We start from the raw sequence: 54,722 nt of genomic DNA on the forward strand, positions 1-54,722 counted from the left end.
TCAAACCCGTCACTGTTGCTGGGAATGGTGAGATAAACCACAACTTTCTTAACTGGTTGTCCACGTGGGTGGCGCCAACCCCCCGGACCCCTAATCTTCGCGAAGCGTTTAAGAGGACCATAGAGGACGTCAAGCTTAACGATATCGCTGGTTACAACCGTGGCTACGCAAACCCAAAGGGCCAAACCATAGACGGCTACGACCCCTCCATGAACGTGCTTGACCTTAAAGAGTTGGCCATCCTCCCCCGCCGAACCCCCGAAGAGACAGGCGCACTGGCCAAACTGATAGAAGATCTGCAGACCAAAAACAGTCTTGAGTACGCCAGGATATTTAGCGAAGAAATAACAAAGGCAGGCGGTAAAGCCACCGGTATGCCGCAAAACTTCTACCTGGCTTCAAACGACCTTACTTCATCAGGAGAATGTGCTGCGTTGGCTAACACCATGGCGTTGGCTATTCAGTATGGTAAAGAGCGTGTACTGATCGATAATTTCTTCAAAGCCAGCTTAAATTCCATCGACCCCACCATTGCTGGTTTCCGCCGACAACTGAACAGCATGCACCAAGTGCTTAGCGTGAACTTTCACGGCACCAAACCGGTCTCCCGGCTAGCGTACACCGACATTATTACTGACCTCAGTAATAGACCGACATCAACCACCTTCAAGATCAGCACCCAAAATCACGGGCTTCTGGCGGGCGTCATTGTCAATAACAACCAGAAGGAATGGTTTTTCTTTGATCCCAACTTCGGCCTGGCGAAGTTCCCGGACGAAGCCTCAATGCGCCGGGGTCTGGACGCTACCTTGAATAGCGGCTGGAGCGCCGGCACGCTTAAACCGGTCGCCATTAACCGCGGCATTCCGGAGTACGACGTCAGCACCTTCAATGACTTCGACTTTCTGGCGACGGTTCCTTACAACAACCCGTTCGCACTGTTCAATACAGCGCTCTGACCCGCAGGTGACTCACTGGCGTGAATGGCACTGTTGAACGGTGCCATTCACGCATCACGTCATCCCCCGTGCCACGGACTTGCACGCGACATTTGCGCCCATTCCCTTCACAATGCCTGCACCTACGGAACTTGCCGAGATTGACGCGACTCATTAGAGAATGGTCTTTCAACCGCTAAAGACCTGCCCATTTCATTTTTTCGGGAATTTTGATTATGTCCGCCACCCCCTCCACCCTCCTTGTAGTCGAAGACGACGCCATCGTGCGCATGCTGATCGTCGATGTACTCGAAGAATTGGAGTTCACAGTAATCGAAGCGGCGGACGCTGAAGAAGCTTTGAAGGTGGTCGAAAACACCGCTCAGGTGATCGACCTGATGATGACCGATGTTGGCCTGCCCGATATGGACGGTAAACAACTGGCCGCCAAGGTGCGTGAGCTACGCCCTGACCTGCCAATCCTGTTCGCCAGCGGCTATGCCGAAAGCATTGATGTGCCGTCTGGCATGCAGGTGATTGGCAAACCCTTCTCGATCGATCAATTGCGCGACAAAGTCAAATCAATGCTGCCCCACGCCTAGTCCCTTATCTGCCTCAAGCTGCCTGATACGGGGGCCCTTGAGGCCTCAGCGTCTTTCGTCTTCCCTTGGCACTCCAGCGCTCATTTAACTGAGCCACTCGCGCGTCAGGGATTTGCTGCTAGCTTCAATCGATATCATCCGTGAAGGCCCGAGCGCGTCATCGTCAACACCTGTGTCGAACCGCAACAGACAGGGGCGTGCCAAGGCGATGATTGGCCTCAGTTGACCTGGTTTGCAGGGATTAACGTGACGTTCGGGAAATAAAACTGGAAACTCGTCGCCTTCAACTCCCGTCAGTCAAAAGAACTCTGGAAGGACGCAACAACATGATTGGAAAACCGACGCGCCTGCTGTTGGCGAGCCTCTCGATATTCATGAGCACCGGCGCCTGGGCTGACTTCACGGCAACCCCCGCCGAAGCGCGGGCGATTGCCAAGGAAGCCTACCTGTATGGCTACCCGGTCGTGGCAATGTACAAGACGCTCTACACCCAGGCCGTCGATAAAGGCGGGGCCAATTTCAAGGCGCCGTTCAACCATATCGGCAATACCGCGCAGGTGTTCACCCCCAAGGACACGGCGTTCGCCACACCGAACTCGGACACGCCCTACTCCTTCGTCTGGATGGACCTGCGCAAAGAGCCGTTAGTGTTGACCCTGCCCAAGATCGAAGACAACCGTTACTACTCGGTGCAGTTGATCGACCTCTATACGCAGAACATCGCCTACCTGGGCACCCGCAGCACCGGCAACAACGGCGGCCACTACATGATCGCCGGCCCGGACTGGAAAGGTCAGCAGCCGGTTGACGTGGACCGCGTGGTGTACAGCGAAAGCAATATCGCCTACGCCCTGTACCGCACGCAGCTGTTTGATGAAAAGGACTTGAACAAGGTCAAGCAGATCCAGAACGGCTACAAAGTGCAGCCCCTGAGCAGCTACGTGAAACAGCCTGCGCCGGCTGCGGTGCCGAAGGTTGAATGGCCCAAGCCGATGGCCACGATGACCGAAGGCCCGCAGCTGTTTCGTTACCTGAATTTCATGTTGGCCTTCGCGGCCCCTCAGGACAGCGAAAAAGACCTGCTGGCGCGCTTCGCCAAGATCGGCATCGCCCCGGGTGCGCCGTTCAAGGTCAAGGACTTGACCGCAGAACAGCGCAAAGCCCTGGAAGACGGGATTGCCGACGGCCGCGCAGAATTCGCCGCCTTCAAGAAAGACAAAATCGACACCCACCAAGTGACCAGCGGCGACCTGTTCGGCAGCCGCGACCGCCTGAAAAACAACTACCTGTACCGCTACGCCGGTGCGGACCTGGGAATTTTCGGCAACTCCCCCGATGAGGCCATTTACCTGAGCTACTTCGTCGACAGCGAAGGCAAACCGGCCAATGGCGCACGTCACAGCTACACCGTGCACTTTGACAAGGACCAACTGCCGCCCGCCGAAGCGTTCTGGTCGCTGACCATGTACGACGCCAAGACCAAGCTGCTGGCGCCCAACCTCAAGAAGCGCTACCTGATCAATTCGCGGATGTTGCCCAACCTCAAACTGGACGCCGACGGCGGCCTGACCCTGGCGTTGCAGCACCACGAGCCACCGAAAGCCGAACAGAACAACTGGCTACCGGCACCGCCCGGCCCGTTTTACGCAGTGCTGCGCATCTACCTGCCCAAGCCTGAAGCGAGTAACGGCCAATGGAAATTGCCACCGCTGACGCCGCTCAAATAATCCTCGGCTAACAGCAACGTGCCCGTTCGCCCCCGGTTTGCGACCGGGCACGCACCTTCCGGGTCTTCCAAGCGCTTGCGCCAAGCACTCCAGCAAGACCGCGCCCTCCCTCACTCCCACTGGTTCAGCGGACACGAAACCGGGTAAGGTGCGCGCCTTATTTATGGAGTTGTACCGCACATGACTTGCTGGGATGTCCTCGGCCTATCCCCGAATGCCGATAGCCGCACGATCAAACGCCAATACGCCACCCTGCTGAAGAAAACCCGACCGGATGATGATCCGCAAGGCTTTCAACGCCTGCGTGAAGCGTACGAACACGCGTTGAGTTGGCAACAATGGGCGCAGGAAGACGGCAGCGCCGAGCTGGCAGTGGTAACCGTGCCGACGGCCTTGGCCGATGACACCTTGCAGGCGCACTACAGGCTGGCGATGGCCGCGGGTGCCGGGCGGGAATTTGAAGTGGCGCTGCTTAAACGCTGCCTCTGCGACGAGGAGCTCAGCGAAGATGATCGGCGTTGGGCGTTTGACACCTTCCAGTGGCTCACCGCCTGGCAACGCCTGGAATTGCCGCAAGAGCTGATCGAGGCCTTGGTCAACCAACGCAAGCAGGCTTTGCAACACACGCTGGCCTTGGCCATGGCCGAGCGTGACGAAGCGGCTTTTCTCGCGGCTTATGCCGCGCGCGTTGATCAGCCCTGGCTCCAGCAACCCGCGCATGCCCAGTGGGTTCACCACATGCTGGCAACGCTGTTGACCGAAAGCCAGTTCTGGTCTCCCGCCGTGTTTGAGGCCGTGCGCACCGGCCAGGGATGGCACGGCAGCAACCACGCCTGCCCCGCAGACCAATGGCAACACTTGATGCGGCGCCAGCAAGGCCCGGTATTCATAGCCCACCAGCACGCGTTGGCGGCCACAGCACCCAACACCCCACAGCAACGCGCCGCGCGCTTATTGCTGGCGCCGATGTCTCTGGGCCAGCGGCGTGCATTCGCCCAGCGCCTGAGTGAACAAGACTGGGACGCGTGCCGAACCCTGGCCGCGACCCTCAAAGCCGACCATCCCGACGTGGCACGGGCCCTGCCAGGCGGCACGCCGTATTTCTGGCAGGATTGGGAAACCGCCTTCGACACCTTGCCGCTGTTGCACGCGATTGTGCTGGGCTGCCTCGTCGGAGCGCTGTTCCAGTCGCCCTGGCAAGCGGGCGCATTAGTGGACGCTGCGGGCGACGCATTGGCCTGGTCGATGGCCTACATGGCCGTTGGCGCACTGGCCTGGCAGGTGTGGCGCCCGTTGGCGCATTGGCTGCGCGTGCTGGATGAACGTCTTGGTGCGAAACTGCCGCGCTGGTTGAGCCCCACCCGCCTGCCATTATTGCCGGTGCGCGACCTGATTCCGGGTGCGGCCATGAGCATTGCCATCAGCGCTCGGTTCGGGCCCGTCGCCGGCCTGACACTGGTGGCGGTCCTGGCTGCCGTCGGCGCGTACAAGCGCCAGGCACGCGTGCGTTGACCGAGACACACGGCTTGCCTACCAGCGTCAGCTCAACTGAGCAACGGGCTGTGCTGCAAGCGCGTTTGGCCAGGATTGCGCCGGGGCACCCGGCGCTGAGCGAGCCCACTCAAGCGCGATCGCGCGGGATCAGGCTCTGCAACTGCGACGCCAGGAAATTAGCGTCGAAGGCAAACGTGTCCGGGTCCTTCAGGCCGTTGGTTTTTTTCCACAGCCAGTCGTTTTTATCAGCCGGCAGCACCAGCGATACGCTGCCGTGCCGGGCGGCGGTCAAGCCCATCACCGACACGGCAATCGAGCCGCCCGCCCCCATCACGTCCGGCACGAACTCCACGGTTTTGCCGGTGATGTGCACCGTCAGTTTCTCTGTTTTGAAGGTTGACGTTTCAACCGGCAGGCTCGGGCCACTGGCGACATAGGCCTCACGATGGACTTCCAGCAGGCCAGTGGTCTTGACGGGTTCCAGCCATTGCTCGATCTGCCCGAACAGCTCACCGAGCTTTTGTGCCCAGCGCGCGGACTGCAGGTCGAATTGCTGTTTTTTGTGCGCTTCGCTGTCGGCGTAATGACGAAGCATCTCGCCCAATTGCTGTACATCGTCCATTGCGGATTTCCTTGGGTGGGCCAGGTTGCGAACGGTGATCATGGCAGATGCGGCGGTTCAGCGTGCGGCTTAAAACTGCACCGGTCATTTGGCCGGCAACTGCGTATGACTAATGCGCCGCCGATGGGTAAGGTGAGTCGACATCCCCTGTCAGGAGCATCGCATGCGCACCATCGGCCTTATCGGCGGCATGAGCTGGGAGTCCAGCGCCGAGTATTACCGCATTATCAATCAGCGCGTGCGTGACCAGCTGGGCCCGCTGCGCTCGGCGCAACTGTTGATGTACAGCGTGGATTTCGGCCCGGTCGAACAGGCCCAGCATGCCGGCCGTTGGGATGACGCCGCGCTGATCCTCGAGGATGCGGCGCGCCGCTTGCAGGCCGGCGGTGCGGACTGCGTGGTGCTGTGTACCAACACCATGCATCGGGTGGCGCCGCGTATCGAGGCGGCCGTGTCGATTCCGTTCCTGCATATCGCCGATGCGGCCGGTGCCGCTGCGGTAGCGGCCGGTACGCTGACGGTCGGTTTGCTGGGCACGGCATTCACCATGGAGCAGGACTTTCTCACCTCGCGCCTGACCGCCCAGGGCTTGACCGTGTTGGTGCCCGACGCAGACGAGCGCCAGGCCGTGCACCGAATCATCTATGAGGAGTTGTGTGTCGGCGTGATCAGCGCCGCCTCGCGCCAGGTCTATCAGCGGGTGATCGAGTCGCTGGCCGCACGTGGCGCCCAGGCGATCATTCTGGGCTGCACGGAAATCGGTCTGCTGATCAAACCGCAGCACAGCAACCTGCCATTGCTGGACACCACCGAGCTGCATGCGCAGGCTGCGGTGGCGTTTGCGCTGCAGGGTTAAGCCGACTGACGCAGGCGCGCCATGCTCAGGGTGTCGACGAAGACGCCGTCACGCAGGGCGTAATCGCGCATCCGGCCTTCGACCTCGAAGCCGAACTTGCGATAGAGGTTATGCGCCGCTTCGTTGTCGGCGTACACCGTCAGTTCGACGCGGCGCAAGTTCATCCAGTTGTCGGCCACGTCCAGCGCGGCCGCCAACAGCCTGGAGCCGACGCCCTTGCCTTGCCAGGCGCTGGCGACGCCCATGCCGAACGAACCGACATGGCTGCGCCGCACGCGCAGGGTTTGCTCCAGGCCAAGCTGGCCGATCACTTCCCCTGCATGCATCGCCACCAGCTGCAGCCGCCGCTCGTCATCCAGCGCCAGTTTGTTACGCCAAGCCTGCACCGATTGGAAAGGCATTTGCAGCACCTGACGGCACACAGCCGGTTCGTTGTAGAGCGCAGCGACGCCTTCAAGGTGGGCCTCAGTGAAGCGCTGGATCACGACAGGGGATTCAGGTGTGTGCATTGCGTTTCTTCCTTGGAAAAACAAGTGGCCGCCCAGTGTAGAGGCCAAGCCCGCAGGCTGGCTAGGGTGCTGGCACTGTCGTCCACAGCGACGGCCAATCGCCGTAACCCACCCCATTGCAGCGCGGCATCTGATGCAACTCGCGCAGTTGGAAAGCCTTGCCGTCGAACACCCAGACGCCGCCCTCACCGCAATCACCCACGCCACGCAGTTTGTAGAAATAGCTCAGGGTGCCGGTGGTTGGGTCGTAGCCCACCGACCCTTGCAGGGCAGCGCCGTCCAAGGGCAACGGTTGAATGCTCAAGGTGGTTTCGGAGTACGGCGCCTTGCGCTCGCGGCTGCTGACTGCGTACTCGCAGGTGTAGGCCGCGCAGTCATAGCGCACCACTGTCAGGGCTTGAGCCTCGCTCAGGGCGCCGACTTCGGCCTCGGGTTTCATCGCGGTGTCGGTGCTGTTGATCGCCTTCACCGCTGCGGCGGCCAGTGCGGCCTGTTCCTGGTGGTTGAGCGCTGGCGCCGACGTGAACGGGCGCAGCACCGGTGGCGGCAAGCGTGCCGGCACTTCACTGGCCGCGCCCTTGCCAGGCCGCGCGAGCGCGGTGACGTTATCCACCCGCCCTTGCACCGCGTCCATCAATAGCAGCGAGGCACTCAGCCCGCTCAGGGACACATGCGCGGTGTCATCGCCAGGTAACTGCAAGCGCTGGCCGTTGCGCAAACGCTGCAGCCAGAGCCGCGCCGGCGCGTCCTCGATCACGCCGTAAGACTGCATTTGGGGATCAACACGCTGATCGTCCAACTGCACCTCCAGGCTGCGCGTCAGTGCCTGGTCCAGGGGCTTTCCATCCAATTGCAGGGTCGAAAGGTCCAGCGCCTCACCGCGATGATCAACGCGCAAACGCAGGTAGCCTTCGGGGCCGGCCTGATGCCAGATATGCAAGGTCAGGGAACTGTCGTCTTGCTCATCAACGCCACTGGGCGCGCTGAGGGCGTGACAATTGCGCAGGTTGTCGCAGCCGATGACCCAATTCTTGATTTCCCGCAGCAGCGGGACGGTTTCAGTCGCGGGTTGAGCGAGGGCCGGGGCGCTGATGCCAGTCAGCAACAGGGCCAGGAATGCGGTGCGCAGCATGGGGACTCTCCGTGTCGAAAAACGGCGCGGATTGTCCCATGTTCACGGCGTTGCGTCAGCGCCCGGTCGCGGTGCGCCACAGCCGCGCAATATCTGCCGCGCGCTCGCGCAGCAGGCGCGGCGCATCGCTGCACGCCTGTTCAAGGCTCATCGGCCCGGACGGCAAGGCGAATGCGGCGTTCACGCCGTGGCTGTACATGTGCTCGTAGCCCTCGCCCAGGGTGCCGGCAATCACGATGACGGGCACGTTGTGCTGCTGGGCGATGCGCGCCACGCCGAAAGGGGTTTTGCCGCGCAGGGTCTGGGCGTCGAAACGGCCTTCGCCGGTGACCACCAAATCAGCCCCCTGCACCGCTGCGTCCAAACCAACCAGTTCGGCCACCACCTCCACACCCGCGCGAAATTGCGCGCCAAGGAACGCTTTGGCGGCAAAACCCAAGCCACCGGCGGCGCCGCTGCCGGGTTCATCGCGCACGTCTTTGGGCAGGACCTTGGTGCAATGGTCGGCAAAGTGACCAAGGGCTGCGTCCAGTTGTTGGGCCTGCTGCGCGCTGGCACCTTTTTGCGGGCCGAAAATGGCAGACGCGCCGTGCGGGCCACACAGCGGGTTGTTCACATCGGCAGCAATGTCAAAACGCACCTGAGCCAAACGTGGGTCCAGTTGCTCAAGGCTGATCCGCGCAAGCCGCGCCAGCGCCAGGCCACCCGGGGCAAGTGCCTGACCTTGCGCATCGAACAGTTGCACACCCAGCGCCTGCATCGCCCCGGCACCGGCATCGTTGGTCGCACTGCCGCCAATCGCCAGAATGATGCGCCGGGCACCGGCGTCCAGGGCTGTACGGATCAGTTCGCCCGTGCCGTAAGTGCTGCTCGAACAGGCATCGCGCTTGCCCGGCGCCAGCAGTTGCAAACCACTGGCTTCGGCCATTTCGATAATCGCGGTATGGCTGTCGGCCAACCAGCCCCAGCGAGCCTCAACCGACGCGCCCAAGGGGCCTCGAACCGTCTGGCTGCGCAACTCGCCATTGCAGGCAGCAAGCACCGAATCCACCGTGCCCTCGCCACCGTCCGCCATCGGGCACTGCACCAGATGTGCCTGCGGCCAGACCTCGGCCAAGCCTTCGGCGATGGCCTGGGCGACGCCTTCGGCGCTCAGGCTGTCCTTGAACGAGTCGGGGGCGATGATGATTTTCATGGGCGTTCTCCGGTTTTTATGACGCCCATGCTGCCAGTTGGCTGCGGCAATGACGCCGGTCCGATGCACAAGTGTGGCGCAGGTTTGTTGTTCATTCCGACAAAGCCTGGGGCAAAAGCTGGACGCCAAGGTACAGGGCCAGCATGCCGTCGAGGGTCAGCGGGTCGACGCCGCTGAGCTCGGCAATGCGTTCCATGCGGTAGCGCAAGCTGTTGCGGTGGATGCCCAGCGCGTCGGCGCAGGCCTGGCTCTGGCCGTCGTGGTCGCACCAACTGCGCAGCGTGGCAAGCAGTTGGCCGTTGGTGTCCTTGGCCAGGACTTTGCGCAACGGGTTCAGCAGTTCATCCAGCGCATCGTCGTTGCGGTGGCGCCAGAGCATCACCGGCAGGCGATAGCGGTTGAGCGTCAACAAACGCGAGTGAGGCAAGATGTCACGACCGTAGGCCAGCAGATCGCCGACGCGGCGATAACACCGGCGCAAGCCCGCCAGGCCATCGGCTTGCCCACCGACGGCAACCCGCAGGATGTTCCAGCCCAGGCCCTGAAGTTTTTCCAGCAACCGTGGGTTGTCCACCTGCACGGCCGCCGGCCGGCACCACAACAGAGAGAATTGCGCGGAGCTGACACACCAACTGTCCGGATAACGGCTGGTCAGCCAGGCGCTCAGCGCTTCGGCCGACTGACCCACGCCCAGTTCAAACAGGTACGGCGTGCGCGGCATGTGCGGCTTGAGCCCCAGTTGCTGGGCCTCGTCCACCAGGCGCGGCGAGTCCCCGCGTTCGGCCAGCAATAACGCGAGCAGGTCATCGCACCGCTGGCGTCGCCATTGCTGCTCGGCTTGCTGATGACGGTGGCTGACCAACATCTCGGCGGTCATGCGCACCAGTTCAGCGTAGGTGCGCAACAGCTCGGGTTCACCGGTGATGCCCAGCACGCCGATCAGGCGTTGGTCGTGCATTAAGGGCAGGTTGATGCCCGGCTGCACGCCCTTGAGGTGCTTGGCAGTCTGGCCGTCGATCTCGACTACCCGGCCGTTGGCCAGCACCAGCTGCGCGCCCTCATGGCGGGTATTGATGCGCTCCGGCTCGCCGCTGCCCAGAATCAGGCCCTGGCTGTCCATGACGTTGACGTTGTAGGGCAGGATCGCCATGGTGCGATTGACGATATCCTGCGCCAGGTCATGATCCAGCTCGAACATGGGGCTAAATTCCTGAAAAAAGCGAGTTGGTCATAGGCACAGCGCAAAGCGTGCTTGACTGTGCGCAAGCACAAAGACAGCACCCCGCAAGGTGGCCGAGACTCATTGGGCGATCAACGTTACCTTCGCATCGCGAAAAATCATAATAAAGAGAGACTGACATGTCACAGAGCGCCGCTGCCACACTGGCCACCGATGACGATAAAAACGCCATCTACAAGCGCATTACCCTGCGCCTGATCCCCTTCATTTTCATCTGCTACCTGTTTAATTACCTTGACCGGGTAAACGTTGGTTTTGCCAAGTTGCAGATGCTCGATGCGTTGAAATTCAGTGAAACGGTGTACGGCCTGGGGGCCGGGATTTTCTTTATCGGTTACGTACTGTGCGGCGTGCCGAGCAACCTGGCGCTGACCAAGTTCGGCCCGCGGCGCTGGATTGCGCTGATGATGATCGTGTGGGGCACGCTCTCCACATGCTTGCTGTTCGTGACCACGCCGACACACTTCTATGGCCTGCGCCTGTTGACCGGTGCCGCTGAAGCCGGGTTCTTCCCAGGCGTGGTGCTGTACCTCTCGCAGTGGTTCCCGACCTTTCGCCGTGGGCGGATCATGGCGTTGTTCATGTCGGCAATCCCGGTGTCCGGCCTGCTCGGCAGCCCGTTTTCCGGCTGGATCCTCAATCATTTTGCCGCCGGCCAGGGTGGCCTGGCCGGCTGGCAGTGGATGTTTGTGTTGCAAGGCATCCCGACGGTGATTCTGGGCGCGCTCGCCTATTTCCTGCTCAGCGACAGCTTTGCCAATGCCAAGTGGCTTACGTCGCATGAGCGTGCAGTGCTGGAGGCCGACCAGGCGACGGATCTGGCGAACAAGCCGAAAACCACCACAGATTCGCTCGGCGAGGTGTTCAAGAACCCGGCCATCTGGGCGTTCGGCCTGATCTACTTCTGCATCCAGAGCGGCGTGTACGCAATCAACTTCTGGCTGCCGTCGATCATCAAGAGCCTGGGCTTCAGCGATAACCTGGTGATTGGCTGGCTCAGCGCGATTCCGTACCTGCTGGCCGCGGTATTCATGTTGCTGGTGGGCCGCTCCGCCGACTTGCGCAAGGAGCGTCGCTGGCATTTGGTGGTGCCGATGTTGATGGGGGCTATCGGTTTGGTGATCGCCGTGAATTTCGCCACCACCCCGGCGATTGCGATTCTTGGCCTGACCATTGCCACCATGGGCGCCCTCACCGGCCTGCCGATGTTCTGGCCGGTACCGACCGCCATGCTCAGTGCCGGCGCTGCGGCCGGTGGTTTGGCGCTGATCAACTCCATGGGCCAGATGGCCGGCTTCCTCAGCCCGTATATCGTAGGGTTTGTGAAGGATGCCACCGGGTCCACGGATGTGGCGTTGTACTTGCTGGCGGTGGTGATCGTTGCCGGCAGTGTGCTGGCGCTGCGCATGACGCGCGCATTGAAGGTATAACGCGCGCCCGGCAGCAATCAGTTCAATGTGGGAGCGGGCTTGCTCGCGAATGCGGTGGCTCAGTCGATACATTCGGTGACTGACAGACTGCTTTCGCGAGCAAGCCCGCTTCCACTTTTGTTTGCCGGGTTTACAACAGGCCACCGCCGTCGATGTCGATCACCGCGCCGGTGACAAAGCCATTTTCCATGGCCAGCACGTACCCCGCCGCCACTTCGTCAGCCTGCCCCACGCGCCCCACCGGCAACGCCCCACCGGCCTTGGCAAACATCGCCTGGCGCTGTTCTTCTGCCAAGCCTGCATAAGCAGGCGTATCGATCACGCCCGGGCTGATCACATTGACCCGCCGTGGCGCCAGTTCCTTCGCCAGTTGTTTACCCAGCGCCTCGGTCGCGGCATTGATGCCGGTCTTGATGAACTGGCCGGGCGCCAATTTACGGCCCAGTTGGCCAGAGGTCAGCGTGATGCTGCCGTGCTCGTCGAGAAATGGCAGCGCCTGTTGAATCGCGCGCAGCGAGCCCCAGAGCTTCACGTCGAAATTGTCCTGGGCCTCATCCAGGTCGGTGTCGAGCAAGGGTTTGGCGCGCACCGACGGCCCAGAGGTGTAGACCAGATGGTCAAAGCGCCCCACCGCCTCGAACAAGCGTTGCAAGGATGCAGTGTCGGTCACATCCACCGGCTCGCTGCGTACGCCGTTGTCGACACCGGACGTCAACCGTCGCCCGGCCAGCACCACCTGTGCGCCTCGCGCCGTGGCCGCTTTGGCCACGGCGGCGCCGATACCGCTGCTGCCGCCGATGACGATGACGGTTTTACCGCTGAGGGAAGATGCCATGGGTTAACTACCTGACTAAGAAAGTGAGCGTTGATCTTCTCAGCTTGGCAATCAGCGAAAAATCCCGGTAAAACGACAAGATCTTTAAAGGATTTTTACAAATGAGCTCAACCCTCGACCTTGAAGTGTTTGTGCGCACCGCCGACACCGGCAGCCTGTCAGCGGCTGCGCGCAGCCTCAACCTCACGCCCGCTGCGGCGAGCATTGCGCTCAAGCGCCTGGAAACGCGGCTGGGCATCCGCCTGCTGGCCCGCTCCACGCGCAGCATGCGCCTGACCGAAGAAGGCCGGCGCTACCTGGACAGCGTTCGGGTCGCCCTGGAAGCCTTGTCGGAAGGTGAGCAGGCGATCAAGCAACAAGGCCAGAGCCTCAGCGGTTTATTGCAATTGGCGGCGCCCTCGGATTTTGGCCGCAATGTGCTGCTGGGCTGGCTGGACGAATTCAAGCTCGAACACCCGAACATCCGCTTGCAGTTGTTGCTCAACGACAGCAACGCCGACTTATTCCGCGACACCGTCGACATTGCCCTGCGCTTTGGCGTGCCACGCGACTCCAGCCTGGTCGCGCTGCCGGTGGTGCCGGGCCACCACCGCATTCCCTGCGCCAGCCCCGACTACCTGGCGCGCCATGGCACACCGCGCACGCCGGCAGACCTGGCGCAGCACAGCACGCTGCGCTACATGCGCCGTGGGCAGGCCAACAACACCTGGTACTTTCGCCAGGGCGCACTGCTGCAGGAAGTCGAGGTGACGGGCGATTACCTCAGCGACGACGGCGAAATTGTGCGGCGCTGGGCGCTGGCCGGCCATGGCATTGCCTACAAGGCCAACCTGGACATCGCCAGTGATATCAAGGCCGGGCGCCTGGTGCCGCTGTTGCCCGACTGGCAAGGCGAACCCACGCCGTTCAACCTGATGTGCCCGCACCGCCTGCAAGTGTCGGAACGGGTGAAAGTGCTGCACCGATTTCTGCAGACACGCTGTCAGGCCTTGCTCAGTGCATGAAGAAACACGCGCCGAGCTTGTTCCAGAGCCCTTGAGTCTGGTATTGCAGGGTTCACGTTTCCCTGCCATGAGGAGCTTTGCATGATTTACCGCACATTGGGCCAGTCCGGGTTGAAGGTCAGCGCACTGACACTGGGCACCATGATGTTTGGCGAACAGACCAACACCGAAGACTCGCTGCGCATCATCGACAAGGCCTGGGACCAGGGCATCAATTTTATCGACACCGCCGACGTCTACACCGGCGGGCGTTCCGAAGAAATCGTCGGCGAGGCCATCGTTCGTCATCGCCAGGACTGGGTGGTGGCGTCCAAGGTCGGCATCGGCCCGGCCGACGGCGTGCCGAATCGCAGAGGGTTGAGCCGCAAGCGCATTTTCAACGCGCTGGAAGCCAGCTTGACGCGCCTGGACACCGACTACCTGGACATCTATTACCTGCACCGCGAAGACCATGACACGCCGCTGGACGTCACGGTGTCGGCGATTGGCGATCTGATCCGCCAGGGCAAGATCCGCTATTGGGGCCTGTCCAACTACCGGGGCTGGCGCATCGCCGAAGTGATGCGCGTGGCCGAGCGTTTGGGCGTGGACCAGCCGATCATCAGCCAACCGCTGTACAACATCGTCAATCGCCAGGCCGAGGTCGAGCAGCTCACCGCCGCTGCCGCCTACGGCCTGGGCGTGGTGCCTTACAGCCCGCTGGCGCGCGGCGTGCTCAGCGGCAAGTACGCACCCGACGTCACGCCCCAAGCTGGCAGCCGTGCAGCGCGTCAGGACAAGCGCATTCTGGAAACCGAATGGCGCGTGGAGTCACTGCGCATCGCCCAACAGATTCAGCAGTACACCCAAGGGCGCGGCGTCGGCATGGTCGAGTTTGCGATTGCCTGGGTGCTGAACAACGCGGCCGTGAGTTCGGCAATTGTCGGGCCGCGCACCGAAGCGCAGTGGGACGCGTACACCGGCGCGCTGGAGGTGAAGATCAGCGCTGAAGATGAGGCCTTTATTGATTCGCTGGTGACACCGGGGCATTCGTCCACACCGGGGTTTAATGATGTAGGCCATTTTGTCTCGGGCCGCGTGGCGCGCGCCTAGCGCCTGCAACGTGTAGGTGTGTGGCGAGCGGGCTTGCCCCGCGTTGGGCTGCGAAGCGGCCCCATCCGGGTCACCGTGTTGTGTCTGGCACAATGCGGTGTCTGGTTTTGGGTCTGCTTTGCAGCCCAACGCGGGGCAAGCCCGCTCGCCACACTATGCCCGCTTGCCTTACGCGATTTGGCTAAACATGGTGTGGCGAGAAAATTTCCTGCAAAACGCCCCAAAACAGCGCAACCGTCTGCCGCCAAAAGCACCATAATCCCCTCCTGAAATATCCCCCCTCTTTTGTAGCTATTCGTTTTCGCGAGGACAGTGTGTCTAAAGGTGTTGTGTTGTCGGTATTGGCCTCGGTGTTGTTTGCCGTGATGTATTACTTCACCTCGCTGCTCACGCCATTGAGCGGCCTGGAAATTTTCGGCTGGCGCATGTTGCTGACCGTGCCGTGCATGACCGTGTTCATGATCGTCAGCGGCGAATGGCGGCGGGTATGGGAGCTGGTACGGATGCTGGCGGCCAAGCCGCGGCTGATCGGCGGTGTGCTGTTGTCGTCGGCGTTGCTCGGCGTGCAACTGTGGCTATTTATGTGGGCACCGCTCAATGGGCGCAGCCTGGATGTGTCGGTCGGCTACTTTCTGCTGCCGCTGACCATGGTGTTGACCGGGCGCCTGGTGTACGGCGAACGCTTGTCGCGCCTGCAGCAGATCGCGGTATTTTTTGCCGCGCTCGGCGTGCTCAACGAGCTGTATCAGGCCGGTGGTTTTTCCTGGGCAACCCTGGTGGTGATCATTGGTTACCCGGTCTATTTTGTGGTGCGCAAATACCTGACCACTGATCACCTGGGCGGCTTGTGGCTGGACATGGCACTGATGCTGCCCGTGGCCTGGTGGTTTGTGCAGCACGGCGAACAAGGCTTTGCCGTGATGGACAGTCATCCCAAGCTGTATGCATTGATTCCGATGCTGGGCGTGATCAGTGCCTCGGCGCTGGTCAGCTATATCGTGGCCAGCCGACAGCTGCCTTTCAGCCTGTTCGGGCTGCTCAGCTATGTGGAGCCGGTGTTGCTGCTGGCGGTGGCGCTGATATTGGGCGAAGGCATCAAGGGCGGCCAGTGGCTGACCTATATCCCGATCTGGCTGGCGGTGATGGTGCTGGTGTACGAAGGCTTCAAGCACTTGGTGCGTCAGCGCAAAGCGTGATGCGCAGGCCCTAAAAAGCCCGGCCGAGGGTTATCTCGGCCGGGCTTTTCTACGCTTAGTCGGCGGTCAATACACCACGACGCACCTGGTCACGCTCGATCGACTCGAACAGCGCCTTGAAGTTGCCCTCGCCAAACCCATCATCGCCCTTGCGCTGGATGAATTCGAAGAACACCGGGCCCATCAGGGTTTCCGAGAAGATTTGCAGCAGCAGGCGCTTGTCGCCGGCAATCGACGAACCGTCGAGCAGAATGCCGCGCGCTTGCAGTTGATCCACCGGCTCGCCGTGGTTGGGCAGGCGGCCTTCGAGCATTTCGTAGTAGGTGTCTGGCGGCGCGGTCATGAAGCGCATGCCGATGTTCTTCAGCGCGTCCCAGGTCTTGACCAGGTCGTCGGTGAGGAACGCCACGTGCTGGATGCCTTCGCCGTTGAACTGCATCAGGAACTCTTCGATCTGGCCCGCGCCCTTGGACGACTCTTCGTTCAGCGGGATGCGGATCATGCCGTCCGGAGCGCTCATGGCCTTGGACGTCAGGCCGGTGTATTCGCCCTTGATATCGAAGTAGCGCGCTTCACGGAAGTTGAACAGCTTCTCGTAGAAGTTGGCCCAATAGACCATGCGCCCGCGATACACGTTGTGGGTCAGGTGGTCGATGACCTTGAGGCCGGCGCCCACCGGGTTGCGGTCCACACCGTCTAGGTACACGAAGTCGATGTCATAGATCGAGTTGCCTTCGCCGAAACGGTCGATCAGGTACAGCGGCGCGCCGCCGATGCCCTTGATGGCTGGCAGGTTCAGCTCCATCGGGCCGGTTTCGATATGAATCGGTTGGGCGCCGAGTTCGAGTGCGCGGTTGTAGGCCTGCTGCGAATCCTTGACGCGGAACGCCATGCCGCACACCGACGGGCCGTGTTCGGCCGCAAAGTAGGAGGCCAGGCTGTCGGGCTGGTTGTTGAGGATCAGGTTGATCTCGCCCTGGCGATACAGGTGCACGTTCTTGGAGCGGTGGGAGGCGACTTTGGTGAAGCCCATGATCTCGAAGATCGGCTCCAGGGTGCCCGGCGTTGGCGATGCGAATTCGATAAATTCAAAGCCCATCAGGCCCATTGGGTTTTCGTATTGGTCTGCCATGGTGGCACCTCATCATTCTTGTAATTAACACAGGGTTATTTGCGAGCAAGGATGAGGTTGCAGGGTGGCGCGCAGGACAGGCCTCGCACGCTGCGCGCGAGGAAATCACCAAAGATGAGGGGGGAGCCGAGTAGCTTCATGGTTACATCAGTCTCTGACGGCCGAGGCTTGCGTGAGCGCAAGTCCATATTCTTGTATGCGTAAATCGATTCTACACAGCGTAACAGGGTTTGTCCGCACTCTTATCAAATCCCCAATGGCTTGGGCTGCGCAAGGGGTTTGTTGCACAGATGGATGCCCAGCAGGATCACCGCCCCGCCCACCAGCATCGGCGCGCTCAGGTGCTCATCCAGCAGCACGGCGCCGCAGATCACCGCTGTCAGCGGGTTGAGTGCGATGAACACGCCGGCGCGGGTCGCGCCGATACGGCGTATGCCGTCATACCAGGCGATGTAGGCCAGCGCCGAGCCGAACACGCCCAGGTACAGCAGGCTGAGCAGTTGCGGTAAGTGGATCGCGCTCAGCGCATTTACGGTGAGCTTGCCAACGATCAGCGTAGTGACCGTCAACATCGCCGTGCCCAGCAAGATCGACCAGGTCACCGTCTGCAATGGCCCCAGGCTCTGGTTGAGGCTGCGGGAAAACAGCGAGTAGGCGCCCCACCCCAACACGCAGCCAAAAATCAGCAGATCGCCCACCCAGGTGTTGGCCGCACCCTGCAGCGCATGCGGATTGCGGCTGAGGATGACCGCACCCGCGCCGCCCAGGCACAAGGCAATGCCCAGGCATTTGGCCGTGCCTAGCCGCTCCTTGAACAGCCACCACGAACCCAGGCCGATCACGGCCGGGTTCAAGGCCACGATCAGCGACGCTCGCGACGCATTGATGTAATGCAGGCCGTAGAAGAAACACAGGTTGTAGAAAAAGATCCCGCAGAACCCCAGCATTGCCAACTGCGCGAGTTGCGTGACGCTGGGCCGAGCCAGGCGCACGCGTGCCAGGGCCATGAAGCCCAGCAGCGCTGCGCTGGCCAACACAAAACGCAGCGTGGCAGCCAGCATCGGCTCCACGTCGGCTGCCAGGTAGCGGCCGGCCACAAAGGTAGCGCCCCAGATCATGGTGACAGCGGCAAGTTTGAGGTAAGTCAGGCGATCGGGAGAGGACGTCATTGGTGAGGCTCTGTGAATGTCAGGATTGAGATATCCTGTGGCTAATGACTGATCATCGTAAAATGAGTAATTGCTCATGACCCTTACGCAACTGCAAATCTTCTCGCGGGTGGCCGAGCTGCAAAGCTTCACCCACACCGCCCACCGCCTGGGCATCAGCCAGTCAGCCGTGTCGCATGCCATCAAGGCCTTGGAGCAGGAATTGGGCGTTGAGCTGTTTCGGCGCCATCAGTCCCAGGTGGAACTCAGTGATATCGGCCAGCAATTGCTGATGCGTGCGCGCACCCTGCTGGGCGTGGCCGACACCCTGCAACAGGAAGCCTCGGATGCGCGAGGCATGAAGCGCGGCACGTTGCGTATCGGCTCTTTTGGCCCGACTTCATCCAACCGCCTGCTGCCGCGCATTCTCGAGCCATTCAGGCGTCAGCACCCGGGCATTGAGGTGCACGTGGACGAAGGCCCGGACCGCCAAGTGATCCAGTGGCTGGACGAGCGGCGCATCGACGTGGGGTTTGTGGTGCTCGAACAGGAGCGCTTCGATACGTTTGCGCTGTTCAATGACCAGATGGTCGCCCTGCTGCCCGCTGCGCACCCGCTGGCTGCGCAACCTTGCGTGACCTTGAAGGCGCTGTGTGACGACCCGTTCATTCTCACCGACGCCGGCTCGCAGGAGCTGGTCTCGCGGTTGTTCAGCAGCGCGCGTCTGACCCCGAATGTGCGTTATCGCTGCTCGCAACTGCTCAGTACGCTTGAGGCAGTGAGCCGCGGCGACGGCGTGAGTGTAGTGGCGCAGGCGTCCTTGCCGCAGACGCCGGACGCACGTTACCAGGTGCGCCCGCTGTCGCCACGGGTGGGCCGTGATATTGGCCTGGCGGTGCTGGACCAACGCCAGTCGACACCTGCGACCCTGGCGTTCATCCAACTGGCGCAGACGCTGAATTTCCAGCGGTGCTGACTCATCTGACCGCGAGGTACAGCGAGCTTATTTCGCACGCGCCATCTATCATTTGATCTATCTGATCAGCCCTTCGGGGCTTTTCCCATCCTGCGACAGGCCGTCTCTCCATGCCCCTGACCGTAAACGGCCCGCGAAAACGCGCCACCCGCTATTTGATTACCACCCTCAGTGGCCTGCTGCCCATCGCATTGGGCATGGTCATTCTGCACTGGCAAGCCGAACGCACCCTGCAACAAAGCACTGCGCAAACCGCCCGTGAAGCCGTGCGCCAGTTTGACCTGATGCTCGATAACACCACCCTCGCCGCCCAGGCCTTGCTGCCACTGGCCGGTCAGCCGTGCGACAACGGCGCGCAGCTGGCACTGCGTGAACAGGTCACGCGCCGGCCCTTTGTGCGCGCGACAACGTTGTCCTGGCAGAAGAACATCTATTGCAGCTCGCTGTTTGGCGATCACTACCAGTCGGCGGTCAACCCGGATGACTACGTGGACGGGAATCTGTGGTTGATGAATGGCAACCCGGTCACACCGGATACCGCGCTGCTGGTTAACCGGCTGGTCGAAGGCGACAAGGCCGCGTTCGCCTCGATTGATGGCTTTCACCTGGCCAACGTCTTGCGCCTGATCAGCCGTTACGCACACTTGGTGCTGCAAGTGGGCCCCAACTGGCTGGATGCCGACGGCAAGGTGCACAACACGCCCGTGCCGGTGTTCGAGGTGGCCCATCACCACCTGGCCTCAGAGCGCTATCACTACAGTGTCGACGCCGGCATGCCGGCCGGTGAAGTGTGGCGGTACATGGAAGCGCGCTATCCGGCACTGTTCAGCCTGCTGGTGTTTTTTGGCGTGCTGTCGGGCGTGCTTGCGCACTGGCTGCAAAAGCGCTCGTCTGCGCCCACCCATGAACTGCAACGCGCCTTGGGTGCCAACGAGTTCATTCCGTACTTTCAACCAGTGGTGCGCGGCGACACGCGTGAATGGGCCGGCTGTGAGGTGCTGATGCGTTGGCAGCACCCAAAAGAAGGCCTGGTGCGTCCCGACCTGTTTATCCCGTTGGCGGAGCATTCCGGCCTGATCGTGCCGATGACCCGCGCCTTGCTGCGCCAGACCGCCGCGCAGTTGGCCCCGCATGCCGCGCGTTTCAGTCCGGGCTTTCATATCGGCGTGAATATCACGGCACGCCACTGTGAGGATCTGGACCTGGTGGAAGATTGTCGAACGTTTCTCGCCGCGTTCGCCCCAGGCCAAGTGACGCTGGTGCTGGAGTTGACCGAACGTGAACTGATCAAGCCCACGGATATCACGCGTCAGCTGTTCGACGCCCTGCATCAACTGGGGGTGATGATTGCCATTGATGACTTTGGTACCGGGCACTCCAGCCTCGGTTACTTGCGCAACTTCAATGTCGATTACTTGAAAATCGATCAAAGCTTTGTGGCCATGATTGGCGCTGATGCACTTTCACGGCATATCCTCGACAGCATCATCGAACTGTCCGGCAAGCTGGACCTGGGCATCGTGGCCGAGGGCGTGGAAACAGCAGAGCAATGTGAATATCTGGCGGCGCACGGTGTGGATTTTCTGCAGGGTTACCTGTTTGGCCGACCACTCCCCGGTGAAGAGTTCATTAAGTCGCTGGCCAGCCGTTGAATAGCCACTCATTACCCTTGATGAAATAATCTTATTTAGGTAAACGACGTGATTTACTCGTGGGGCATTAACTACTACAATTTTTCCTGCCTGTGCTGAACTCGCAGAAAGGCCTCTTTCTTTGAGTCACTTTATAAGCGCTTGGCTTATAGCTTTGTCTGCAGTTGATATCAGCAAACTACATTATTGGAGTACAGATTTTGTCCAGACTCGCCGAATTTCGCGCAGCAGAAAAAGCCCTTCAAGAGCAGCTTGCCCAGCTGGAATCCCTGAAGAACGACGCCGGCCTGAAGAAAGAAATCGAATTCGAAGAAAAGCTGCAAGGCTTGATGAAACACTACGGCAAAGGCCTGCGCGACATCATCGCGATCCTTGACCCACACCCTGCCAAGGCCGGTGCTGCAACGTCCGCCGCCCCCAAACAGCGCCGCGCACGTGTGGTCAAGGTCTATCACAACCCGCACACCGGCGAGCTGATCGAGACCAAAGGCGGCAACCACCGCGGCCTCAAAGCCTGGAAAGAACAGTATGGCGCCGCTACTGTAGATTCCTGGCTTCGCGGCTGATCGCATTGCACTAACAAAAAGCCCCGCTGATGCGGGGCTTTTTTTGTTTAAGGATTCGAAAACGAACTTAACTAACATTTCATTTTGTTCAAATCCGATCAATCTGACACCTTCAAAGTTTCAGGCTGTCGCGTACCGATCCGACTTCGTTCTGGCTGGCCTCATAGGCTTGGGCTTGGCCGGCGTATGAAAAAACATAGGCTGTGTCGGTATCTACCGCGCCGACTAATGTTTGCGACAACACGTGTCGGCCATTCTCGGTAATCACGCAAGTTGTTTCCAACGCATCAAGACGGCTCAATGTGGTTGGGTGCATCTTGGTGCACACGCTTTGATAACCGCTGCCGGCAAAATCTTTCTGGATGGATTTACGCATTTCCAGCAACACGCCTTGAAGATTAACTTTATGACCCGCCTCGATCGGTGTGCCGGTCAACTCCATGACCATCAAGGTATTGCCATTTTCGTCGTTCTTGATCGCGCGCTGGCGAGACACGGCCTGGGGTTTTACCGGTGCTTCGCCGTCCGGCTCCACTTCCTCGACTTGCCAGCCACTGGGCCAGTGAATTTCCGGGTCCGCCGCCAGTACGAACGGGCTAACCAGCAGTAAACACAACGAGCTCAACAGCGATTTACGAAATTCGATCATTGCAAAAAACGCCCAAGGTTCAAGCGTCAAAGTTTGAGCCCGGCACCCGCTGGTCGCAAGCGCTGCGTGACCTTTTTCATTTGGCGCACTGGGCGGCCCTTGCGTATCATGGCTCGGCTGCATGGACGCTTGCCGCAAGCCAACGGACCGCGCCTATCATTTCAAGTCGCGTTTGCCCCATTTTTTTCTGGAGGGCCCATGAGCCTGCACGAACTGAACACTTTCCCGGGCGTCACTGCCCAGCCTGACACCGCCACCACGAACTTCGTGTTCAACCACACCATGCTGCGGGTCAAAGACATCACCAAGTCGCTGGATTTCTACACCCGCGTCCTGGGGTTTTCCCTGGTTGAAAAGCGCGACTTCCCGGAAGCCGAATTCAGCCTGTACTTCCTGGCCCTGGTGGACAAGGCTCAGATCCCGGCCGACGCCGCTGAACGCACCCAGTGGATGAAGTCGATCCCGGGCATCCTGGAACTGACCCACAACCACGGCACCGAAAACGATGCCGACTTCGCGTACCACAACGGCAACACCGACCCGCGTGGCTTTGGCCACATCTGCATTTCGGTGCCGGATATCGTCGCTGCGTGCGAACGCTTCGAAGCCCTGGGCTGTGACTTCCAGAAGCGCCTGACCGACGGCCGCATGAAAAGCCTGGCTTTCATCAAGGACCCGGATGCGTACTGGGTCGAGATTATTCAACCAGCACCGATGTAAAAGCCTCGCGCCATAAAAAAACCCCATGATCACTCATGGGGTTTTTCATTTCCGGGTCCGACTTTACGCAGGTGCGGACGTGCGGATCAGGTGATCGAACGCGCTCAGGGAAGCCTTGGCGCCCTCGCCTACCGCAATCACGATTTGCTTGTACGGTACGGTCGTTACGTCACCGGCGGCGAATACACCTGGCAGCGAGGTTTCACCACGCGCATCAACAATGATCTCGCCACGCGGGGTCAGCTCCACCGTGCCTTTGAGCCAGTCAGTGTTGGGCAACAAGCCGATCTGGACAAAGATGCCTTCCAGGTCGATGGTCTTGAACTCGCCACTGTCGCGGTCCTTGTACGCCAGGCCGGTGACTTTCTGGCCATCACCTTTGACCTCACTGGTCAGCGCACTGGTGATCACGTCAACGTTCGGCAGGCTGTAGAGCTTGCGCTGCAACACGGCGTCGGCGCGCAGCTTGCTGTCGAACTCGAGCAAGGTCACATGGCTGACGATACCCGCCAGGTCGATAGCCGCTTCAACCCCGGAGTTACCCCCGCCGATCACTGCCACGCGCTTGCCTTTGAACAGCGGACCATCGCAGTGCGGGCAGAAGCACACGCCCTTGGCTTTGTATTCCTGCTCGCCCGGCACACCCATTTCGCGCCAGCGGGCGCCCGTGGCCAGGATCACGGTCTTGGACTTGAGGGTCGCACCGCTTTCGAAGCGAATCTCGTGCAGGTCACCGGCGTTTTTTGCAGGGATCAAGCTGCTGGCACGCTGCAGGTTCATGATGTCCACGTCGTACTGACGCACGTGGGCTTCAAGCGCGCTGGCCAGTTTCGGCCCTTCGGTCTCCTGCACCGAGATAAAGTTCTCGATGGACATGGTGTCCAGCACTTGCCCGCCGAAGCGTTCAGCCGCCACACCGGTGCGGATGCCCTTACGTGCGGCGTAGATAGCGGCCGCCGAACCGGCTGGGCCACCGCCGACTACCAGGACATCAAAGGCGTCTTTGGCGCTGATTTTTTCTGCGGCTTTTTCGATACCGCTGGTGTCGAGCTTGGCGAGGATTTCTTCCAGGCCCATGCGGCCCTGACCGAAGTTCACGCCATTGAGGTACACGCTCGGTACCGCCATGATCTGGCGCTCATCGACTTCAGCCTGGAACAGCGCGCCGTCGATGGCGACGTGGCGGATGTTCGGGTTGAGCACGGCCATCAGGTTCAGTGCCTGGACCACGTCGGGGCAGTTCTGGCAGGACAGCGAGAAGTACGTCTCGAAGCTGAACTCGCCCTTGAGGGCGCGGATCTGTTCAATCACTTCGACACTGGCCTTCGAGGGGTGGCCGCCGACTTGCAGCAATGCCAACACCAAGGAGGTGAATTCATGGCCCATGGGGATGCCGGCGAAACGCAGGCTGATATCGGCACCCGGGCGGTTGATGGAGAACGACGGCTTGCGCGCATCATCGCCATCGGTTTTCAGAGTAATCAGCGTGGTGAGGCTGGTTACGTCTTGCAAAAGGGCAAGCATTTCCTGGGATTTCGCGCCGTCGTCGAGGGAGGCGACGATCTCGATCGGCTGGGTGACCCGTTCCAGGTATGACTTCAACTGAGCTTTAAGATTGGCGTCCAACATACGGGCGATTTCCTATTAATTCGGTTTATTGCAGACAAAAAAACGCCCGAGCGAATCTCGCCCGGGCGTTTTGAGGGCGGATGCAGCTTACTTAAGTGCGGAGTTCCGCCCTTGATACTTCACAGACTTAGATCTTGCCGACCAGGTCCAGGGATGGAGCCAACGTCGCTTCGCCTTCTTTCCACTTGGCTGGGCATACTTCGCCTGGGTGGGCAGCTACGTACTGAGCGGCCTTGATTTTGCGCAGCAGCTCGGAAGCGTCACGGCCAACACCACCGTCGTTCAGTTCAACGATCTTGATCTTGCCTTCTGGGTCGATCACGAAGGTACCGCGGTCTGCCAGGCCAGCTTCTTCGATCAGTACGTCGAAGTTGCGGGAGATGGTCAGAGTTGGGTCGCCGATCATGGTGTACTGGATTTTGCCGATGGCTGGCGAAGTGTTGTGCCAGGCAGCGTGGGCAAAGTGGGTGTCGGTGGAAACGCTGTAGATTTCGACGCCCAGTTTCTGGAATTCGGCGTAGTTGTCAGCCAGGTCTTCCAGCTCGGTTGGGCAAACGAAGGTGAAGTCGGCTGGGTAGAAGAACACGACAGACCATTTGCCTTTCAGGTCAGCGTCCGACACGTCTACGAAGTTGCCGTTTTTGTAAGCAGTTGCTTTGAACGGTTTTACTTGGCTGTTGATGATAGGCATCGTTGACTCTCCGTCAGGGGTTAAGAAGTTGATGAGGTGAATCCTACCCACTCTCTTGACCGTTGGCTCATTGGCAAACCTGATGCTGACGATTGGTTTTGCCTATCAGGTAACCGTATTAATAGAAGAAATCTCAAATCAACGGTTGGGTGGCCAAGGTCATGCCAAGAAAGGGCGTCGCTTCAACATAGCGCATGGCAGATTTCATGTCGTTCCAACCGACATAACTCATCAGCGACTTCAAGTCCCAGCCACTACGATGAGCCCAGGTGGCGAAACCTCGGCGCAGGGAGTGGCTGGTGTACTGATCGGCCGGAATGCCCGCGCGCTCCAGCGCCTGGCGCAGCAGCGGGATCACGCTGTTGGGGTGCAAGCCCTCCTCGCCCAGGTTGCCCCAGCGATCAATCCCGCGGAACACCGGGCCACGCACCAACGCCGAAGCACTGAGCCAGTCGCTGTAGGCCTGTACCGGGCACAGCCGCAGTAACGCTGGGGTCTGGTAGGTCTTGCCGAGGTTGTCGCGATCACTTTTGCTGCGTGGCAGGTACAGGCTGATGCCAGCGCCAGGCACTGCTTGCACGTGTTCGATGTCCAGGCGGCACAACTCGTCGCTGCGAAACCCTCTCCAGAAGCCCAGCAAAATCAGCGCAGTATCGCGCTTGGCGCGCAGCAAGCGAGGCGCGTGCTGGTCGCTGCTCGCCTGTCGCGCCTCTGCCTCCAGCGATGCAACCACCTGTTCGAGGTGCTTGAGTTGCAGCGGCTCGGCCTGCTTCTCCTGCGCCGGGTGCACCGCGCGAATGCCCTTGAGCACCTTGCGCACCACCGGCGCCTTGGTCGGGTCGGGAAACCCCTGGCTGCTGTGCCATTGCGCCAACGCCGAGAGCCGCAGCTTCAAGGTGTTTACCGCCAGCACGCCAGCATGCGCCACCAGGTAGCGCGCAATGCTGTCGCTGGTCGCCGGCAGGAAACCGCCCCAACTCACCTCGAAGTGCTCAATGGCCGCCCGGTAACTACGGCGAGTGTTATCGCGTGTGGCGGCGTTGAGGTATCGATCCAGTTCGCTCATGAAAGGCCTATTCGTACTGCTGCAGGGTGAATCCGCGCTAAAAACCGCTATGACACGGGATAATACGCCAATATCCCATCCGTTAAATCATGAATTTAAACGTGTTTTTATTTATGTTACAGTATGTATATACATACTCTGTACCACAGTACGAAATCGACGGAGACTCCATGGCTCGCGGCGGCATAAACAAAGCAGTAGTTCAAACGGCACGCTTGGCAATCCTTGCCCGCGGCGAAAACCCCAGCATCGACGCGGTGCGCATCGAGATGGGCAATACCGGCTCGAAAACCACGATTCATCGCTATTTGAAGGAATTGGACGATAGCGAAAGCCGGCTGACGATCACCGAAGCGCCAATCGATGACGAGCTCGGCGAACTGGTCGCACGGCTGGCTTTACGTTTGAAAGAGAAGGCTCAGGAACCTATCGACTTGGCCTTGGCGCAGTTCGAACAGCACAAAGCCTCCCTGCTCGCCCAGGTAGAGTCGCTGGAGGCGGCTCACGCCGAGCTCAAGCAACAATTTGATATCCAGGCCGCCGCCTTGGCAGAAGAAAGCGCCGCCCTGCAAACCGCCAGTACCAGCCTGCAGACCGAGCAAACCCGCAACGCCGGGCTCAGCCAGGCGTGCAGCGATTACGAGTTAAGGATTGCGGACAAGGACGAACAGATTCGATCACTGGAAGAAAAGCACCTGCACGCGCGGGAGGCGCTGGAGCATTACCGCACTGCAATCAAGGAGCAGCGCGAGCAGGAACAGCGACGCCACGAAGGCCAACTGCAACAAGTGCAGGCGGAACTGCGCCAGGCTCAGCAAAGCGCCATGGTGCGCCAGGACGAAATCACGCAGTTGCATCGCGACAATGAGCGGTTATTGATCGAACACCGCGTGACCATGAAGGAGCTGGCCGCGCTGCAAGCGCAATCCCGCAAAGACCAGGCCCTGCAGCAAAAGCTTGGCGAACAGGTAAACCTGATTGAAAGCGAACGCACCCTGCTTCAGGAACGCCTGCGGGTGGCGGTACTGGAGAGTCAATCGCGCCAGGAAGCGCTGACCGAACACCAGCTTGCCAACAAAACCCTGGAACTGGACCTTATCAAGGCCCAGGCCAGTATCGAGGCATTGCGCCTGGCGACCGCTGTTGCAACGGCGCCAGAGGCGACACCACAAGCCTGATCAGTCAGCCACAGGCGTGCGCATGGTGACGAACTCTTCCGCCGCCGTAGGGTGCACGCCGATGGTTTCATCGAAATGCTGCTTGGTCGCGCCCGCCTTGAGGGCGATCGCCAGGCCTTGCACGATCTCGCCGGCATCCGGGCCGACCATGTGGCAACCCAACACCTTGTCGGTGTCAGCGTCGACCACCAGCTTCATCAAGGTTTTTTCCTGGCAATCGGTCAGCGTCAGCTTCATGGGCCGGAAACGGCTTTCGAAAATCTGCACCTTGTGGCCGTTCTTTTTCGCTTCTTCTTCAGTCAGGCCGACAGTGCCGATGTTTGGCAGGCTGAACACCGCTGTCGGGATCATCGCGTAATCCACCGGGCGGTACTGCTCGGGCTTGAACAGACGACGCGCCACCGCCATGCCTTCAGCCAGGGCCACTGGCGTCAACTGCACGCGACCAATCACATCGCCGATCGCCAGGATCGACGACTCAGCGGTCTGGTACAGGTCATCCACCTCAACGAAGCCGCGCTCGTTCAGCTTGACGCCGGTATTTTCCAGGCCCAGGTTGTCCAGCATCGGGCGGCGGCCAGTGGCGTAGAACACGCAATCGGCCTCGAGCACGCGGCCGTCTTTCAAGGTGGCCTTGAGGCTGCCATCGGCTTGCTTGTCGATACGCTCGATGTCGGCGTTGAACTGCAGGTCGAGGCCGCGCTTGGTCAGCTCTTCCTTCAGATGGGTGCGCACTGAACCGTCGAAACCGCGCAGGAACAGATCGCCGCGATACAGCAGCGTGGTCTGCGCGCCCAGGCCATGGAAAATGCCCGCGAACTCAACGGCAATGTAGCCACCACCGACCACCAGCACACGCTTGGGGAGCGCCTTGAGGAAGAATGCCTCATTGGAACCAATAGCGTGTTCGCGCCCTGGAATCTCCGGAATCTGTGGCCAGCCACCGGTAGCGATCAGGATGTGCTTGGCGGTAAAGCGTTCGCCATTAATCTCTACCTGGTGCGGGTCCACCAGACGCGCATGCCCTTCATGCAAGGTCACGCCACTGTTGACCAGCAGGTTGCGATAAATGCCATTGAGGCGGTTGATTTCGCGATCCTTGTTGGCGATCAGGGTCGCCCAATCAAAGTCAGCTTCACCCAATGACCAGCCGAAACCGCTCGCTTGCTCGAAGTCTTCGGCGAAATGCGCCCCGTACACCAACAGTTTTTTCGGTACGCAACCGACGTTAACGCACGTGCCGCCCAGGTAGCGGCTTTCCGCCACGGCCACCTTGGCGCCAAAGCCAGCGGCAAAACGCGCCGCGCGAACACCGCCAGAACCGGCGCCAATTACATACAGGTCAAAATCGTAGGCCATTTCACTCTCCTCGGCAGGTCATCAGCATACCGATTTAGATGGGGCTGAAAAACGAAAAAGCCACCCGAGGGTGGCTTTCTCTTAAAACACTCAGCAAGCGTGAATCAGTAAGCCTTGCCAGTCTTGTAGAAATGCTCGTAGCAGAAGTTGGTCGCCTCGATGTAGCCTTCAGCGCCACCGCAGTCGAAACGCTGACCTTTGAACTTGTAGGCAATCACGCAACCGTCTTTGGCTTGCTTCAACAGCGCGTCGGTGATCTGGATCTCGCCACCCTTGCCCGGCTCGGTTTCTTCGATCAGCTTGAAGATGTCCGGGGTGAGGATGTAACGACCAATGATCGCGAGGTTCGACGGCGCGTCTTCTGGCGCTGGCTTCTCGACCATGTCGCGTACGCGGATCAGGCCATCACCAATGTCGTCACCGGCGATCACGCCGTACTTGTTGGTTTCGGCCGGATTGACTTCCATCACCGCAACGATGGTGCAACGGTACTTCTGGTACAGCTTGACCATTTGGGTCAGTACGCCGTCGCCTTCCAGGTTGACGCACAGGTCGTCCGCCAGTACCACGGCAAACGGTTCGTCACCGATCAGCGGGCGGCCGGTGAGGATCGCGTGGCCGAGGCCTTTCATCTGGGTTTGACGGGTGTAGGAGAACGAGCACTCGTCGAGCAATTTGCGGATACCGACCAGGTATTTTTCCTTGTCGGTGCCCTTGATCTGGTTTTCCAGCTCGTAGCTGATGTCGAAGTGGTCTTCGAGTGCGCGCTTACCACGGCCGGTGACGATGGAGATTTCGTTCAGACCGGCATCCAATGCCTCTTCGACGCCGTACTGAATCAGTGGCTTGTTCACCACCGGCAGCATCTCTTTGGGCATGGCTTTGGTCGCTGGCAAGAAGCGAGTGCCGTAACCGGCTGCTGGGAACAAGCATTTCTTGATCATATGAGTCCTTACAAAGGGCTGTGCGTACGGAATTCGGCGCAGTCTAATGAGGCCGCAGTCACCTTACAATGGGTCCTGCTGGCGTTGCGATGTCATCATAGAGAAAAAATGTCGGCGTAAGTTCCGCTGATCCTGCCAAGAGCTTGCCCAGCGGTTCGGCAAAACATGCCATCCCCCAATGATTAAAAGGGGTATAACTGTTTTAGCACGCTTTGCCGCGCGTCACACTGACCTGCAACAACTTGCGCTTTCCCCCGGCATTTGGCGCTATCATGACGCGCTTGAACCAGACCACGAGATTGTTAATAGATGTCAGAACCAAAAGGCGTAAACGGCTACCTGATCACACAGCGAGCAGACGGCTGGCACTTGATCAACTTTCACGGTGACAGCGTTGCCGGGGTATTTCCGACTGAAAGCCAGGCTATCGCGGTAGCCGAAGTGTTTGTGGACGAAGCCGGCCACGCATCGAGCAAAAGACCCAAAGGCAAGTAAGCCACGGCGACTTGCGCAAAAAGCCCCGATTGACGGGGCTTTTTTGTGTTTGTCTGTACCTAGGTGGCAGTTCGCTATAATCTGCTGCGAACGCCCCACGACAGTGTCAGCGCTCCATCCAACACCCTCGACGACGACTCAACTCATGAACAAGATTCTGGCACTGACTGCAACCCTGGCGCTGATGAGCGGCTGCACCACCACCTCCGACACCTTCCTGAAAAATGGCGAGCAAGGCCTGACCATCGACTGCTCGGGCGAAGCCAACTCGTGGGCCAGCTGCTACGAGAAAGCCGACGCCTCCTGCGCGGGCACCGGCTACCGTATCGTCGGCACCGAAGGCACGCCCTCGCTCAAGGAAGACGACAAGACCCTGGGCAAAGACGTAGGCAACTTCAAGAGCCGAAGCGTAGTGGTCGTGTGCAAATAGCCAGACGGCTACAGGTGAATTTCGGCGAACTTGATGCCCAGCCCGCGCAGAAGCTCGATGAGGTCATCCAGACGCGCGAATGACTCGACTTCATCCTGCTCGTCCACCAGAAAAAAACTGCGCCCGCCGCTTTTTTTGAAAAACACGATCCACTCGCCAAGATCGGCAGGGTTCTGAATGACATGGGTGGCCGAAATTTGACCCTCGGCTTGGTGGGCTTTGACGTGTTCACGCTTCATGACGGTTCCCAGAAAAAGACAAATGCCACGCAATCGTTAGGGTTGCGCGGCATTTTTTGCATTGAATACCCGACAGTTTAACGGATGCCTTGCCCGATCAACACGCTCATCATGGCTCCATTTTTATAGTTATAAGCTAGATCACAAGCGCATAAGCTTATAAATGGTAGGGAAATGGACCTCTCGCCACAACACCCAAACGCACGGCAAAAAAAAGCCTGACGCTGCACTGCAGCGTCAGGCTTTTTTATCGGATTCAAGCGCCAATGAGCCTGGGGCTCAGCCGGAGATGCAATCCTCTGCGGCTTTCTTCACATCACCAGGTCGAATGGGCACGTTCGACATGCTTTCATAAAGTTTGATGCTGCTGCCGCTGGAGCGTTCTTCAATCTCGAAGATCGCCGACGGATCAGCCGAGAATTTCTGCGGCACAATCACCTGTACACCGTCCTTGTGCGGTTCGATCTGCGGCGGTCTGCGGGTGGCGGCGAGCTTGCGCACGACACACGCGGCATATTCCGGCGGCTTTTTACCTGAAATAACCACCAATGTTGGCGGGGTCTGCTTGATATCTGCAACCGAAGCACACCCACCTAAGGCCAGGGCCAGAACCAACACACTCCACTTCATACTTAAACCTCCGATAAAGATCCTACGACAGCGTAGAGAGTAGATTTCTCCCGCCAATGTAGGATTTATCTCTAAAAACTCGGGAAATAACTGTTTTAAATTGTCGAAGTCGTCGACGACGATCCGATAATAAACGCGCTGGGGCTGATAAACTCTATCTTAACCTACGTATCATTCTGATTTTTCAGAAAAAGCCCTTCTGGAGACACCCCATGAAATTCATCCACCAGCGCGAGCACCTCAACGAGGGCGACATCGTTGTCATCGAATGCTCACAAACGTGCAACATTCGCCTGATGAGCGACGCCAATTTTCGCAGCTTCAAGAACGGTGGCCGTCACACCTATCACGGCGGCGCGTTCGACAAATTCCCGGCAAAAATCACCGCACCCAGCACCGGTTTCTGGAACATCACCCTGGATGTAGTGACACGCCGCGCCATCAGCGTCACGCGTAAGCCAGCGTTGTCTCACAAGATTCGCATCGTTCGCCGCACCAGTACCAAACTGAGCTGACCCGAACACTCGACAGGAAAACACTGTGACTACCACAACCAAATACGTCATCAAGTACAAACTCAACGGCGAACGTCGCTTTGAGTTCGCGCAATTGCACACCAACAGTGTCGAAGAAGCCCAGCAGGCGCTGGCGAAAATCCACGATGCCAGTGACGAAATCACCGACATCACCGTGAGCAAGGCGCTGTAAGCGATGTCCGGCCCTACGGCGGATCTGTTCGCCGACGATGCGCTGCAACAACCGGCCGGGCGCGAGCAGATCGGCGAAGAGTCTTACGTGCTGAGGGGCTATGCCCTGCCCTGGATTGATCGCTTGCTACCTGAACTGCGGCGCGTATTGGCTCAATCACCGTTCCGGCAGATGGTCACACCCGGTGGATTTACCATGTCGGCGGCCCTGAGCAGTTGCGGCGCACTGGGCTGGACCACCGACAGCTCCGGCTATCGATACAGCCCGGTTGATCCGCGCAGCCGCCAACCCTGGCCGGCGATGCCGGACGCTTTGCGCGAGCTTGCCAAGCTTGCAGCCGCAGAGGCCGGCTTCAATGACTTCTCCCCGGATGCCTGCCTGATCAACCGTTATGTGCCCGGGGCTAAAATGTCCCTGCACCAGGATAAAAATGAACGTTGCTATCGCGCCCCGGTGGTGTCCGTGTCCCTCGGGCTGCCCGCCATTTTCCTGTTCGGCGGGCATGAGCGTGGCAACCGCACGCAGAAAATCTCGTTGTTTCACGGCGATGTCGTGGTCTGGGGTGGCGTCGATCGGTTACGTTTTCATGGGGTGATGCCGATCAAGGAAGGCGTGCATCCGGTGATGGGCCCGCAACGAATCAACCTGACGTTTCGCACGGCCGGTTGATTTGACCGCAAGCTTCGGAGTGTCGAGCGCAACCTGCGCGGTTAATCTGCCCGTGACCCGTCAAGAGTGCAGGCCATGAACAACCAACAAGACCCTCGCTGGGCCGCCATCGTCGCCCGCGACGCCAAGGCTGACGCGCTGTTTGTCTACGGCGTAAAAACCACCGGCGTTTATTGCCGCCCCAGCAGCGCCTCGCGCTTGCCACGGCCGGAGAACGTCGAATTTTTTGACACCCCTGCGCAGGCCGAAGCGGCGGGTTATAGGCCGAGTAAACGCGCCGCGGGCGACCAGACCCAATTGGCCGCGCACCACGCGCAGATAGTCGCCGACGCGTGCCGGCATATAGAACAGGCCGAAACCCCGCCCAGCCTGGACGTACTTGCGCGCCTGGCCGGGTTGAGTTCGTTCCATTTTCATCGCGTCTTCAAAGCCATCACCGGCCTGACGCCCAAGGGCTACGCCAGCGCCCTTCGCTCGCGCAAAGTGCGTGTTGGCCTCAAGGGCGAGCATTCCGTGACGGACGCGGTGTACGACGCAGGCTTTAACTCAAACAGCCGCTTTTATGAGTCCGCCGATCAGTTACTCGGCATGAAACCCAGCGATTACAAGGCCGGTGGCACTAACAGCGAGATCCATTTTGCCGTGGGTCAGTGCTCGCTGGGGGCCATTCTGGTGGCGCAGAGCCAACGGGGCGTGTGTGCGATTTTGCTGGGGGACGATCCGGACACGCTGGTGCGCGACCTGCAGGATCAATTTCCCAAGGCCGAGTTGGTGGGTGCGGATCGGCATTTCGAACAATTGATCGCCCAGGTCGTGGGCTTCGTCGAAGCACCGGCGCTGGGCCTGGATTTGCCCCTGGACTTGCGCGGAACCGCCTTTCAGGAGCGCGTGTGGCGGGCACTGCGCGACATTCCGGTGGGCAGCACGGCCAGCTACGCGCAGATCGCCCAGCGCATCGGCGCGCCCACATCCTTTCGTGCGGTGGCCCAGGCCTGTGGCGCCAATCACCTGGCTGTGGCGATCCCCTGCCATCGCGTCGTACGCAGCAATGGCGAGCTCTCCGGGTACCGTTGGGGCGTTGAGCGCAAGCGGCAGCTGCTGGAACGGGAAAGTCAGTAAAGACTCAGCGCACAAATCAGCGCCACACCGGTCCGATTTTTTACGCTGCAGGCTAGGCCTCATCCGCATTACGTGTGCGCACGTTGAGCCTGGCCACCCGAAATTGCTTGCACTGCCCTCTTCTTTTAAAGCGTCAGTGTGCGCTTACAAGGCCTTGCGTTTACGGAACTGCGCAACCTTATGCCGGTTGCCGCACAGCGCCATGCTGCACCAACGGCGCTTGTGCGCTTTGGTCCGGTCATAAAACCACAGAACACATTCCGGATGCTCGCAGCGGCGAATCAAGCTGAAATCGCCGGCCACCAATAACTGAGCCGCTGCTTCGGCAATCGGCGACAAAAACTGCTCCGCCGTCTGTTGCTTGCGCTGGCGCTCCAGTTGAGGCTGCCCGGACGCAGGCCAGACCAACTGCGGATAGCTGACCGCCTTGCGTAAAAAACTGTTGAGCGCCGCCGGATTGCCCGTCTCACCGCTCTTGCGCGCGGCCACCAGTTCACGGATCACCTCGCGCAGTTGGCGTGCAGCCCCCAGCAAAGCACCTTCTTCGAACGTGGGAATGCTCGCTTGCGCTACCCACTCCAGGCGCACCAGCCAATGCGCAACGTCGGCGTCGGTGTGCCAAAAATCCACCGGCTGGCCATCGATATTCGCCAGGGTATTGAGCATGTCCAGCACCGGCTCATCGGCCAGTACATAGGGTTGTGATAGTGGGGCATGGGGCGTAAGGGTGGCCATGGCTTGTCCTCTTGAGCACCGCGCAATCGTAACCGCTATTTTTGGATCTGGATAGTTACACTCCCAAAAACAGATAACCTCAATAACTGGTTTGACAGGTTACATATTTGGGCGCAGCCTCTAAATCAGTAACCCGTATTACCGACCAATCCAGTTACAAAGGTGTCCTCATCATGTCTATCGCAACCCCCGTCGTTCGCTACCACCACGTTGATGTCGATGGTGTGCGCATGTTCTACCGTGAAGCCGGCGATCCTTCGGCTCCGGTCATGTTGCTGCTGCACGGGTTCCCCAGCTCGTCGCATATGTACCGCAACCTCATCCCGCTGCTCGCCACGCGCTTTCGGGTCATCGCGCCCGATTTGCCAGGGTTCGGCTTCACCGAGGTGCCCGTCGAGCGCGATTACCAGTACAGCTTCGATAACCTGGCGATCAGTGTCGGGCATTTCGTCGATGCGCTGAAACTGAGCCGCTACGCCCTGTACGTTTTTGATTACGGTGCACCCGTGGGCCTGCGCCTGGCGGTGGCGCATCCGGAACGGGTCAGCGCGCTGGTCTCGCAAAACGGCAACGCGTATCTGGAAGGGCTGGGCGATGCCTGGGCGCCGATTCGCGCCTACTGGGCGGACGCGAGCGCAGCCAATCGCGAGGTGATCCGCAACGCGGTCATCAGCCTGGAAGGCACGCGCTACCAGTACTTGCATGGGGTGAGTCAGCCGGAGTTGGTCGCACCGGAGTCCTACATGCTGGACGTGCTGTTGATGCAACGCCCGGGCAACGACGAAATCCAGCTGGACCTGTTTCTCGACTACCGCAATAACCTCACGCTGTACCCGGCGTTCCAGGCATTTTTCAAAGCCAGCCAGGTGCCGACGCTGGTGATCTGGGGTCAGAACGATCCGTTTTTTATCCCGCCTGGCGCCCATGCCTACAAGGGCGACAACGCCAACGCGGTGGTTGAACTGCTGGACACCGGCCACTTCGCTCTGGAAACTCATGCGGCCCATATTGCCGAGCGTATTCACGCGGTGCTGGGGCATGCCATCGACTGATGGCGCGGCACGAAACCCTGCTCTCGTCCAGTGAATAATACGCACTGGCCGGGTGCCAATGGCCCTGTTAAAACAGCGCAAAGTCCTACTCACGCTGGAGACGCATCCCATGAGCACCTGGCCAGACTCGCGAATCATCGACCTGCTGGGCATTCAACTGCCCATCATCCAGGCCCCTATGGCCGGTGCCACGACCACCGCCATGGTGATTGCCGCCAATCAAGCGGGTGCGCTGGGCTCGATGCCCGCCGCAGCGCTGACCATCGAGCAACTGCGCGAAGCCTTGAGCACGATCCGCCAGGCAAGTACGCGCCCCATCAACGTGAATTTCTTCTGCCATCAACCGCCCGACGCCGATGAGGCCGGCGACCGTCGCTGGAAGGACCTGTTGCAACCCTACTACCACGAACTGGGCGCCGATTTTGATGCGCCAACACCCGTTTCCAACCGCGCGCCGTTTAACGAGGCCGCCTGCCAGGTGGTCGAGGCGTTCCGCCCCGAGGTGGTGAGTTTTCACTTTGGCCTGCCGGAAAAAACCTTGCTCGACCGGGTAAAAGCCACCGGCGCCAAAGTGCTGTCATCCGCCACCACCGTGGAAGAAGCGGTCTGGCTGGAACAGCATGGCTGCGACGCAATCATTGCGATGGGCATTGAGGCCGGCGGGCATCGTGGCTTGTTTCTCAGCGACGACCTCAATACCCAGATCGGCTTGATGGCGCTGGTACCGCAGATCGTCGACGCCGTCAGCGTGCCCGTGATTGCGGCCGGCGGTATTGCTGATGCGCGCGGCATCGTCGCGGCCTTTGCTCTGGGCGCATCAGCCGTACAAATCGGCACCGCCTACCTGTTTACGCCCGAAGCCAACGTCAGCGCCTCCCACGCCTCTGCGCTGCGTCGTGCCCAGGCCAGCGAAACCGCGCTGACCAACCTGTTCACCGGCCGCCCGGCGCGAGGCATCGTCAACCGCGTGATGCGTGAACTGGGCGCGATCAATCCGGCGGCGCCTGCCTTCCCCACGTCCGGTGGTGCCCTGATGCCGCTCAAGGCCAAGGACGAGGCGGGTTTCAGCAACCTGTGGTCGGGCCAGGCATTGCGCCTGTGCAAAGATGCATCCACTTATGACCTGACTCGCGAGCTGGCCGCGCAGGCGCTGGCAAAGCTCAAGCAGAACTGACGTCAAGGGCAACTTTGCGCTGTACCGGCGATTGCCAACCGCTATATATTCCCCTACATAGCGGTAAAGCCTTCTATCTATAACGAGCCGTACACCCTCAAAGGAGCTGCTTCATGATGATCCGCGCCTCACGCCTGGCCCCCACAGCCCTCGCCACCCTGATCGCCGCCTTTGCCCTGGGCTCGGCGCAGGCCGACGAAGTGCAGGTGGCCGTGGCCGCCAACTTCACCGCGCCGATCCAGGCAATCGCCGCCGACTTCGAGAAAGACACCGGCCACAAACTCGTTGCGGCCTATGGCGCCACCGGCCAGTTCTATACGCAGATCAAGAACGGCGCGCCGTTCGAAGTGTTCCTCAGCGCAGACGACACCACCCCCAAAAAGCTCGATGACGAAGGCGCGACCGTCAAAGGCTCGCGCTTTACCTACGCGGTCGGCACCCTGGCGCTGTGGTCGGCCAAGCCAGGCTACGTCGATGCCAAAGGCGAGGTGCTGAAGAAAAACCAGTACCAGCACTTGTCCATCGCCGACCCCAAAACTGCACCTTACGGCCTCGCCGCCACCCAAGTGCTGGCCAGGGAAGGTCTGAGCGAGCAGGTCGCAGACAAGCTGGTCACCGGGCAGAACATCACCCAAGCCTTCCAGTTCGTCTCTACCGGCAATGCTGAACTGGGCTTCGTCGCCCTGTCGCAGATCTACAAGGACGGCAAAGTCACCCGCGGTTCGGCGTGGATTGTGCCGGCCTCGCTGCACGATCCAATCAAGCAAGACGCGGTGATCCTCACCAAAGGCAAGGACAGTGCCGCAGCCAAAGCCCTGGTCGACTACCTCAAAGGCCCGAAAGCCGCTGCGGTGATCAAGTCCTACGGTTACGAGCTGGGCCAGTAAATGCCGCTGTCGAGTGCCGATTTTTCCGCGATCTGGTTGACCCTCAAACTGGCGTCACTGACCACTGTGATCCTGCTGGTCATCGGCACTCCGATTGCGCTGTGGCTGTCGCGCACCCGTTCCTGGTGGCGCGGCCCCATCGGCGCAATCGTTGCCCTGCCGTTGGTATTGCCGCCGACGGTCATCGGGTTTTACCTGCTGTTGACCATGGGGCCCAATGGCTATTTCGGCCAATTCACCCAATGGCTGGGCCTGGGCACCCTGACCTTCAGCTTCACCGGGCTGGTACTGGGTTCGGTGATCTACTCCATGCCGTTTGTGGTGCAGCCGTTGCAAAACGCCTTCGGCGCCATCGGTACACGCCCCCTGGAAGTGGCCGCAACCTTGCGCGCCAACCCGTGGGACACCTTTTTCACGGTGATCCTGCCCCTGGCCCGCCCGGGGTTTATCACCGCGTCGATTCTCGGCTTTGCGCACACCGTCGGTGAGTTCGGCGTGGTGCTGATGATCGGCGGCAATATCCCCAACAAAACACGCGTGGTCTCGGTGCAGATCTACGACCACGTCGAAGCCATGGAATACGCCCAGGCGCACTGGCTGGCCGGCTCCATGGTGGTGTTCGCCTTCCTCGTATTGCTGGCGCTTTACTCCAGCCGTAAAACCAAGATGGGCTGGAGCTGATCGCGATGATTGAGGTACGCCTGCAACTGAATTACCCAGGCTTTGCGCTGAAGGTGGACTTGAAATTGCCCGGCCGTGGCGTCACCGCTTTGTACGGGCATTCCGGCTCGGGCAAGACCACCTGCCTGCGCTGTATCGCCGGGCTGGAGCGTGCCGAAGACGGCTTAGTGCAGATCAACGATCAAGTCTGGCAAGACAGCCGCAACGGGCTGTTTGTGCCGCCGCACAAACGCGCATTGGGCTATGTGTTTCAGGAGGCGAGCCTGTTTCCCCACCTGTCGGTGCGGGCCAACCTGGAATTCGGCTTCAAGCGTATTGCTCGTCAGCAGCGGCGCGTGGACATGGCTCACGCCACCGAACTGCTGGGCATTGCCCATTTGCTCGACCGCCACCCGCAGCATTTATCCGGGGGTGAACGCCAACGCATCGGCATCGCCCGCGCGCTGCTCACCAGTCCCCAATTGCTGTTGATGGATGAACCCTTGGCGGCGCTGGACAGCAAACGCAAAAGTGAAATTTTGCCGTACCTCGAACGCCTGCACGACGAGCTCGATATCCCCGTGCTGTACGTCAGCCATGCCCAGGACGAAGTGGCGCGGCTGGCCGATCACATCGTGTTACTCAGTGACGGCCAGGCGCTGGCCAGCGGCCCCATCGGTGAAACCCTGGCGCGGCTCGATTTGCCCATGGCCCTGGGTGACGATGCCGGGGTAGTGATCAATGGCAGCGTCAGTGCCTACGACGCGCACTATCACCTGCTGACGCTGCAATTGCCCGACAGTGCGTTATCGATGCGCGTTGCCCATGCGCCGTTGGCGCTGGGCAAACAGCTGCGCATCAAAGTGCAGGCACGCGATGTCAGCCTCAGCCTGCAGGCGCAGGAACCCAGCAGTATCCTCAATCGCTTGCCGGTGACGGTGACCGGGGAGATCTGTGCCGACAACAACGCCCATGTGCTGGTGCGCCTCGACGCCGGCGGCACGCCGTTGCTGGCGCGCATCACACGGTTTTCACGCGACCAGTTGCAGCTGCATCCCGGCCAGGCGCTGTGGGCGCAAATCAAGGCGGTAGCGGTGCTGGCTTAAGAATTTGGCACGAGCGCAAAACCCTGCGGTCAATCAGACATACCGGCCTGATTACTGCCAAGGAATTTGCACCATGCCCGACTCCGCGTTGCTTGCCGACCTGCCCCGCGACCTGCATTACGTTGACGACACCCAACCGGGTATCCGCCGCAAGAAGCTGCGCGGCAAGTTTCAGTATTTCGACGTCAACGGTGAGCGCATCACCGATGCCGACGAAATCAAACGCCTGAACTCATTGGCTGTGCCACCCGCCTACACCGACGTGTGGATCTGCGCCGACCCGCGCGGCCATTTGCAAGCCACCGGCCGAGATGCCCGTGGCCGCAAGCAATACCGCTACCACCCGCGTTGGCGTGAGGTGCGCGACACCGACAAATATTCGCGCCTGCAACAGTTCGGCAATGCCCTGCCGAAACTGCGCGCGCAACTGGAAGCACAAATCGCCGCGCCCGGTTTCACCCGCGAAAAAGTCCTGGCCACCGTGGTGATGCTGCTCGATGCCACGCTGATTCGAGTGGGCAACACCCAGTACGCGCGGGACAACAAATCCTACGGCCTGACCACGCTGCGCACCCGCCATGTCGACATCAAGGGCAGCGAGATACTGTTCCAGTTTCGCGGCAAGAGTGGCGTCGAGCACCAGGTCAGCGTCAAGGACCGGCGCCTGGCCACGGTGGTCAAGCGTTGCCTGGAATTGCCAGGGCAAAATCTGTTTCAGTACCTGGATGAGGACGGTGAACGGCATACCGTCAGCTCCCATGACGTCAACGCCTACCTGCACAGCCTCACCGGCGCCGACTTCACTGCCAAGGACTACCGCACCTGGGCCGGCACCGCCCTGGCCTTGGCCGTATTGCGCGAACTGGAGTGGCAACCGGAATCGGACGCCAAGCGGCATGTGGTCGCCATGGTCAAGGACGTTGCCAAGCAACTGGGCAATACCCCGGCGGTGTGCCGCAAGTGCTATATCCACCCCGCCGTGCTGGAGCATTTCAGCCTGGGCGAATTGTCCAAGCTGCCCAAGCCCCGAGTGCGCAAGGGCCTGAAAGCCGAAGAAGTTGCGCTGGCAATGTTCCTTGAGCAATTGGCCGCGGACTTGCCGAAAAACGCCAAGGTGGGTTAGCCTTTGCGCCTCTTCTGACTCACGGGATGCACGCCGACGTGAACAACTAAGCCTTCCAAAATGTACCTGCAACGAGCCGCTTGGCGCGCTTGTTGGCCTGTCCGACATTTTTTTGGAGGTGCTGATGACTGACGTCAAACGGCCGCCCGTACTCGTTTCATTGCAACACCTGTCCTTGCAGTTCGCCGATGGCGAAACCCTGCTGAACAACCTCAACCTGTCGATTGATCACGCGCCCACCGGGATTGTCGGGCGTAATGGCCGGGGCAAAAGCCTGCTCGCCAAGCTGCTTGCCGGGCTGCTGGCGCCCACTGGCGGCACGTTGAAAAGCTCGGCCAGCGTGGCATATGTGCCGCAGGCGCTGGCCGTCCAACCGGGCGAAACCGTCGCCGACATCACCGGCACCGCCCAGGTGTTGGCCGCCCTTGAGCGGCTGGCCCGCGGTGAGGCGCGCGCGGATGATCTCGCGCTGATCGATGATCGTTGGGACCTTGCCGAACGCCTGCGCACCGCGCTGGGTGCAGCCGGGTTGCAGCAACTCGACGCTGCCACGCCAGCCGATCAACTCAGTGGCGGCCAGCTGGCCAGGGTTGCAGTGATCGGCGCGCTTTTGGCCACGCCGCAGTTGCTGATTCTCGATGAGCCAACCAACCACCTCGACAGCGCCGGCCGTGACTGGCTGCTGCGCACGCTGGCAGCCTGGTCCGGCGGCCTGGTAGTGGTCAGCCATGACCGACAACTGCTCAATGCGATGGCGCGCATCATCGAGCTGTCGCCGCTTGGCGCGCAGGTGTATGGCGGCAACTACGATGCCTATCGCTTGCAACGCGACAGCGAACAGCACGCGGCCATGGCCGCCCTGGAACACGCCCGCCTGGCGCGCAGCCGCGAACGCAAACGTCTGCAGAAGGATCATGACAACCTGCAGCGCAACGCCGCCCGCGCACGTAAACACGCAGAAACCGCCAACGTCACCGGGTTTACCAAAGCCCGCTGGAAAGGCGCCGCCAAGGAAATCGTCAGCAGCGTGCGCAGCGCGCATCACGCGTACAAACACGAGCTCGATGCGCAGGTACGCCAAGCCCATGAGCGTGTGGAGGATCACTCGCCCACGCTGCTGGCCCTGCCCGGTTCAGCAGTGCCCAATGGCCGACAGGTTCTGAGCGTGGAAAACGCTCAACTGCCCTGGCTTGATCCGCAGCAAGCCTGCAGCTTCGTCACGCTCAACCTGGCGGGCCCGGTGCGCATGGCCGTGCGCGGGCCGAACGGTTGCGGCAAATCCACGTTGCTCAAGGTGCTTGCGGGCCAATGGCCGGTGGTCAGTGGCGAATGCGCCGTGCATGTGGCCAGTGCCTATCTCGACCAGCACCTGACGCTGCTGGATGGCAACCGTAGCATTGTCGAACAGCTCAACCTGCTCGACACCCCGCTGGCCGAAGCCGAGTTGCGCACGCGTTTGGCGTTGCTGCAACTGGATGCCCTGCGGGTGACTCAACCCACCCGCCAGTTGAGCGGCGGCGAACGCCTGAAGGCCGCGATGGCGATTGCCTTGTGGCGCGAGGTACCGGCGCAACTGCTGTTGCTGGACGAGCCGACTAACCACCTGGACCTTGAATCCGTGCTGGCCTTTGAACAGGCGTTGCAGGGTTTTACCGGGGCGATGGTGGTGGTCTCCCATGACGAGACGTTTGTGCAGGCCGTCAGGCCGACGCATTTTTTGACCTGGCAGCGTCAGGGCTGGCGGCTGGAGTGTGTCTGAGGTCATTGCGCGCGCAACCAAAGCGTCCTACGGTAGTGGCCGAATAATCTCACCGAGGAACCTGGGGCCATGCTGCCTTCATCGCGCAAACCCTACGCCAACGCCGCACTCGCCCACCGTCAACGTTGGCGCGGGCGGGTTGGCTTGATGCTGGTGGCCAGCCTTTCCGTGCTGGCCGGCATGACCGATGCGATAGGCTTTATGGCCAGCGGCGATTTTGTTTCGTTCATGAGCGGTAACACCACTCGCCTGGCCGTGGCGATCAGCGCGGGCGACTTGGGTCTTACCGGGCGCTTGTTGTTGCTGGTCGCAACCTTTGTCGTCGGCAACGCCCTGGGCGTGGTGATCAGCCGCCTCAGCCGCCGGCACGCGCTGCCCTTGCTGCTGTGCATTGCGGCCTTGCTGTGCGGCGCCGCCGTGTGGCCCTTCGACGACACCTTGCCCGCGCTGCTGGCAGCGATTGTGGCGATGGGTATGCTCAACGCCGCAGTGGAAGAGGTAAACGGTTTGCCGGTGGGCCTGACTTATGTGACAGGCGCCCTCTCGCGCTTCGGGCGCGGGCTGGGCCGCTGGGTGCTGGGAGAACGGCGCAATGGCTGGAGGGTGCAACTGATTCCGTGGGGCGGCATGTTTGTGGGCGCGGTGATCGGCGCGGTGCTGGAGCACCAGCTCGGCCTGAAGGCGCTGCTGGTCAGTGGCGCGTTCGCCGCGTTGCTGGGCGTAGTGTCGCTGAAGATTCCGCGGCGCTGGCACTTGGGTTACATGCCACGCTAAGAGAAAAGAGGCCCGCTCGACGTTGCGGCCTCGACGTCCGTGTACTGGTAAAGAGCCATCACGTCGAGCGAGCGGGGGAATGATAAGCCAATGTCCGTCGGCTGTCCCGCCGGGCTTTTCCGAATATCACTTAGGCAAAGGATTACAGGCAGGTCGCGAGCGCGGCCAGTCGGCGCTTGGCGGGCATCGTGTCGGCGACGGCAAAGTAATTGACGGTAGAGCCGGCGCCGGCGCTGCGCACGTCGACAAAATAATCGCCGCCGGTGGTGTAGACGGTAAAACCGCCTGCTTCGATCGGCTCCTTGAAGCCTCCGGCGTCAACGCCAAATACCGCCTCGTCCTGCCAGCCGAACTGAATGCATTGGGCAACCACCAACGGCGTCTTGTCCGAAGCCAGCGTTTTGTACGGCACGCCGGTGCGCGCATTGTTCATTTTCGAGCCCGCGCAACCGGACAGTACTGCCAGTGCCAATGCGCCAATTACCAGCTTTCGCATGCCATCGCCTCCTTGGAAAAAAACGCGACTCTACCATTAGCAGGCGACACTCAAGGATTATTACGTCACGCTGTCGCCTACTTATGCCCCCGCTTGCCCCTGGAAACCCGATGACGCCCAACGCCGAACGCTATAACCCTTCCACCGACTACGCCGACAAGCTGATCAGCCGCATCGGCCAGACGCCGACGTGGATCGCCAAGCGCATCGGCGTCACCGACAAGCGCATCCGCTACATCCTCGATGGCGAACGCACGGTAAAGGGTGAAAGCACGCCGATCCAGATGACCTACACCGAGCAGTTCGCCCTGGAATGCCTGGCGGCGGAGGCCAAAGCCAAGAAGCCGCCTAAACCTGCGGCCGGATGAATTTAGTTTCACTGTGAAGGGTGCTCGCGCTGCCTATAGTTGGCAGGCTCATTTTTAAGAAGTCTCACTTCTGCCCGCCCTCCCGCGGGCTTTTTTTTGCCTGGGTGTTGGTGGATGACCTCCAGCTACTTACCCGCGCATCAAAACCACCAACGAAACAAATAAAACAGCCCCATGCTCAACAGCACCGTGATCAACACGCTGCGCGTCCAGAACATCAACGCCACCGCGCAGATCCCCGCCAGCAGGTAAGGATTGGCCGGACTCACGTTGAGCTTATGCTCAGCGAGAAAAATGATCGGCCCGCAAATCGCCGTCAGCATTCCCGGCACGGCAAACCCGAGAAACTCGCGCGCGCCGCGATTGAGGCGCACCGGCAGACGCGGCTCGATGAACAAGTAGCGGTTGAGAAACACCACCAAACCCATGGCCACAATCATGATGTAGATCATCGCTGCCCTACTCCCAGCCGCTTGCAGGCAAACCCTGCGCCCATCCCCAGCACGCCCGAGACCACCACCGCCGACTCCCAGTGCAAGTAACTCAGCCATACCGAACACAACAGCGAGACCGCCACGCAGACCACCGTGGGTACGTCGCGCACCACCGGCGTGATCAAGGCGATAAAGGTTGCGGCAATGGAAAACTCCAGTCCCAGTTGATCAAGCCCCGGAATGCTTTTGCCGAGCACGATGCCCGCCAGGGTGAAGAGGTTCCAGATGATGTAGAACGTCAGGCCGACGCCCAGCGCATACCAGCGATTGAAGGTTTGACGGTCATAGTGGTTGACCAGCGCGAAAAATTCGTCCGTCAGCAAAAAGCCCAGGCTCATGCGCCAGCGCACATTGAGCGACGAGAGCGTCGGGCGCATGTGCATGCCGTAAAGCAGATGCTGGGATGTGAGCAGCAAGGTGGTCAGCACAATCGAGATCAGGCTGGCACCGCTCTTGACCATGCCGATCGCCACCAGCTGCGCGGCACCGGCGAACACAATGGCGGACAAACCCTGAGCTTGCAGCGGAGTAAATTGCGCATCAATCGCCATCGAGCCGGCCAACAAACCCCAGGGCGCACAGGCCAGAGACAGTGGAATAACGGCAAGGGCGCCGCGACCGAAGGCGAAATGAGGTAAGGCTGTAGGCATGGAGACGGCTCATCGACAGACAGTCGACAAGCATGCCAGCGTGATACGGGGCGTGTCTTGAACGATCGTGCTCAGGCGAGCCTGACCGAGACCTGCTCCACCGAGTCACGCGCTTCACGCAACTCATGGGCATCCTGGTTGAGCCGGTGAATGGTATTGAGCAGGCGTTGGCGCAGCACTTCATCGCCGAGTTTTTCGACGGCGCGCATCAGGTCAAACGCCGCGGTTTCGTTATTGTCCGCGACAGAATCGAGGGTTTTGCGCAGGTTGCGAGTGGCACGGGTCACGCGAGTTCTTCCTTCATCAGCAATGGGCAGGCACTTTAGGACATTCGTGTTTCATTTTAATTTCAGACACTTGTGGCTGATTGTCGGGCATTTGATCCACGTCAACGGAATTCAGGATTTGACCTACATATATGGCAAACCATATATTTGCAACGCTATCCATACCAAGACCTTGATCATGTCCGCCCCCCTCTCTCCGCCCGAGCTGTTCAAATGCCTGGCCGATGCCACGCGCGTACGGTTGATGTTATTGATCCTGCGCGAGGGCGAACTTTGCGTGTGCGAACTGATCCATGCTCTGTGCGACAGTCAACCCAAGATCTCCCGCCACCTGGCGCAACTGCGCAGTGGTGGGCTTTTGCTGGATCGTCGCCAGGGTCAATGGATCTACTACCGCATCAATCCGGCACTGCCCGACTGGGTCACCCAAGTGCTGGACACCACCTTGCAAGCTAACCAGCCATGGTTGCAAAACGACGCGCAGCGTCTTGATGCAATGGGCAACAGACCACAACGGGCCGGCACCTGCTGCTGAGCCATCGGAGCGTTTATTCATGCTTGTCGCAATTGCGATTTTTATCTTCACCATCGTTCTGGTCATCTGGCAGCCCAAAGGCCTTGGGGTCGGCTGGAGCGCAACCATGGGCGCGATTCTGGCCCTGGCGTGCGGGGTCATCAGCCTGTCTGACATCCCGGTGGTGTGGCACATCATCTGGAACGCCACCGGCACCTTTGTCGCGCTGATTATCATCAGCCTGTTGCTTGATGAAGCCGGGTTCTTTGCCTGGACCGCGTTGCATGTAGCACGCTGGGGCCGTGGGCGTGGCCGGCGCCTGTTTGCCTATATGGTGCTGCTCGGCGCCTTGGTGTCGGCATTGTTTGCCAACGACGGCGCAGCGTTGATCCTCACACCGATTGTGATGTCGATGCTGCTGGCGTTGCGCTTTTCCCCGGCGGCCACCCTGGCCTTCGTGATGGGCGCCGGGTTTATCGCCGACACGGCGAGCTTGCCGTTGGTGGTGTCGAACCTAGTGAACATCGTCTCGGCCGATTATTTCAAGATCGGCTTCAACGAATACGCAGCGGTCATGGTGCCGGTCAACTTCGTCAGCGTTGCTGCGACGCTGGCGGTGCTGCTGTGGTTTTTCCGCCGCGATATTCCGCAGGCCTACGACCCCGCCGACCTTGATGACCCGGCCAGCGCCGTCCACGACCGTGCGACCTTTCGTGCCGGGTGGTGGGTACTCGGGATTTTGTTGGTCGGCTGTTTCGCCCTGGAGCCGCTGGGCATTCCGATCAGTGCGATCTCCGCCGTGTGCGCCGTTTTGCTGCTGGTGATCGCCGCCAAAGGCCACAAGATTTCCACGCGCAAAGTGCTGAAGGACGCCCCGTGGCAGATCGTGGTGTTTTCCCTGGGCATGTACCTGGTGGTCTACGGCTTGCGTAACGCGGGTTTGACCACCTACCTGGCAACCTGGCTCGACACCTTCGCCACCTACGGCGTGTGGGGCGCGGCGATGGGCACCGGGGTGCTGACGGCGCTCTTGTCGTCGGCCATGAACAACCTGCCGACGGTGTTGATCGGCGCGCTGTCCATCGAATCCAGCCATGCCGTGGGCGTGGTCAAGGACGCGATGATTTACGCCAACGTGATCGGCAGCGACCTGGGCCCGAAAATCACTCCCATCGGCAGCCTGGCCACGCTGCTGTGGCTGCATATTCTTGCGCGCAAAGGCATCAGCATCACGTGGGGCTACTACTTCAAGGTCGGAATTGTGCTGACGTTGCCGGTGCTGTTGATCACCCTGGCGGCGCTCGCCTTGCGCCTGAGTCTGTGAAGACGTGTGCGGTGAACCGACTCTGGATGAGCTGGGCTACCGATGTCAGCATCCTGCATTACAAAAAAGGTAATCGCGACCTTGATAGTCCCGGCGTCATTGTCGTCGCCAGCAACCCTGACTACCTGGGCAGTTACCGATATCGATAGTGATGACGAGCGCATTTATAAAAAACACGCGTCCTCGTTTGCATCAATGAAATATTTAAAACCCTGAACCTCTTTTTGGAAGGTGCAGAGCTTACTGAACAGTCATCCTGCCCAGTAAGCTCGCCCCCAAATAGCGACCGGCTCACAGTGCGTATCCTTAAGCGCACGTTGCAGCCAGTGGTCGATCTGAACACCCTCGTCAGCGTATGCTCACGGCTGATTTTCTATCGAGCGGACCTATGAGCGCCATGCAACACGCCTGGCTGGGCAACTACGAAGTCACCCATACACGCTGCACGGGCCTGACCTTTGCCCGCCATAGCCATGATGAATGCGTGATCGGCGTAAACCTGGTCGGCGAGGAAAGCGTTTGGCTCGACCGCCGCGAGTTCCAGGCCGGGCCCGGCAGCATCACGCTGTACAACCCCGGGCAGATTCAAGGCGGCGGCGCGGCCGATGGCGCACCCTGGCATTTTTTCAGCCTGTACGTCGCGGCCGACGCGTTGGCGGCTGACCTGGGGCTGGCCCAGGTGGAATTTGATCGCTCGCTCTGCTTCCAGCCCGACCTGGCACAGCGCCTGGCTGCGGCGGTCAAAGGTGCCTTGAACAACGACCCATTGCTCCGCGAGATTAACGAAGACGCCTTGGTTTTGCTGCTGGGTGAAGTGGTGGGTGCCAGCGGCGTGCGCCTGCCCGGCGCTGCCACGGGCGGCAAAGGCATGATCCGCCGCGCCCAGGAGCTGCTCGCCGAGCAACTGAGCCAAGCGCTGCCGCTGGACCAGTTGGGCGATGAGCTGGGCTTGTCCAAATTCCATCTGTTGCGCACCTTCCAGAAAGAAACCGGGCTGAGCCCCAGGCAGTGGGCGATGCAATTGCGTACGTGTCGTGCCAAGGGACTCTTGCGCCGCGGCGCCTCGGCCAGCGACGTCGCGCATGAGCTGGGGTTTGCTGACCAAAGCCATCTCAACCGGCACTTTCGCGCCGCCTATGGCATTACCCCAGGCCGCTATCAAAGCCTGTTGAAACGCTGAAAGCGCAATCTGGTTCAAGACACCTGCGCCACACAGCCGCACACTGCGCGCCTCTGTTGAAGGAAAGCGGCATGGTCACGATCTTTTTTTACGCGCTGGTATTCGGTTTTGTGTTTTGCCTCTCACCCGGCGCGGTGCTGGCAGAAACCTTGCGCCGTGGCTTGCTCCATGGGTTCACCTCTGCCTTGCTGGTACAGATCGGTTCGCTGGTGGGCGACGCCGCCTGGGCGGTGATCGGCCTCACCGGCATCGCCCTGCTGATTGAGCATGAAGCCGTGCGCGTTCCGCTGACGATTGTGTGCGCGGTGTACCTGGCCTGGCTCGGTGTGCGCAGTCTGATCGACGCCTGGCACCTGCCCGCGGCAAACAGCGGGCCGGTCCGCTCCGGACAGAATGCGCTGGCGGTGGGCGCGGCCATTTCCCTGGCTAACCCGAAGAACATTGTGTACTGGGGCGCATTGGGCAGCGCCTTGTCCGGGATCGTCGGCGCCACGCCCAGCCCTGGGCAAACCCTGATGTTTTTTGCAGGTTTCATGCTGGCGTCGGTGCTGTCGTGTTTTCTGATTGCGGCGCTGGTCAATCTGTTACGCAAAAACGCCTCGCCGCTGTGGCAGCGCGTCAGTTACGGCGCGTGTGGTTTAGTGTTGATCTATCTGGCAGTTCTGGCTGCACAGGGCGTATGAAGTTATATATCCCATAACTAACCGTGCCCCTTGTCTGAATAAACTCTGAACGCGGACTGATTTAATTAATCATGCGTTGACATTTTGTAACCGCCTGAGTAGATTGCCCGTGCCCGCAACTGGGGCCTTTTTTAAACCTCACAAAAGAAGCCAATGGACACAGTATCTAGTCGCTGTCCGAGCACCGCTTTAGCGGGCATCGGGCGCCAAACCCAGAATATGACAGGACTCGCCTTCCAGGTCCGGTAAGCTGCGCTAGAGCTTGATGCTCCACCGTAACTGCCTCACCGGTCGCCCGTCCGGTCCCGAGGTGTGTTATGACCTTCCAACTCATTGCTTTGCCCGATGTACGTACGCTAGCCGCCGCCCTGCGCGCTAATCTGTGCCGCGAGCCCGCAGGCTTTTCGCCTACCCGGGCCACGTTTGCTGCACCCTCCCCTCAAGCCAGTAAAGACCAAGCGCGTCCGGCCCCGGTGTTGGCGCACTGGCACCTGTGCCCTGCCAGCGGCCAACTGCTGCAGCACTGGGACCATGCCGACCCTCAAGACCCGCAGAGACCTCAGGTTTCCATGCTGGCTCAAGCGCGCCTGATGTTCGGACTTTACCTGAGCACTCGCAGCGCTTAACCCGGCTGGAAACAGCAACTTTCTAATTGATGTTCTGGAGTTCTTTATGAACACGTCCAGTAGTAGCCCGCTGCGCGTTAGTTAACTAACGCGCGTGTGGCGGGCGCTGTAGAAGTTATGTGAACACCTTATTTAAACCGATCGCGAAGTTTGCGGCTCGGCATGCTTTCGCTCGCCTGTCTTCAGGTAAGTACCGGGTATGTTTTGTCGAGAATTGGCGACAGGAGTACAGACAATGAGCGCCGTAAAAAACACGCCTCTGCACAAGAAAAATGGCACCGACACCGACACCAAACTGTCGATGCGCGCCGCCCGCGAAGCCCAGAACGGCCTGCAGGCCACCCTCGCCAACGTGCGAGCCACCCAGGATGGCTTGACCGAACTGGACGCCTCGGCGCGTCTGCAACGCGAAGGCTTTAACGAAGTGGCCCACGACAAGCCGCCTCACGCCCTCGTCCAGTTCCTGCAGGCGCTGAACAATCCCTTCATCTACGTGTTGCTGACCCTGGCGGGCATCAGCTTTGTCACCGACTATTGGCTGCCGTTGCAGGCCGGTGAAGAAGTCGACCTGACCAAAGTCATCATCATCATGACCATGGTGCTGCTCAGCAGCCTGCTGCGCTTCTGGCAGGAACACCGCTCGGCCAAATCCGCCGAAGCACTCAAAGCCATGGTGCGCACCACCGCCACTGTGCTGCGGCGTGAGCAAGTCGGCGCCCAGCCGACCCTGCGCGAAGTGCCGATGCGCGACCTGGTCGCCGGCGATATCGTGCAACTGTCGGCCGGCGACATGATCCCTGCCGATGTGCGGCTGATCGAATCCCGCGACCTGTTTATCAGCCAGGCCGTGCTGACCGGCGAAGCCTTGCCGGTCGAAAAATACGACACGCTCGGCGATGTCACGCAAAAATCCGCCTCTTCGCTGGCGGCCGACCAGGGCAACCTGCTCGACCTGCCCAACATCTGCTTCATGGGCACCAACGTGGTCAGTGGCCGCGCCAAGGCCGTGGTGGTTGCCACCGGGCCGCGCACTTACTTTGGCTCGCTGGCCAAGGCGATTGTCGGCTCGCGGGTGCAGACCGCGTTCGACCGTGGGGTCAACAGCGTCAGCTGGCTGTTGATTCGCTTCATGCTGGTGATGGTGCCGATCGTGTTCCTGCTCAATGGCTTCTCCAAAGGCGACTGGGGCGATGCATTCCTGTTCGCTCTGGCGGTGGCGGTGGGCCTGACCCCGGAAATGCTGCCGATGATCGTCAGCGCCAACCTGGCCAAGGGCGCTACCGCCATGGCCAAGCGCAAAGTGGTGGTCAAGCGCCTGAATGCGATCCAGAACTTCGGCTCGATGGACGTGCTGTGCACTGACAAGACCGGCACCCTGACCCAGGACAAGATCATCCTCGAACACCACGTCAACGCCTTTGGCCAACGTGATGATGCGGTGCTGTCCCTGGCCTGGCTGAACAGCTACCACCAAAGCGGCATGAAAAACCTGATGGACCAGGCCGTGGTGCAGTTCTCGGAACACAACCCCAAGTTCCAGCGGCCATTTGCCTACAGCAAGGTCGATGAATTGCCGTTCGACTTCGTGCGCCGTCGCCTGTCGATCGTGGTCAAGGACGCCGCCGGCGACCAGATGCTGGTGTGCAAAGGCGCGGTGGAAGAGATGCTGAGCATTTCCACCCACGTCATGGAAGATGGCGCTGCAGTGCCGCTGGATGATCGTCGCCGTGACGAGCTGCTGGCACTGGCCAATGACTACAACGAGGATGGCTTTCGTGTACTGGTGGTCGCCACCCGCAACATCCCCAAATCCCTGGCTCGCCAGCAGTACACCACCGCCGATGAGCGCAACCTGATCATCCAGGGCTTCCTGACCTTCCTGGATCCACCGAAGGAAACCGCAGGCCCGGCGATTGCGGCGCTGCAACAAATTGGCGTGGCAGTAAAGGTACTGACCGGCGACAACGCGGTGGTCACCAGCAAAATCTGCCGCCAGGTCGGCCTGGAGCCTGGTCAACCACTGCTGGGCGTAGAAATCGAAGCGATGGACGACGCGACGCTGCTGCGCCGCGTGGAAGAACGCACCGTGTTTGCCAAGCTGACGCCGCTGCAGAAATCCCGGGTGCTCAAAGCGCTGCAAGCCAACGGCCACACTGTGGGTTTCCTCGGCGACGGCATCAACGATGCGCCGGCGCTGCGCGATGCTGACGTGGGCATCTCGGTGGACAGCGGCACCGACATCGCCAAGGAATCGGCCGACATCATCCTGTTGGAAAAGAGCCTGATGGTGCTGGAAGAAGGCGTGCTCAAGGGCCGCGAAACTTTCGGCAACATCATGAAGTACCTGAACATGACCGCCAGTTCCAACTTCGGCAACGTGTTCTCGGTGCTGGTGGCCAGTGCGTTCATCCCGTTCATGCCGATGCTGGCGATCCACCTGCTGCTGCAAAACCTGATGTACGACATCTCCCAGCTGGCCCTGCCGTGGGACAAGATGGACAAGGAATACCTGGCCAAACCGCGCAAGTGGGATGCGAAAAACATCGGCCGCTTCATGATCTGGATCGGGCCGACCTCGTCGATCTTCGACATCACCACCTTTGCGCTGATGTGGTACGTGTTCAGCGCCAACAGTGTGGAAATGCAGACCCTGTTCCAGTCCGGCTGGTTTATCGAGGGGCTGCTCTCGCAAACCCTGGTGGTGCACATGTTGCGGACCCGCAAGATCCCGTTCTTCCAGAGCACGGCCGCCTGGCCGGTGTTGATGATGACCGCCCTCGTCATCGGCCTGGGGATCTACGTGCCGTTCTCGCCGCTGGGCACCCTGGTCGGCCTGCAGCCGCTGCCGCTGGCGTACTTCCCATGGCTGGTCGGCACGCTGTTCGCCTACTGCTGCGTGGCCCAACTGATGAAAACGATCTACATCCGCCGCTTCAAGCAGTGGTACTGATCACCCGCCTCTGAAACGGTGGCCGTCGCCCGGCGGCCACCGTGCAACACAAGGATTCTGACTATGCGCGTGTTGATCTGTGCAGGTCGTCATTACGCCGACACCAAAAAGTCCCGCCAAGTGCTGGACGCTTACCACCGCCTGCGCCCGGTGCAGGTATTGATTCACGGCGGCAACCAATTTCTGGGCAGTGACGTTGAGGAATGGGCGCGGGAAATCGGCATCGACGTGGTGCGTTACCCGCCCAATTGGCAACGCCATGGCAAGCAGGCGGAACGCCAGCGCAACCATTTCATGCTGACCGACAGCCGCCCCGACGTGGTCATCGCCCTGCCGGGTGGTGACGACACCTCGGAGTTGGTCTGCCAGGCCAAAGCCAGCGGCATTTCGGTGCTGACCGTAGAAAGCTGAATTCAAGCGAGGTGCATCATGCACAAAAAACACACCCCTCATCGCCAAGACGGGTTTGCCAAATATCGCGCACGTCACTATCGCGGCGCTCGCCATACCCTGTTGCTGCTGCCGCCGGCCAAGCGGCGTGCACTGCAACGCAACCTTACGTTTATTGGCGTGACCCTGGGCCTTGTCCTGCTCATCGCGCTGCTTTCCAAAGCTCACGCAGCCGGTGGCGCCTATGTGGTTGATGACGGCGCGGTCAACGCCCCAGGCGAATGCAATGTGGACGCCTGGTACACCGCCAATCGGCACGAAGGCAACAGCCACAGTGAAACCTTGAACCCGGCCTGTACCTTCAACGCACTGCCCTCGGTGCAATGGAGCGCCGCATTGTCGCGCGCCAGCCAGGCCGGCGATGCCCAAACGCAGGTCAGCCCGCAAGTGAAGGCCCAGGTGTGGTCACGCGAGGACCTGGGGCTACAGCTGGCAGTTTCGGCAACGTCGCATGTTGCCTTGGATCGCCAACACGCGTTCGACGGCGCGGACCTGAATGTGCCATTGACCTGGCAACCTGTCCAAGCGCTGCGCCTGAACCTGAATGGCGGCTGGACACATGCCTACAACGGCGGCGAGCAAAACCATCGCCTGACCTGGGGCACGGGGTTCGAATATCAGCTTGCGCATGCTTTGACGCTGATCGGTGAGCGCTACGGCCAGGAAGGCGGCGACCAGGCGTGGCAGGCCGGGCCCCGCTTCCATCTGGGCGCGTTGGTGGACGTGGATGTCGTCGTCGGGCAGAGCCTGAGCGGCGAGCGCGACCAGTGGTTGACGACCGGCGCCACCCTACGTTTCTAAGCTTTGGCTTGCTGTTCCAGGTGCAGTTGCAGATCAGGATCGAGCTGCAACTGCCCTGCCAGTTCATCCAGATAGCTACGCTCGCCTTCCTGTTGATCATTGACCAGCATCACGCTGGCCAGGTAGATCTCCGACGCCACCGCCGGGTCACGCGCATACTCGGCAAAATCGGCAGCATTGAGCGGCTTGGCCACTTCGGCGTCGAGCCATTGCTGCAATTGTGGGTCATCGGTGTGGCGGCCGATTTCGGCGCTAATCATCTGCTGCTCCTGCGCGTCGATCTTGCCATCCGCCTTGGCGGCCGCAATCAATGCACGCAACAGCGCATGGCTATGGGCCTCGGCCTCAGGGCCGTCGAGCTGATCAACCGTCTGAATGGCTTGCTGGGGTGCAGACGTCTGCTGTCGTTGCCAGGCCTGATACGCCTGAAACGCGGCCATCCCGAGGGACGCCAGTGCCGCGTAATTCATCCCGCCGGAACGCGCCTGCGTCGTACCGCCGGCGGGCGCGCCGCGCAGCAGCCCACCGAGACCACCCAACAAACCACCCAGCCCACCGCCGGCCGAGGCAGTGCCGGTGCTGGTGCCTTTGAGCAAACCGCCCAACAGGCCGCCCAGGCCACCGCCCGAGGTGGCGCTGCCTGACTGCCCGCGCAGCAATTGTTCCAATAGATCGCTGGTATTCATGGTCTTGCCCTCCCAGGGCGCAGTGTTGGCGTTCAACAACCATAGCCCGCCGCAGCTGGAACACCATGACC

59 protein-coding genes (1 of these 59 cut by a window edge) are annotated in these 54,722 nt (G+C 60.4%); 37 read left to right on the plus strand and 22 right to left on the minus strand.

Annotation, left to right across the window (positions count from 1 at the left end; all coding sequences use genetic code 11):
- From NTD89_RS21635 to NTD89_RS21650, 4 genes are all read left to right on the plus strand, one after another.
- Positions 1-959, plus strand: partial view of a hypothetical protein gene (locus tag NTD89_RS21635; RefSeq protein WP_262209631.1) — the final stretch only. It extends 3,169 nt beyond the left edge of the window; the window shows 959 of its 4,128 coding nt (coding positions 3,170-4,128); its start codon lies beyond the left edge, outside the window; the stop codon is at positions 957-959.
- 215 nt (positions 960-1,174) lie between these two features.
- Complete coding sequence (locus NTD89_RS21640) at positions 1,175-1,540, plus strand: response regulator (protein ID WP_145160837.1); 366 nt, start codon at positions 1,175-1,177, stop codon at positions 1,538-1,540.
- Positions 1,541-1,866: 326 nt separating this feature from the next.
- On the plus strand, positions 1,867-3,267 hold the full coding sequence (locus tag NTD89_RS21645) for a DUF1254 domain-containing protein (protein WP_262209633.1): 1,401 nt from the start codon (positions 1,867-1,869) through the stop codon (positions 3,265-3,267).
- A gap of 180 nt (positions 3,268-3,447) precedes the next feature.
- Positions 3,448-4,779 (plus strand): J domain-containing protein, encoded by a 1,332-nt coding sequence (locus tag NTD89_RS21650; RefSeq protein ID WP_262209634.1) that lies wholly within the window; start codon positions 3,448-3,450, stop codon positions 4,777-4,779.
- 109 nt (positions 4,780-4,888) lie between these two features.
- On the opposite strand, the gene NTD89_RS21655 is transcribed toward NTD89_RS21650, so the two are convergent.
- Positions 4,889-5,383: a hypothetical protein gene (locus NTD89_RS21655; protein WP_262209635.1), complete on the minus strand. Its 495-nt coding sequence runs from the start codon at positions 5,381-5,383 to the stop codon at positions 4,889-4,891.
- A gap of 163 nt (positions 5,384-5,546) precedes the next feature.
- On the opposite strand from NTD89_RS21655, the gene NTD89_RS21660 reads away from it, so the two are divergent.
- Complete coding sequence (locus NTD89_RS21660) at positions 5,547-6,239, plus strand: aspartate/glutamate racemase family protein (protein WP_145160846.1); 693 nt, start codon at positions 5,547-5,549, stop codon at positions 6,237-6,239.
- Here NTD89_RS21660 and NTD89_RS21665 read toward each other — a convergent pair.
- From NTD89_RS21665 to NTD89_RS21680, 4 genes are all read right to left on the minus strand, one after another.
- A complete protein-coding gene (locus tag NTD89_RS21665; protein WP_145160848.1) occupies positions 6,236-6,748 on the minus strand; it encodes a GNAT family N-acetyltransferase in 513 nt (170 codons plus the stop codon). The genes NTD89_RS21660 and NTD89_RS21665 overlap by 4 nt on opposite strands.
- Positions 6,749-6,809: 61 nt before the next feature.
- The gene (locus tag NTD89_RS21670; RefSeq protein ID WP_262209637.1) at positions 6,810-7,880 is read right to left on the minus strand and encodes a DUF1176 domain-containing protein; all 1,071 of its coding nucleotides are present in this window, start codon (positions 7,878-7,880) and stop codon (positions 6,810-6,812) included.
- 55 nt (positions 7,881-7,935) lie between these two features.
- Complete coding sequence (locus NTD89_RS21675) at positions 7,936-9,075, minus strand: glycerate kinase (RefSeq protein WP_262209638.1); 1,140 nt, start codon at positions 9,073-9,075, stop codon at positions 7,936-7,938.
- Between the two features lie 91 nt (positions 9,076-9,166).
- Complete coding sequence (locus NTD89_RS21680; RefSeq protein WP_262209639.1) at positions 9,167-10,273, minus strand: sugar diacid recognition domain-containing protein; 1,107 nt, start codon at positions 10,271-10,273, stop codon at positions 9,167-9,169.
- Positions 10,274-10,434: 161 nt separating this feature from the next.
- Here NTD89_RS21680 and NTD89_RS21685 point away from each other — a divergent pair, with 161 nt between their 5' ends.
- Positions 10,435-11,745 carry an MFS transporter gene (locus tag NTD89_RS21685; protein WP_262209641.1) on the plus strand — a complete coding sequence of 437 codons (1,311 nt, stop codon included), beginning with the start codon at positions 10,435-10,437 and terminating at the stop codon, positions 11,743-11,745.
- Positions 11,746-11,875: 130 nt separating this feature from the next.
- Here the strand turns inward: NTD89_RS21685 and NTD89_RS21690 are convergent, their stop codons facing one another.
- Positions 11,876-12,580, minus strand: a complete 705-nt coding sequence (locus NTD89_RS21690) for an SDR family oxidoreductase (protein ID WP_262209642.1) — start codon at positions 12,578-12,580, stop codon at positions 11,876-11,878.
- A gap of 101 nt (positions 12,581-12,681) precedes the next feature.
- On the opposite strand from NTD89_RS21690, the gene NTD89_RS21695 reads away from it, so the two are divergent.
- The 3 genes from NTD89_RS21695 to rarD all read left to right on the plus strand — a co-directional run bounded on the left by NTD89_RS21695 (position 12,682) and on the right by rarD (position 15,872).
- On the plus strand, positions 12,682-13,584 hold the full coding sequence (locus tag NTD89_RS21695) for a LysR family transcriptional regulator (RefSeq protein ID WP_242196536.1): 903 nt from the start codon (positions 12,682-12,684) through the stop codon (positions 13,582-13,584).
- A gap of 81 nt (positions 13,585-13,665) precedes the next feature.
- Positions 13,666-14,676 carry an aldo/keto reductase gene (locus tag NTD89_RS21700; RefSeq protein ID WP_262209644.1) on the plus strand — a complete coding sequence of 337 codons (1,011 nt, stop codon included), beginning with the start codon at positions 13,666-13,668 and terminating at the stop codon, positions 14,674-14,676.
- A 314-nt stretch (positions 14,677-14,990) separates the two neighbouring features.
- Positions 14,991-15,872 (plus strand): EamA family transporter RarD, encoded by an 882-nt coding sequence (gene rarD / locus NTD89_RS21705; protein WP_262209646.1) that lies wholly within the window; start codon positions 14,991-14,993, stop codon positions 15,870-15,872.
- 55 nt (positions 15,873-15,927) lie between these two features.
- Here the strand turns inward: rarD and hppD are convergent, their stop codons facing one another.
- Positions 15,928-17,004 (minus strand): 4-hydroxyphenylpyruvate dioxygenase, encoded by a 1,077-nt coding sequence (gene hppD / locus NTD89_RS21710; protein ID WP_145160866.1) that lies wholly within the window; start codon positions 17,002-17,004, stop codon positions 15,928-15,930.
- Positions 17,005-17,249: 245 nt separating this feature from the next.
- Positions 17,250-18,173, minus strand: a complete 924-nt coding sequence (locus tag NTD89_RS21715; RefSeq protein ID WP_262209648.1) for a DMT family transporter — start codon at positions 18,171-18,173, stop codon at positions 17,250-17,252.
- 76 nt (positions 18,174-18,249) lie between these two features.
- On the opposite strand from NTD89_RS21715, the gene NTD89_RS21720 reads away from it, so the two are divergent.
- The 3 genes from NTD89_RS21720 (at position 18,250) to NTD89_RS21730 (ending at position 21,346) form a co-directional block, all read left to right on the plus strand.
- Complete coding sequence (locus NTD89_RS21720; protein WP_262209649.1) at positions 18,250-19,128, plus strand: LysR family transcriptional regulator; 879 nt, start codon at positions 18,250-18,252, stop codon at positions 19,126-19,128.
- A gap of 110 nt (positions 19,129-19,238) precedes the next feature.
- The gene (locus NTD89_RS21725) at positions 19,239-20,780 is read left to right on the plus strand and encodes an EAL domain-containing protein (protein WP_262209650.1); all 1,542 of its coding nucleotides are present in this window, start codon (positions 19,239-19,241) and stop codon (positions 20,778-20,780) included.
- A gap of 200 nt (positions 20,781-20,980) precedes the next feature.
- Entirely contained in the window at positions 20,981-21,346 is a 366-nt protein-coding gene (locus NTD89_RS21730; RefSeq protein WP_145160874.1) for a histone-like nucleoid-structuring protein, MvaT/MvaU family, read from the plus strand.
- Between the two features lie 112 nt (positions 21,347-21,458).
- On the opposite strand, the gene NTD89_RS21735 is transcribed toward NTD89_RS21730, so the two are convergent.
- Positions 21,459-21,995 (minus strand): DUF4946 domain-containing protein, encoded by a 537-nt coding sequence (locus NTD89_RS21735; protein ID WP_145161232.1) that lies wholly within the window; start codon positions 21,993-21,995, stop codon positions 21,459-21,461.
- A 198-nt stretch (positions 21,996-22,193) separates the two neighbouring features.
- Between NTD89_RS21735 and gloA the strand changes: the two genes are divergently transcribed.
- The gene (gene gloA, locus NTD89_RS21740; RefSeq protein WP_106579161.1) at positions 22,194-22,715 is read left to right on the plus strand and encodes a lactoylglutathione lyase; all 522 of its coding nucleotides are present in this window, start codon (positions 22,194-22,196) and stop codon (positions 22,713-22,715) included.
- 63 nt (positions 22,716-22,778) lie between these two features.
- Here the strand turns inward: gloA and ahpF are convergent, their stop codons facing one another.
- From ahpF to NTD89_RS21755, 3 genes are all read right to left on the minus strand, one after another.
- Entirely contained in the window at positions 22,779-24,344 is a 1,566-nt protein-coding gene (gene ahpF / locus NTD89_RS21745) for an alkyl hydroperoxide reductase subunit F (RefSeq protein WP_145160876.1), read from the minus strand.
- A gap of 127 nt (positions 24,345-24,471) precedes the next feature.
- Positions 24,472-25,035, minus strand: a complete 564-nt coding sequence (gene ahpC, locus NTD89_RS21750; RefSeq protein WP_053255965.1) for an alkyl hydroperoxide reductase subunit C — start codon at positions 25,033-25,035, stop codon at positions 24,472-24,474.
- A 133-nt stretch (positions 25,036-25,168) separates the two neighbouring features.
- Positions 25,169-26,101: a site-specific integrase gene (locus NTD89_RS21755; protein ID WP_262209654.1), complete on the minus strand. Its 933-nt coding sequence runs from the start codon at positions 26,099-26,101 to the stop codon at positions 25,169-25,171.
- A gap of 170 nt (positions 26,102-26,271) precedes the next feature.
- On the opposite strand from NTD89_RS21755, the gene NTD89_RS21760 reads away from it, so the two are divergent.
- Positions 26,272-27,279 (plus strand): DNA-binding protein, encoded by a 1,008-nt coding sequence (locus tag NTD89_RS21760; protein ID WP_262209655.1) that lies wholly within the window; start codon positions 26,272-26,274, stop codon positions 27,277-27,279.
- On the opposite strand, the gene gorA is transcribed toward NTD89_RS21760, so the two are convergent.
- Complete coding sequence (gene gorA, locus NTD89_RS21765; RefSeq protein WP_262209657.1) at positions 27,280-28,638, minus strand: glutathione-disulfide reductase; 1,359 nt, start codon at positions 28,636-28,638, stop codon at positions 27,280-27,282.
- 104 nt (positions 28,639-28,742) lie between these two features.
- The gene (gene galU, locus NTD89_RS21770) at positions 28,743-29,582 is read right to left on the minus strand and encodes a UTP--glucose-1-phosphate uridylyltransferase GalU (RefSeq protein ID WP_003230743.1); all 840 of its coding nucleotides are present in this window, start codon (positions 29,580-29,582) and stop codon (positions 28,743-28,745) included.
- Positions 29,583-29,891: 309 nt separating this feature from the next.
- On the opposite strand from galU, the gene NTD89_RS21775 reads away from it, so the two are divergent.
- Positions 29,892-30,077 carry a hypothetical protein gene (locus NTD89_RS21775; protein WP_028616218.1) on the plus strand — a complete coding sequence of 62 codons (186 nt, stop codon included), beginning with the start codon at positions 29,892-29,894 and terminating at the stop codon, positions 30,075-30,077.
- Positions 30,078-30,222: 145 nt separating this feature from the next.
- Positions 30,223-30,507: a hypothetical protein gene (locus tag NTD89_RS21780; protein ID WP_262209659.1), complete on the plus strand. Its 285-nt coding sequence runs from the start codon at positions 30,223-30,225 to the stop codon at positions 30,505-30,507.
- Positions 30,508-30,515: 8 nt separating this feature from the next.
- Here the strand turns inward: NTD89_RS21780 and NTD89_RS21785 are convergent, their stop codons facing one another.
- Together NTD89_RS21785 and NTD89_RS21790 are read right to left on the minus strand one after the other, a co-directional pair.
- Positions 30,516-30,746, minus strand: coding sequence for a hypothetical protein (locus NTD89_RS21785; protein ID WP_145160887.1), 231 nt, complete (start codon positions 30,744-30,746; stop codon positions 30,516-30,518).
- Positions 30,747-31,025: 279 nt separating this feature from the next.
- A complete protein-coding gene (locus NTD89_RS21790; protein WP_106579154.1) occupies positions 31,026-31,376 on the minus strand; it encodes a hypothetical protein in 351 nt (116 codons plus the stop codon).
- A 212-nt stretch (positions 31,377-31,588) separates the two neighbouring features.
- Here NTD89_RS21790 and NTD89_RS21795 point away from each other — a divergent pair, with 212 nt between their 5' ends.
- The 4 genes from NTD89_RS21795 to ada all read left to right on the plus strand — a co-directional run bounded on the left by NTD89_RS21795 (position 31,589) and on the right by ada (position 33,872).
- A complete protein-coding gene (locus tag NTD89_RS21795; protein ID WP_003173824.1) occupies positions 31,589-31,891 on the plus strand; it encodes a DUF1883 domain-containing protein in 303 nt (100 codons plus the stop codon).
- Positions 31,892-31,916: 25 nt separating this feature from the next.
- On the plus strand, positions 31,917-32,084 hold the full coding sequence (locus NTD89_RS21800) for a hypothetical protein (RefSeq protein ID WP_164487941.1): 168 nt from the start codon (positions 31,917-31,919) through the stop codon (positions 32,082-32,084).
- Between the two features lie 3 nt (positions 32,085-32,087).
- On the plus strand, positions 32,088-32,753 hold the full coding sequence (gene alkB / locus NTD89_RS21805) for a DNA oxidative demethylase AlkB (protein WP_262209660.1): 666 nt from the start codon (positions 32,088-32,090) through the stop codon (positions 32,751-32,753).
- A 75-nt stretch (positions 32,754-32,828) separates the two neighbouring features.
- Complete coding sequence (gene ada / locus NTD89_RS21810; protein WP_262209661.1) at positions 32,829-33,872, plus strand: bifunctional DNA-binding transcriptional regulator/O6-methylguanine-DNA methyltransferase Ada; 1,044 nt, start codon at positions 32,829-32,831, stop codon at positions 33,870-33,872.
- A 144-nt stretch (positions 33,873-34,016) separates the two neighbouring features.
- Here ada and NTD89_RS21815 read toward each other — a convergent pair whose 3' ends face one another.
- Entirely contained in the window at positions 34,017-34,607 is a 591-nt protein-coding gene (locus tag NTD89_RS21815; protein ID WP_262209663.1) for a CGNR zinc finger domain-containing protein, read from the minus strand.
- A gap of 173 nt (positions 34,608-34,780) precedes the next feature.
- Here NTD89_RS21815 and NTD89_RS21820 point away from each other — a divergent pair, with 173 nt between their 5' ends.
- The 8 genes from NTD89_RS21820 to NTD89_RS21855 all read left to right on the plus strand — a co-directional run bounded on the left by NTD89_RS21820 (position 34,781) and on the right by NTD89_RS21855 (position 43,142).
- Entirely contained in the window at positions 34,781-35,659 is an 879-nt protein-coding gene (locus tag NTD89_RS21820; RefSeq protein WP_262209665.1) for an alpha/beta fold hydrolase, read from the plus strand.
- A 109-nt stretch (positions 35,660-35,768) separates the two neighbouring features.
- Positions 35,769-36,833 (plus strand): NAD(P)H-dependent flavin oxidoreductase, encoded by a 1,065-nt coding sequence (locus NTD89_RS21825; RefSeq protein WP_262209666.1) that lies wholly within the window; start codon positions 35,769-35,771, stop codon positions 36,831-36,833.
- A 113-nt stretch (positions 36,834-36,946) separates the two neighbouring features.
- On the plus strand, positions 36,947-37,720 hold the full coding sequence (gene modA / locus NTD89_RS21830; RefSeq protein WP_262209668.1) for a molybdate ABC transporter substrate-binding protein: 774 nt from the start codon (positions 36,947-36,949) through the stop codon (positions 37,718-37,720).
- Positions 37,721-38,401 (plus strand): molybdate ABC transporter permease subunit, encoded by a 681-nt coding sequence (gene modB, locus NTD89_RS21835; protein WP_145160901.1) that lies wholly within the window; start codon positions 37,721-37,723, stop codon positions 38,399-38,401.
- A gap of 5 nt (positions 38,402-38,406) precedes the next feature.
- Positions 38,407-39,486 carry a molybdenum ABC transporter ATP-binding protein gene (gene modC / locus NTD89_RS21840; protein ID WP_262209670.1) on the plus strand — a complete coding sequence of 360 codons (1,080 nt, stop codon included), beginning with the start codon at positions 38,407-38,409 and terminating at the stop codon, positions 39,484-39,486.
- 73 nt (positions 39,487-39,559) lie between these two features.
- Positions 39,560-40,609, plus strand: coding sequence for a DNA topoisomerase IB (locus NTD89_RS21845; RefSeq protein ID WP_145160905.1), 1,050 nt, complete (start codon positions 39,560-39,562; stop codon positions 40,607-40,609).
- A gap of 124 nt (positions 40,610-40,733) precedes the next feature.
- Positions 40,734-42,368, plus strand: a complete 1,635-nt coding sequence (locus NTD89_RS21850) for an ABC-F family ATP-binding cassette domain-containing protein (protein WP_262209672.1) — start codon at positions 40,734-40,736, stop codon at positions 42,366-42,368.
- 69 nt (positions 42,369-42,437) lie between these two features.
- Positions 42,438-43,142, plus strand: coding sequence for a YoaK family protein (locus NTD89_RS21855; RefSeq protein ID WP_145160908.1), 705 nt, complete (start codon positions 42,438-42,440; stop codon positions 43,140-43,142).
- A 142-nt stretch (positions 43,143-43,284) separates the two neighbouring features.
- Here the strand turns inward: NTD89_RS21855 and NTD89_RS21860 are convergent, their stop codons facing one another.
- Positions 43,285-43,638, minus strand: coding sequence for a lipoprotein (locus tag NTD89_RS21860; protein ID WP_145160910.1), 354 nt, complete (start codon positions 43,636-43,638; stop codon positions 43,285-43,287).
- A 110-nt stretch (positions 43,639-43,748) separates the two neighbouring features.
- Between NTD89_RS21860 and NTD89_RS21865 the strand changes: the two genes are divergently transcribed.
- Positions 43,749-44,006 carry a hypothetical protein gene (locus NTD89_RS21865; protein WP_145160912.1) on the plus strand — a complete coding sequence of 86 codons (258 nt, stop codon included), beginning with the start codon at positions 43,749-43,751 and terminating at the stop codon, positions 44,004-44,006.
- Positions 44,007-44,146: 140 nt separating this feature from the next.
- Here the strand turns inward: NTD89_RS21865 and NTD89_RS21870 are convergent, their stop codons facing one another.
- The 3 genes from NTD89_RS21870 to NTD89_RS21880 form a co-directional block, all read right to left on the minus strand.
- Entirely contained in the window at positions 44,147-44,458 is a 312-nt protein-coding gene (locus NTD89_RS21870) for an AzlD domain-containing protein (protein ID WP_145160914.1), read from the minus strand.
- Positions 44,455-45,150 (minus strand): AzlC family ABC transporter permease, encoded by a 696-nt coding sequence (locus NTD89_RS21875; protein ID WP_262209677.1) that lies wholly within the window; start codon positions 45,148-45,150, stop codon positions 44,455-44,457. The genes NTD89_RS21870 and NTD89_RS21875 overlap by 4 nt, the downstream gene beginning before the upstream one ends.
- A gap of 71 nt (positions 45,151-45,221) precedes the next feature.
- Entirely contained in the window at positions 45,222-45,437 is a 216-nt protein-coding gene (locus NTD89_RS21880; protein WP_043205333.1) for a hypothetical protein, read from the minus strand.
- Positions 45,438-45,615: 178 nt separating this feature from the next.
- Here NTD89_RS21880 and NTD89_RS21885 point away from each other — a divergent pair, with 178 nt between their 5' ends.
- From NTD89_RS21885 to NTD89_RS21920, 8 genes are all read left to right on the plus strand, one after another.
- On the plus strand, positions 45,616-45,972 hold the full coding sequence (locus tag NTD89_RS21885; protein WP_262209678.1) for a metalloregulator ArsR/SmtB family transcription factor: 357 nt from the start codon (positions 45,616-45,618) through the stop codon (positions 45,970-45,972).
- A 19-nt stretch (positions 45,973-45,991) separates the two neighbouring features.
- A complete protein-coding gene (locus tag NTD89_RS21890) occupies positions 45,992-47,275 on the plus strand; it encodes an arsenic transporter (RefSeq protein ID WP_145160920.1) in 1,284 nt (427 codons plus the stop codon).
- A gap of 388 nt (positions 47,276-47,663) precedes the next feature.
- Entirely contained in the window at positions 47,664-48,455 is a 792-nt protein-coding gene (locus NTD89_RS21895; protein WP_262209680.1) for a helix-turn-helix transcriptional regulator, read from the plus strand.
- A 71-nt stretch (positions 48,456-48,526) separates the two neighbouring features.
- Positions 48,527-49,138: a LysE family translocator gene (locus NTD89_RS21900; RefSeq protein WP_262209682.1), complete on the plus strand. Its 612-nt coding sequence runs from the start codon at positions 48,527-48,529 to the stop codon at positions 49,136-49,138.
- 317 nt (positions 49,139-49,455) lie between these two features.
- On the plus strand, positions 49,456-49,764 hold the full coding sequence (locus NTD89_RS21905) for a hypothetical protein (RefSeq protein WP_262209683.1): 309 nt from the start codon (positions 49,456-49,458) through the stop codon (positions 49,762-49,764).
- A gap of 235 nt (positions 49,765-49,999) precedes the next feature.
- Entirely contained in the window at positions 50,000-52,714 is a 2,715-nt protein-coding gene (gene mgtA, locus NTD89_RS21910) for a magnesium-translocating P-type ATPase (protein ID WP_262209685.1), read from the plus strand.
- Between the two features lie 63 nt (positions 52,715-52,777).
- Positions 52,778-53,125: a DUF2493 domain-containing protein gene (locus tag NTD89_RS21915; protein ID WP_106579131.1), complete on the plus strand. Its 348-nt coding sequence runs from the start codon at positions 52,778-52,780 to the stop codon at positions 53,123-53,125.
- A gap of 18 nt (positions 53,126-53,143) precedes the next feature.
- Positions 53,144-53,965, plus strand: a complete 822-nt coding sequence (locus NTD89_RS21920; RefSeq protein WP_262209687.1) for a hypothetical protein — start codon at positions 53,144-53,146, stop codon at positions 53,963-53,965.
- On the opposite strand, the gene NTD89_RS21925 is transcribed toward NTD89_RS21920, so the two are convergent.
- On the minus strand, positions 53,962-54,651 hold the full coding sequence (locus NTD89_RS21925) for a tellurite resistance TerB family protein (protein WP_262209688.1): 690 nt from the start codon (positions 54,649-54,651) through the stop codon (positions 53,962-53,964). The two genes, NTD89_RS21920 and NTD89_RS21925, sit on opposite strands and share 4 nt — an antisense overlap.
- Positions 54,652-54,722 lie beyond the last annotated feature (71 nt).

This window comes from Pseudomonas sp. 14P_5.3_Bac1 (assembly GCF_025466135.1).
Classification (GTDB): Bacteria; Pseudomonadota; Gammaproteobacteria; order Pseudomonadales; family Pseudomonadaceae; genus Aquipseudomonas.

What these genes read in the sequence shown, in the direction of transcription:
- NTD89_RS21685 (WP_262209641.1), top strand. Translation starts at nt 10,435, where the DNA reads ATGTCACAGAGCGCCGCTGCCACACTGGCCACCGATGACGATAAAAAC.
- NTD89_RS21780 (WP_262209659.1), top strand. Translation starts at nt 30,223, where the DNA reads ATGAACAAGATTCTGGCACTGACTGCAACCCTGGCGCTGATGAGCGGC.
- NTD89_RS21920 (WP_262209687.1), top strand. Translation starts at nt 53,144, where the DNA reads ATGCACAAAAAACACACCCCTCATCGCCAAGACGGGTTTGCCAAATAT.
- NTD89_RS21760 (WP_262209655.1), top strand. Translation starts at nt 26,272, where the DNA reads ATGGCTCGCGGCGGCATAAACAAAGCAGTAGTTCAAACGGCACGCTTG.
- NTD89_RS21665 (WP_145160848.1), bottom strand. Translation starts at nt 6,748, where the DNA reads ATGCACACACCTGAATCCCCTGTCGTGATCCAGCGCTTCACTGAGGCC.
- NTD89_RS21700 (WP_262209644.1), top strand. Translation starts at nt 13,666, where the DNA reads ATGATTTACCGCACATTGGGCCAGTCCGGGTTGAAGGTCAGCGCACTG.
- NTD89_RS21690 (WP_262209642.1), bottom strand. Translation starts at nt 12,580, where the DNA reads ATGGCATCTTCCCTCAGCGGTAAAACCGTCATCGTCATCGGCGGCAGC.
- gloA (WP_106579161.1), top strand. Translation starts at nt 22,194, where the DNA reads ATGAGCCTGCACGAACTGAACACTTTCCCGGGCGTCACTGCCCAGCCT.
- NTD89_RS21715 (WP_262209648.1), bottom strand. Translation starts at nt 18,173, where the DNA reads ATGACGTCCTCTCCCGATCGCCTGACTTACCTCAAACTTGCCGCTGTC.
- NTD89_RS21645 (WP_262209633.1), top strand. Translation starts at nt 1,867, where the DNA reads ATGATTGGAAAACCGACGCGCCTGCTGTTGGCGAGCCTCTCGATATTC.
- NTD89_RS21855 (WP_145160908.1), top strand. Translation starts at nt 42,438, where the DNA reads ATGCTGCCTTCATCGCGCAAACCCTACGCCAACGCCGCACTCGCCCAC.
- NTD89_RS21755 (WP_262209654.1), bottom strand. Translation starts at nt 26,101, where the DNA reads ATGAGCGAACTGGATCGATACCTCAACGCCGCCACACGCGATAACACT.
- NTD89_RS21865 (WP_145160912.1), top strand. Translation starts at nt 43,749, where the DNA reads ATGACGCCCAACGCCGAACGCTATAACCCTTCCACCGACTACGCCGAC.
- NTD89_RS21790 (WP_106579154.1), bottom strand. Translation starts at nt 31,376, where the DNA reads ATGAAGTGGAGTGTGTTGGTTCTGGCCCTGGCCTTAGGTGGGTGTGCT.
- NTD89_RS21650 (WP_262209634.1), top strand. Translation starts at nt 3,448, where the DNA reads ATGACTTGCTGGGATGTCCTCGGCCTATCCCCGAATGCCGATAGCCGC.
- NTD89_RS21720 (WP_262209649.1), top strand. Translation starts at nt 18,250, where the DNA reads ATGACCCTTACGCAACTGCAAATCTTCTCGCGGGTGGCCGAGCTGCAA.
- NTD89_RS21905 (WP_262209683.1), top strand. Translation starts at nt 49,456, where the DNA reads ATGACCTTCCAACTCATTGCTTTGCCCGATGTACGTACGCTAGCCGCC.
- hppD (WP_145160866.1), bottom strand. Translation starts at nt 17,004, where the DNA reads ATGGCAGACCAATACGAAAACCCAATGGGCCTGATGGGCTTTGAATTT.
- NTD89_RS21725 (WP_262209650.1), top strand. Translation starts at nt 19,239, where the DNA reads ATGCCCCTGACCGTAAACGGCCCGCGAAAACGCGCCACCCGCTATTTG.
- NTD89_RS21820 (WP_262209665.1), top strand. Translation starts at nt 34,781, where the DNA reads ATGTCTATCGCAACCCCCGTCGTTCGCTACCACCACGTTGATGTCGAT.
- NTD89_RS21695 (WP_242196536.1), top strand. Translation starts at nt 12,682, where the DNA reads ATGAGCTCAACCCTCGACCTTGAAGTGTTTGTGCGCACCGCCGACACC.
- NTD89_RS21660 (WP_145160846.1), top strand. Translation starts at nt 5,547, where the DNA reads ATGCGCACCATCGGCCTTATCGGCGGCATGAGCTGGGAGTCCAGCGCC.
- ahpF (WP_145160876.1), bottom strand. Translation starts at nt 24,344, where the DNA reads ATGTTGGACGCCAATCTTAAAGCTCAGTTGAAGTCATACCTGGAACGG.
- mgtA (WP_262209685.1), top strand. Translation starts at nt 50,000, where the DNA reads ATGAGCGCCGTAAAAAACACGCCTCTGCACAAGAAAAATGGCACCGAC.
- NTD89_RS21885 (WP_262209678.1), top strand. Translation starts at nt 45,616, where the DNA reads ATGTCCGCCCCCCTCTCTCCGCCCGAGCTGTTCAAATGCCTGGCCGAT.
- ahpC (WP_053255965.1), bottom strand. Translation starts at nt 25,035, where the DNA reads ATGCCTATCATCAACAGCCAAGTAAAACCGTTCAAAGCAACTGCTTAC.
- NTD89_RS21860 (WP_145160910.1), bottom strand. Translation starts at nt 43,638, where the DNA reads ATGCGAAAGCTGGTAATTGGCGCATTGGCACTGGCAGTACTGTCCGGT.
- NTD89_RS21795 (WP_003173824.1), top strand. Translation starts at nt 31,589, where the DNA reads ATGAAATTCATCCACCAGCGCGAGCACCTCAACGAGGGCGACATCGTT.
- NTD89_RS21680 (WP_262209639.1), bottom strand. Translation starts at nt 10,273, where the DNA reads ATGTTCGAGCTGGATCATGACCTGGCGCAGGATATCGTCAATCGCACC.
- modB (WP_145160901.1), top strand. Translation starts at nt 37,721, where the DNA reads ATGCCGCTGTCGAGTGCCGATTTTTCCGCGATCTGGTTGACCCTCAAA.
- ada (WP_262209661.1), top strand. Translation starts at nt 32,829, where the DNA reads ATGAACAACCAACAAGACCCTCGCTGGGCCGCCATCGTCGCCCGCGAC.
- NTD89_RS21875 (WP_262209677.1), bottom strand. Translation starts at nt 45,150, where the DNA reads ATGCCTACAGCCTTACCTCATTTCGCCTTCGGTCGCGGCGCCCTTGCC.
- NTD89_RS21895 (WP_262209680.1), top strand. Translation starts at nt 47,664, where the DNA reads ATGAGCGCCATGCAACACGCCTGGCTGGGCAACTACGAAGTCACCCAT.
- NTD89_RS21675 (WP_262209638.1), bottom strand. Translation starts at nt 9,075, where the DNA reads ATGAAAATCATCATCGCCCCCGACTCGTTCAAGGACAGCCTGAGCGCC.
- alkB (WP_262209660.1), top strand. Translation starts at nt 32,088, where the DNA reads ATGTCCGGCCCTACGGCGGATCTGTTCGCCGACGATGCGCTGCAACAA.
- gorA (WP_262209657.1), bottom strand. Translation starts at nt 28,638, where the DNA reads ATGGCCTACGATTTTGACCTGTATGTAATTGGCGCCGGTTCTGGCGGT.
- NTD89_RS21870 (WP_145160914.1), bottom strand. Translation starts at nt 44,458, where the DNA reads ATGATCTACATCATGATTGTGGCCATGGGTTTGGTGGTGTTTCTCAAC.
- galU (WP_003230743.1), bottom strand. Translation starts at nt 29,582, where the DNA reads ATGATCAAGAAATGCTTGTTCCCAGCAGCCGGTTACGGCACTCGCTTC.
- modA (WP_262209668.1), top strand. Translation starts at nt 36,947, where the DNA reads ATGATGATCCGCGCCTCACGCCTGGCCCCCACAGCCCTCGCCACCCTG.
- NTD89_RS21850 (WP_262209672.1), top strand. Translation starts at nt 40,734, where the DNA reads ATGACTGACGTCAAACGGCCGCCCGTACTCGTTTCATTGCAACACCTG.
- NTD89_RS21775 (WP_028616218.1), top strand. Translation starts at nt 29,892, where the DNA reads ATGTCAGAACCAAAAGGCGTAAACGGCTACCTGATCACACAGCGAGCA.
- NTD89_RS21825 (WP_262209666.1), top strand. Translation starts at nt 35,769, where the DNA reads ATGAGCACCTGGCCAGACTCGCGAATCATCGACCTGCTGGGCATTCAA.
- NTD89_RS21915 (WP_106579131.1), top strand. Translation starts at nt 52,778, where the DNA reads ATGCGCGTGTTGATCTGTGCAGGTCGTCATTACGCCGACACCAAAAAG.
- NTD89_RS21785 (WP_145160887.1), bottom strand. Translation starts at nt 30,746, where the DNA reads ATGAAGCGTGAACACGTCAAAGCCCACCAAGCCGAGGGTCAAATTTCG.
- NTD89_RS21925 (WP_262209688.1), bottom strand. Translation starts at nt 54,651, where the DNA reads ATGAATACCAGCGATCTATTGGAACAATTGCTGCGCGGGCAGTCAGGC.
- NTD89_RS21735 (WP_145161232.1), bottom strand. Translation starts at nt 21,995, where the DNA reads ATGATCGAATTTCGTAAATCGCTGTTGAGCTCGTTGTGTTTACTGCTG.
- NTD89_RS21670 (WP_262209637.1), bottom strand. Translation starts at nt 7,880, where the DNA reads ATGCTGCGCACCGCATTCCTGGCCCTGTTGCTGACTGGCATCAGCGCC.
- NTD89_RS21890 (WP_145160920.1), top strand. Translation starts at nt 45,992, where the DNA reads ATGCTTGTCGCAATTGCGATTTTTATCTTCACCATCGTTCTGGTCATC.
- NTD89_RS21900 (WP_262209682.1), top strand. Translation starts at nt 48,527, where the DNA reads ATGGTCACGATCTTTTTTTACGCGCTGGTATTCGGTTTTGTGTTTTGC.
- NTD89_RS21655 (WP_262209635.1), bottom strand. Translation starts at nt 5,383, where the DNA reads ATGGACGATGTACAGCAATTGGGCGAGATGCTTCGTCATTACGCCGAC.
- NTD89_RS21815 (WP_262209663.1), bottom strand. Translation starts at nt 34,607, where the DNA reads ATGGCCACCCTTACGCCCCATGCCCCACTATCACAACCCTATGTACTG.
- modC (WP_262209670.1), top strand. Translation starts at nt 38,407, where the DNA reads ATGATTGAGGTACGCCTGCAACTGAATTACCCAGGCTTTGCGCTGAAG.
- NTD89_RS21640 (WP_145160837.1), top strand. Translation starts at nt 1,175, where the DNA reads ATGTCCGCCACCCCCTCCACCCTCCTTGTAGTCGAAGACGACGCCATC.
- NTD89_RS21845 (WP_145160905.1), top strand. Translation starts at nt 39,560, where the DNA reads ATGCCCGACTCCGCGTTGCTTGCCGACCTGCCCCGCGACCTGCATTAC.